This window comes from Streptomyces alanosinicus (assembly GCF_014650595.1).
Classification (GTDB): domain Bacteria; phylum Actinomycetota; class Actinomycetes; order Streptomycetales; family Streptomycetaceae; genus Streptomyces; species Streptomyces alanosinicus.
This window is the reverse complement of the sequence record NZ_BMVG01000024.1, coordinates 1-57047: the sequence shown is the minus strand read 5'-3', so window position 1 is coordinate 57047 and position 57047 is coordinate 1. Positions and strand designations below refer to the sequence as shown.

The following is a 57047-nucleotide window of genomic DNA, read 5'->3' as shown; positions in this document are numbered from 1 at the left end:
GTTGTTTCCCCATGGTGCCCTGGTGCGGCCGCATCCGGGACGGCCGCTTCCTCGACGGCGGCACCGTCCGCCAGATGCCGCTCAACTCCCCGCCGCACGCCATCCACGGCACCGCCCGCGACGGCGCCTGGCGCGTCGCGCGCACCGCGGTGAACGAGGCGGTGATCACGTACGACCTCGTCGAGCCCTGGCCGCACCCCGGCCGCGTCACCCAGGTCGTCACGCTCACCGAGGACAGCCTGACGCTGACGATGTCGGTGGAGGCGCGGGACGACTCCTTCCCGGCGCAGATCGGCTGGCACCCGTGGTTCAACCGCAACCTCGGCCGCGAGGACGTGACGCTCGACTTCAAGCCCGCCTGGCAGGAGGAGCGCGGCGCCGACCATCTGCCGACCGGCAACCGCATCGACCCCGTGCCCGGCCCCTGGGACGACTGCTTCGGCATGCCCGACGGCGTCGACGTCACCCTCACCTGGCCGGGGCAGCTGGAGCTGAAGGTGACCAGCCGCGAGGAGTGGGTGGTCGTCTACGACGAGCAGGCCGAGGCCGTGTGCGTCGAGCCGCAGACCGGCCCGCCCAACGGCCTGAACACCGCCGCGCGCCTGGTCACGCCGCTGGAGCCGCTGGAGGCGACCACGACCTGGAGCTGGCGGCGCCTTTAAGCTGGTCGGCATGACGGACGTACGCGGCGCGCTGCTGCAGCAGATCAAGGACAAGGCCGTGGTGCACGGCAAGGTGACCCTCTCCTCGGGTCTGGAGGCCGACTACTACGTCGACCTGCGCCGCATCACCCTCGACGGCGAGGCCGCCCCGCTCGTCGGCCAGGTGCTGCTGGACCTCACCGCGGACCTGGAGTTCGACGCGGTCGGCGGCCTGACGATGGGCGCCGACCCGGTCGCGGCCGCCATGCTGCACGCCGCCGCCGCGCGCGGCAGGAAGCTGGACGCGTTCGTCGTCCGCAAGGCCGCGAAGGCGCACGGCCTGCAGCGGCGGGTCGAGGGCCCGGAGATCAGGGGCCGCCGGGTCCTGGTCGTCGAGGACACCTCCACCACCGGCGGTTCCCCGCTCACCGCGGTGGAGGCGGTGCGCGAGGCCGGTGCCGAGGTCGTCGCCGTGGCGACCATCGTGGACCGGGCCACCGGTGCCGCCGAGAAGATCGAGGCCGGCGCGGGTGTTCCGTACCGGTTCGCCTTCTCGAAGGATGAACTGGGTCTGGACTGACGCGCGCGCTTGACCTGGACTTGGCCGAGGCGCCGACCATGGGGTCGGGTCTGGAAAGATGGGGCCGACGATGACGTCGCATCCCAGGTCTAGGTCAGGGCCGTAACGCAGAACCTCTCACCCGCAACACAAGGAGCGGACAGATGCCCATCGCAACCCCCGAGGTCTACAACGAGATGCTGGACCGGGCGAAGGCAGGCAAGTTCGCCTACCCGGCCATCAACGTCACGTCGAGCCAGACCCTGAACGCGGCGCTGCGCGGCTTCGCGGAGGCGGAGAGCGACGGCATCGTCCAGATCTCGACCGGTGGTGCCGAGTTCCTCGGCGGCCAGTACAGCAAGGACATGGTGACCGGCGCGGTCGCCCTCGCCGAGTACGCGCACATCGTCGCCGAGAAGTACCCGGTCAACATCGCGCTGCACACCGACCACTGCCCGAAGGACAAGCTCGACGGGTACGTACGTCCGCTGCTCGCGCTCTCCGAGGAGCGCGTGAAGGCCGGCCGCAACCCGCTGTTCCAGTCGCACATGTGGGACGGCTCCGCCGAGACCCTCGCCGACAACCTGGCCATCGCCCAGGAACTGCTGGAGCAGGCCCGCCGCGCCAACATCATCCTTGAGGTGGAGATCACCCCCACCGGCGGCGAGGAGGACGGTGTCACGCACGAGATCAACGACGAGCTGTACACCACGGTCGACGACGCGATCCGTACGGCGGAGGCGCTGGGCCTGGGCGAGAAGGGCCGCTACCTGCTGGCCGCGTCCTTCGGCAATGTGCACGGCGTGTACAAGCCGGGCAACGTCGTGCTCCGCCCCGACCTGCTCAAGGACCTGAACGACGGCGTCGCCGCCAAGTTCGGCAAGCAGTCCCCGTTCGACTTCGTCTTCCACGGCGGCTCCGGCTCCACCGAGCAGGAGATCGCCACCGCGCTGGAGAACGGCGTCGTGAAGATGAACCTCGACACGGACACCCAGTACGCCTTCACCCGTCCGGTCGCGGGCCACATGTTCGCGAACTACGACGGCGTCCTGAAGGTCGACGGCGAGGTCGGCAACAAGAAGGCCTACGACCCGCGCACCTGGGGCAAGCTGGCCGAGACGTCGATGGCCGCGCGGGTCGTCGAGGCCACGAAGAACCTGCGCTCGGCGGGCAACAAGATCAAGTAAGCGGTACGTCCGCTTCCCTGCGCGTTTCCTCGCGCGTTTCTTTGCGGTGGGCCCGGTGGCTGTCTACAGCGCCGGGCCCGCTGTATACCTGGGAGCATGCCCGATGTCCGGCTCGCCTCGCCCCAGGGCAAGTGGATCCTGCTCACCACGGTCCTCGGCTCCAGCATGGCCCTGCTGGACTCGACCGTCGTCAATGTCGCGCTGCCGCGCATCGGTCACGACCTGGGCGCGAGCCTCTCCGCGCTGCAGTGGACCGTCAACGCCTACATGCTCACGCTGGCCGGTCTGATCCTGCTGGGCGGTTCGCTGGGGGACCGCTACGGCCGCCGGAAGATCTTCGTGCTGGGCGTGGTGTGGTTCGCGGCGGCCTCCCTGCTGTGCGGGGTGGCGCCGACCGCGGGGATCCTCATCGCCGCGCGGGCGTTGCAGGGCATCGGCGGCGCCCTGCTGACCCCGGGGTCGCTGGCCCTGATCCAGGCCTCCTTCCATCCCGACGACCGGGGCCGGGCGGTCGGCCTGTGGTCCGGTTTCGGCGGGATCGGCGCGGCGGTCGGCCCGTTCCTGGGCGGCTGGCTGGTGGCCGGCCCCGGCTGGCGCTGGGTGTTCCTGCTGAACGTCCCGCTGGCCCTGCTGTGTGTGCCGGTGGCGCTGCGGCACGTCCCGGAGTCGAAGGACGACGGCACCCACGCCCGCTTCGACGTGCTGGGCGCGGTGCTGGGCGCCCTGGCCCTGGCCCTGCTGACGTACGCGCTGATCGAGGCCAGGTCGGGCTCCCTGGTGGTGGCCCTGACCGCGGTCGCGGGGCTGGCGGCGGCCGTGGCCTTCGTCCAGGTCGAACGGCACCGCCCGGACCCGATGCTGCCGCCGGACATCTTCGCCTCGCGCCAGTTCACGGCGGTCAACCTGGTCACCCTGTGCGTGTACGCGGCGTTCGGCGGCTTCTTCTTCCTCACCGCGCTGCAACTGCAGGTGGTGGCGGGTTACTCGCCCCTGCAGGCCGGTACGGCGTTGCTTCCGACGACGGCCCTGATGCTGCTGTTCTCCGCCCGCTCCGGCGCGCTGGCGGAGCGTACGGGCCCGCGACTGCCGCTCACCGTCGGGCCGCTGCTCTGCGCGGCGGCGATGCTGCTGATGCTGCGGGTGGGCCCGCACGCCGACTACCTGACGGACGTTCTGCCGGCCGTCCTGGTCATGGGCGCCGGCATGGTCACGCTCGTCGCCCCCCTGACGGCCACGGTCCTGGCCTCGGTGGACACCGCCCGCGCGGGTCTCGCCAGCGGCATCAACAACGCGGCGGCACGCGCGGCGGGCCTGATCGCGGTCGCGGCGCTGCCGCTGCTCGCGGGGATGGGCCCCGAGGCGTATCGCTCCGCGTCGGCCTTCGACGCGGCGTTCGACCGGGCGATGCCCCTGTGCGCGGGTGTGCTGGTGCTGGCCTCGGCCCTGGCCTTCGCGCTGGTGCGGCGCCCGGCACCGGGGTGTGTGCGCCCGCAGTGCAAGCGGCACGGAAGCGTGACGGCTCCGCCGCTGGAGGGGGAGCGCCGAGAGTAGCGTGCGGCTGCCTTCGTCCGCGGGCCGGCGCCGGTGAGCGACCGCGTAGCGGGACCGGACAGGAAACCGGCGGACCGGCGCGGCAGACTGGACCCCATGACGATTCACGAGAACCTCCTCGGCGGCCCGCCCCCGACCCACCTCCCCGACGACCCCGAGCCCCGCGAACTCCTCGCGGCCGGTACCGCCCCCGCGGACGTCGCCGCCAAGTACCCCACCTCCTCGCTCGCCTGGGCCCAGCTGGCCGACGACGCGTTCGAGCGCGGCGCGGTCGTGGAGTCGTACGCCTACGCCCGTACGGGCTACCACCGGGGTCTCGACGCCCTGCGCCGCAGCGGCTGGAAGGGCCACGGCCCGGTCCCCTGGGAGCACGAGCCGAACCGCGGCTTCCTGCGCGCCCTGCACGCCCTCGCCCGCGCCGCGCAGGCGATCGGCGAGCAGGAGGAGTACACGCGCTGCTCGCAGTTCCTGCAGGAGTCCTCGCCGACGGCCGCCCAGACCCTCGGCTGACCTCCCCTCAGGGGTGGATGTGGCCCGTCCCGCAGCGGACGGGCCTTGCCGTACCGGGAGTGATTGCGGAGGATGCGGGTGGGGACCGGGGCCCCCGTGCCGGAATCGGCAGGGGCGGACCGCTACCCGGAGTAACAACAGGAGACAGCGATGTCCCAACAGGCTCAACCCCTTCCCGAAGCCGCTGAGCCCGAGGCCCCGCATCTCGATTTCGCCGGCACCACGCCGTACGAGGACTACGTCCAGGCGGACGTCCTCACCCATCTCCAGCACACCCTCTCCGACGATCCCGGAGAGATGGTCTTCCTGGTCACGACCCAGGTCATGGAGCTGTGGTTCACGGTGATCGTGCACGAGTGGGAGACCGCCGCGAACGCCCTGCGCTCCGATGACGTCCCCACCGCGGTCGCCGCGCTCAAGCGCTCGGTACGGGAGCTGGAGGCGCTCAACGCCTCCTGGCGGCCGCTCGGCCAGCTGACCCCGGCCCAGTTCAACTCCTACCGCTCCGCCCTCGGTGACGGCTCCGGCTTCCAGTCGGCGATGTACCGCCGTATGGAGTTCCTGCTCGGCGAGAAGTCCGCGTCCATGCTCGTCCCGCACCGCGGCGCCCCGCGCGTCCACGCGGAACTGGAGAAGGCGCTGCACCAGCCGTGCCTGTACGACGAGGTCGTCCACCTCCTCGCGCGCCGCGGCCACGCGATCCCCGCGTCCGTCCTGGACCGGGACGTCGCCCTGCGCTACGAGGCCTGCGCGGCCGTCGAGGCCGCCTGGGCGGAGATCTACTCGGGCGACCAGAACGCCGAACTGGCCCGGCTGGGCGAGGCGTTGTCGGACGTGGCCGAACTGGTCTGGCGCTGGCGCAACGACCACCTGGTCGCCACCCGCCGCGCGATGGGCGCCAAGACCGGCACCGGCGGCTCGGCCGGCGTGGCCTGGCTGGAGAAGCGCGCCCGCAAGAACGTGTTCCCGGAGCTGTGGACGGCGAGGTCCCATGTCTGAGCTGGCGCTGCAGGCCGAGAAGCTGGACGCGGCGGACGAGCTGGCATCGCTCAGGGACCGCTTCGTACTCGACACCGCGTCCGGTCACGCGGCTGACGCCGCGGTGGTCTATCTGGACGGCAACTCGCTCGGCGCGCTCCCCGCGCAGGTCCCCGACCGGGTGGCCGACGTGGTCCGCCGCCAGTGGGGCGAACTGCGCATCCGCTCCTGGGAGGAGAGCGGCTGGTGGACCGCGCCCGAGCGGATCGGCGACCGGATCGCCCCGCTGGTGGGCGCGGCGGCCGGGCAGATCGTCGTGGGCGACTCCACAAGTGTCAATGTTTTCAAGGCACTTGTGGCGGCGGTGCGGATGGCGGGCGAGGACCGGACCGAGATCCTGGTCGACGCCACGACCTTCCCCACGGACGGCTACATCGCCGAGTCGGCGGCCCGTATGACCGGCCGCACCCTGCGCAGGGTGACCCCGTCCGAGGTGCCCGCCGCCCTGGGCGACCGTACGGCGGCGGTCCTGCTCAACCACGTCGACTACCGCACCGGCCGGCTGCACGACCTGCCGTCCCTGACGGCCGCCGTCCACGCCGCGGGCGCCCTCGCGGTGTGGGACCTGTGCCACAGCGCGGGCGCGCTGGAGGTGGGCCTGGACGAGCACGGGGTCGACCTGGCGGTCGGCTGCACCTACAAATACCTGAACGGCGGCCCGGGTGCACCGGCGTACCTCTACGTCCGAGAGGAGCTGCAACCCCGCTTCGACTCCCCGCTGCCCGGCTGGAACTCCCATACCGACCCCTTCGGCATGAGCCCGTCGTACGCCCCGGCGCCGGGCGCGCCGCGGGGCCGCGTGGGCACCCCGGACATCCTGTCCATGCTGGCCCTGGAGGCGGCCCTGAACGTCTGGGACGGCGTCCGGGTCTCCGCCGTACGCGCCAAGTCCCTCGCGCTGACGGACTTCTTCCTGCGCTGTGTGCGGGCGTACACCGAGCCGGGGCGCGTGGAGTGCGTGACTCCGGAACGGCATGAGGAGCGCGGCAGCCAGATCGCCCTGCGCTGCCCGGACGCCGGCGAGGTGATGGGCCGGCTGATCGCCCGGGGCGTCGTCGGCGACTTCCGCCATCCCGACGTCCTCCGCTTCGGCTTCACCCCGCTGTACGTCGGCTTCGCCGAGACCGAGCGGGCGGCCCGGATCCTGGGCGAGGAGCTGGCGTAGCCAGGGGGCGGGTCCTGCACGGGTGACGGGTCCTGCACGGGTGACGGGGCCGGGCGGTGTCGCCCGGCCCCGTACAGAACCGTTTGTCCCTGACCCTGTGTCACATCCCCATGCCCTTGCCTGCCACCGGCCTGATACCGTCCCGCCAACGGCGAACGGAAATCCCTCACCTGGTCCGCCACCCGCCAAACACGTTCCGTCGCTGAGAGGTTGGAGCATGCCGGACGCCGCCGCAGCAGCCCGCGCCGCCGCCGAAGAGGAGTCGGCCTTCTCGCACCCCCCGGTCGACCCCGATGCCACCGCCGCGTACGGCACCCACCCCGACCAGGTGATCGACTTCTACGCCCCCCGCACCGCCTCGGACGCCTCCGTCCCCCTGGTGGTGGTCCTGCACGGCGGCGCCTGGCGCGCCCGCTACGACCGCCGTCACATCACCCCCTTCGCGGACTATCTGGCCCGCAGGGGCTTCGCGGTGGCCAACGTCGAGTACCGGCGCGGCGGCGAGCCCCTGATCCCCGGGCAGACCGAGGGAGACGCGCGGGACGCGGGCGGCAGCACCTCCGTGGCCCCCGTGGCCTCCGTGACCCCTGCGGCCGGTCGCTGGCCCGACACCTTCGACGACATCACGGCCGCCCTGGACGCGCTGCCCGCCCTCGTCCGCGAGGCGCTCCCGCAGGCCGACCCGCGCCGTACCGTCCTCACCGGCCACTCCGCCGGCGGCCATCTCGCCCTGTGGGCCGCGGCCCGCCATGTCCTGCCCGCGGACTGCGCCTGGCGCACCCAGCAGCCGGCCCGGCTGCGCGGCGTCGTCGCCCTCGCCCCGATCGCGGACTTCGAGGTGGCGGAGAAGCTGGACGTGTGCGGCAACGCGAGCCTGCAACTCCTCGGCGGCCACGGCACGTTCGCGGAGCGCCGCCCCTACACCGACCCCGTTCTGCTCCTGCCGACCGGCATCGCGACGACGCTCGTCCAGGGGCGTTCGGACCTGGTGGTGCCGCAGGCGGTGGCCGAGTCGTACGCGGAGGAGGCGGCGAAGGCGGGCGAGGTGGCCGGGCTGACGCTGCTGGAGGACGTGGGACACTTCCCCCTGATCGACCCGGCGGCCGACGCGTGCGCGGTGGTGGCGGAGGAGATCGCACAGCTGGCGTGGTGACGGGCCTGTCCCTGGAGGAGGCCTGTCCCTGGGGGAAGCCGGCCCCGGTCATACCCGTAGTACCTGAGAGCTACCCCGCAGGACAGCTCCATGGCGGGACGCCGACGACAGGCTCCGGTCCCTAATTTCCTTGTCAGAGAAGCCCGATGGCCGGGCGATCTGAAAGGAACCCGACCATGGGCCACGCTTCCACGCTCTCCTCCGGCGCAGCCGTTTCCCTCTCCAAGGACCCGCAGCCGCGGGCGGCGATCGCGCCCCACAGCACCCGCACCCCGCCCCACAGCACCCGCCCCGCGCCCCACGGCACCCGCACGCCGCCCCACGGCACCCGCACCCAGAGATGGCGCCGCACCTTCCTCGCCGCCCTCCTCACCGCGGCCGTCGCCGTCCCTCTCTCCGGCGCCGCCCGCCCCCAGATCCCGGCCCCCGCTCCGGCGACGCTCCCCCCGCTCACCGCCACCACCCTGCACACCACCTACGAGGCCAACCGCGCCGACGCCACCCGCGCCGCCCGCATGGCCGCCGCGCACGGCGACCCCCGGCGCGCCGCCGCCGACCAGGCCCTGGCCGCCCCGTCCCGCAACCTCCTCACCTTCGACGGCCGAGGCTCCGGCCAGGCCACGGAGGTCCTCGGTGACCTCGCCCGCGCCGACCACATCGCGGTCCTGGTCCCCGGCTCGGACACCTCCCTGGACACCTACGCCCGCTTCCACAAGGCCGCCGCGGCGCTGTACGGAGACCTCACCCACCGCGCACCCCACGGCACCACCGTCGCCGTCATCTCCTGGCTGGGCTACGAAACGCCGGCCACGGTCAGCACCACGGTGACCACGACGTCCCGCGCCGACGAGGCCGCTCCCCGGCTGCGCGCCTTCGTCAGCGAGCTGCGCGCCGCGACCAAGCCGCGGGCCCATCTCTCGGTGCTGTGCCACTCCTACGGCACGGTCGTCTGCGGGCGAGCCGCCGCCGGCCTGGCCGCCGACGACATCGCCCTGGTCGGCAGCCCCGGCACCGGCGCGGACTCCGCCGCGGCCCTGCACAGCAACGCCCGCATCTGGGCGGCCCGCGGCAGCGACGACTGGATCCGGCACATCCCGCACACCAGCGCCACCCTCTTCGGCACGACCGTCGGCTTCGGCGCAGACCCGGTCTCGCACGCCTTCGGCGCCCGGGTCTTCGACGCGGCCGGCGCCGGCCACAGCGACTACTTCACCCCGGGCTCGGCCTCCCTCGCCAACCTGGCCCGGATCACCCTCGGCGAGACCTCTGAGGTGACCCGTGTCTGAGCAGATCGCAAGCATCCGCCGCACCCCTCGTCACACCACCCGCACCCCTCGTCACACCACCCGTACCTTTCGTCACGCCGCCCGGACCGCCGCCTTCGCTCCCACCCCGCCCACGACCCCGACCGCCCCGCTCCGCACGCGCGCAGCCCTCACCCCCGCCACCGCCCTGCACGCCCTGCGCCGGGGCGCCCGGCAGGTCGACGCCGCCACTCCCGCGTCCCGGGACCGGGCGATCGACGCGCTGCGCGCGTTCGCGATCCTCGGTGTCGTCCTCGGCCACTGGCTGGTGACGGCGCTGGTCGCGCGGGACGGCGGTCTCAGCACGGTGAGCCCGCTGCAGCACATGCCCTGGCTGGCCCCGATCTCCTGGCTCTTCCAGACACTGGCCGTGTTCTTCCTGGTGGGCGGCCAGGTGGCGACGTGCAGTCTGGCCTCGGCCCGCGCCCGGGGCGACGGCTATGCCCGCTGGCTGCGGGCTCGGCTGACCCGGCTGCTGCGTCCGGTGGCCGCGTTGCTCGCTCTGTGGTCCGTGGCCGCCGTGGCCCTCCTCCTCGTCGGCGCGCCCATGGCCACGGTCCAGACGCTGGTGAAGCTGGCGCTGTCCCCGCTGTGGTTCCTGCTGGTCTTCGCGGGGCTCACGGCCCTCACCCCGCTCGTCGCGCGCCTCAACCCGCTGTGGCCGTTCGTCGTCGTCCTGCATGTGGACGTCCTGCGCTTCGGCCTGCATCTCGGCCCGTCCTGGCTCGGCTGGGTGAATCTGGTGGCGGGCTGGCTGGTCCCGTACACCCTGGGCGCCGCCTGGGCCCGGGGCGAGCTGCGCAGCCGCCGCTCGGCCTGGGTCCTGCTGCTCGGGGGCACAGCGGCCACGGCCCTGCTCATCACCTGCGCGGGCTACCCGGCGTCCATGGTGGGTGTCCCCGGAGCGGCGATATCCAACCTCAACCCGCCGACCCTGGCGGCCGTCACCTTCGGCCTGGCGCAGTGCGGCCTCGCCCTCCTGCTCCGCGACCGGCTGCGCCGCGCCCTGGCCCGGCCCCTGGCCTGGGCGGTGATCGCCTTCGTCAATCTCTCCGCGATGACGATCTTCCTGTGGCACCAGACGGCCATGATGGCCACGACGGCCATGGGCCTGCTGGCCGGCCGGCTGCCCGGCCTGCACACCGCACCGGACTCCCTGGGTTGGGCGGCGTCCCGGCTGCTGTGGCTGCCCGTCTTCGCGCTGGCCCTGGCCCTGTGCTGGACGGCCTTCCGGCACCACGAGCAGGGCCCCGCCCGCCGCCGGAACCGCGCCTCGCAGGTGATCCGCCGTCATATCCCCTCAGCGAGGTCCTCGCGCCATGCCTAGAGTTACGTCCGTGATGTCCGCGGACCCCGAGAACCCGACCGGCCGTTCCGGTGACGCCGGGCGCGTGACCTCACCTGCCTCCCGGACCTCGTCCGAGGCCGAGCACGACACCGGCAACGAGGTTGATCCCGGGGTCGATACCGATGCCGAGACCGGTCCGGTCGCCCGGTCCCGGGCCGCCCGCCTGGGCGCCTGGCTGGGCGAGGTCCCGTCCTCCCAGTCACCCCCGTTCTCGAAGTACCGCTGGCTGCGTCTGCTCACCTATCTCGTCGTCTTCTACCTGGCCCTCGGTATCGCCGGGGCCGGCACCGAGGAGCTGTCCGACGACTATGGCTTCACCCTCGCCGTAGCGCTGCCGAGCGCACTGCTGCAGGGCCTCGCCATCCTCCTGGCGCTGTGGCGGCCGGTCCCCGCGTGGGCGCTGTCCCTGGCCGCGGCCGTCGCCACCGCGCTGCTGGCCCGGCAGAACATCGCCACGATGCGGCTCTCCAGCCCCAACTGGCCCTGGTCGCCGCCCGTACTGATCGCCCACATGGCCGTGATCCTGCTCCTCGCCCTGCGCGTACGCCCCCGCGGCACCGTCGCCGCGTTCGCCGCGACCGCCCTCGCGACCTTCGTCGTCGAAGGCGGCATCGGAGCGCTCTACTACTCCCCGACGGGGCCCGCCGCCCTGGCCCTGTTCGCCGTCGCCGCCGTCATCGGTGTCGCCCTGCGCAGCCGCAGCGTGGCCCGAACAGAACTGGTCCAGCAGACGACGATCACCGCGGAGGAGCGGGCCCGCCGCACCCTGCTGGAGGAGCGCAGCCGTATCGCCCGGGAACTGCATGACGTGGTCGCCCACCACATGTCGGTGATCTCCATCCAGGCCCAGGTGGCCCCCCACCTGGTCGAGAACCCCTCGGACGAGCTGAAGGAGAACCTCACGGGCATCCGCAACAACGCGCTGGAGGCCCTGACCGAGCTGCGTCGGGTGCTCGGAGTGCTGCGTTCGGAGAGCCCGGACGAACCGGAGGCCGTCGAGGACTCCCCGGGCGTGTCCGCGCCCGGCACCGGAGCGGCTCCCCACGCCCCGCAGCCCAACCTCGCCCGGCTGGACTCCCTGCTGGAGAACACCAGGGCGGCCGGCCTGGACGTGGTGAAGGCCGAGGAGGGCGACCCGCACGGCTACTCACCGGGCGTGGAGCTGTCCGCGTACCGGATCGTCCAGGAGGCCCTGAGCAACGTCCTGCGGCACGCGCCGGGAGCGAAGGTCCGCGTGGACATCGCCCACCTCCCCGGCGGCATATACCTGAGCGTCTCCAACTCGCGTCCCAGCCGTCCGGTCCCGCCGTCCCCGGGCAGCGGCCACGGCCTGCTGGGCATGCGGGAGCGCGCGGCGATGCTGGGCGGACAGGTCGAGGCGAAGCCGTCCCGGACCGGCGGGTTCGTGGTGACGGCGTTCCTGCCGAGGGGAGCCGCCCCCGAGCCGCCCGAGCCCTCACCCCCCTCACCGTCCTGACCTGGGCCTTCGCCCTTTCTTCGGATCCGGTCCTCGTATCCGATTCCCTGTATCCGATTCCGTGTATCCGATCCGCACAGCTGACAAGCCCCGACAGGAGAACAGGTCCCATGACGAGCGGTGCCGGCACCATCCGCGTACTGATCGCCGACGACCAGCAGATGGTCCGGCAGGGTTTCACCGTGCTGCTCAACACCCAGCCCGACATCGAGGTGATCGGGCAGGCGGTGGACGGCGTGGACGCGATCGCCCAGACCGCGGAGCTGGTCCCGCACGTGGTGCTGATGGACATCCGGATGCCGGAACTCGGCGGCATCGAGGCGACCCGCCGGATCACCGCCGAGTATCCGGCCGTGAAGGTGCTGGTGCTGACCACGTTCGACCTGGACGAGTACGTGTACGAGGCGCTGCGGGCCGGGGCCTCCGGCTTTCTGCTCAAGGACGCCTCCGCGGACAAGCTGGCCGAGGCGGTACGGATCGTGGCCGCGGGTGACGCCCTGCTCGCTCCCGGTGTCACCCGCCGCCTCATCGCCGAGTTCTCCCGACTGGACGGCAGCCGCCGGGCCCCGCTCAAGCAGCGCGTCGGCGACCTCACCGAACGGGAGACGGAGGTGCTGGCGCTGATCGCGCAGGGCCTGTCGAACGCGGAGATCGCCGACCGGCTGGTCGTGGCCGAGCAGACCGTGAAGACGCACGTGGGCCGGATCCTGGTGAAGCTGGGGCTCAGGGACCGCACCCAGGCGGCGGTCTTCGCCTACGAGTCCGGGCTGGTCCGCCCCGGCGGCCGCTGACCGCGCCCGACCTGCGGGGCTACCCGTAGTACCTGAGAAGGACCCGGGAGGACCCCTCTGCAAGGGGACGACCGCGACGCGCCTGCGCGCATACCGTTTTGTATGTGACCCAGACGACGCACACGCAGACGACACCGCCGGGCCCGGCCGACCGGCCGCGCAGCCCGGAGTTCCGGCTCGCCGCGGGCGCCCTGCGCGGCCTGCGCCAGGACCTGTTCCAGGACGCCTTCGCCTACCGCCCGCTGCCCCTGGCGGCCGTGGACGGCCCGCTCGCCCGCCGACTGCCCGGCCGCCTCAGGGGGTACGCGGCCTGGGCCCCGCACGCGACGGTGGCGGCCGCGGGCGGATTCGCGGCCCTGGTCGCCATGGCGGACAACGAGGCGGGGCTCAGGGCCGTCGTCCGTGCACTGCTGGCGCTGACCCCGGTGCTGCTGACCCTGGTGCGTCCGACGGCGGCGTTCTGGGCGTCGTTCGCGGCGACGACGGCCACGGCGATCACCGGCAGCGACTGGGACACCTGGCCGTGGCTGCCGAGCAGCTTCATCTCCCACATGGTGGTGCTCACCGTCGTGGCGATCCGCACCCGCCCGCGCACGGCGGCCTGGATGTGGCTGTTGACCGCGTTCTACGCCCTCTTCGTCGAGGCGCTCTTCGGCCGGGATTACGCCACCGACACCGGCCCGATGCTGTTCCTGTCGGCGCTGGTCCTGCTGGTCGTCACGGTCTGGCACATACGCCGGGAGGCCCGGCAGGAGGTGACCGCCCAGCAGACGGTGACCGAGCACGAACGCTCCCGTCGCACCCTGTTGGAGGAGCGCACCACCATCGCCCGCGAGCTGCATGACGTGGTCGCCCATCACATGTCGGTGGTCGCCATCCAGGCGGAGGCCGCGCCCTACCGGGTCCAGGACCCGCCGGAGGAGCTGGAGAAGGCGTTCGTCACCATCCGGGAGAACGCGGTGGCGGCCCTGACCGAGCTGCGCCGGGTCCTCGGGGTGGTGCGCGCGGAGGACTACGAGGCGCCGGACGCCCCGCAGCCGACCCTCGCCGATCTGGACGGGCTGCTCGCCAATGTGCGCCAGGCCGGCCTGGAGGTGGACAAGGCGGTGACCGGCGCGGTCCGCGAGCTGCCGCAGGGGGTGGAGCTGTCGGCGTACCGGATCGTCCAGGAGGCCCTGAGCAACGTCCTGCGGCACGCGCCGGGAGCCGGTGCCCGCGTGGAGATCGGCTATGTCCTCGGCGGTCTGGGCCTGCGCATAGTCAACGGCCCACCGCCCGCCCCGCACCTGATAAAGCCCTCACCGGGCGCCGGGCACGGCCTCACCGGCATGCGGGAGCGCGTCTCCATGCTGAACGGCGAGATGACGACGGCCCCGACGCGGGACGGGGGCTATGAGGTGACGGTGTTCCTGCCGGTACCGCCGGTCACCGCGATCGAAGGGGACGCATGACCATCCGCGTGCTGATCGCGGACGATCAGATGATGGTCCGCGAAGGCTTCTCGGTCCTGTTGAACGCGATGCCGGACATCGAAGTCGTCGGCGAGGCCGTCAACGGCAGGGAGGCGGTGGAACGGGTCCGTACCCTCGCCCCGGACGTCGTCCTGATGGACATCCGGATGCCGGAGCTGAACGGCATCGAGGCGACCCGGGAGATCGTCGCCGCGGACGGTGCGGCGAAGGTGCTGGTCCTGACGACCTTCGACCTGGACGAGTATGTGTACCAGGCGCTGCGCGCGGGGGCCTCGGGCTTCCTGCTCAAGGACGCCTCGGCGCGTCAGCTGGCCGACGGCGTCCGGGTGGTGGCCTCCGGTGAGGCCCTGCTGGCCCCCTCGGTCACCAAACGGCTGATCACGGAGTTCTCCCGCCTGTCGGAGACGCCGCGTCTGATGCCGGCGGCCCAGGCGTCCTACGGTGAGCTGACGGAACGCGAGACGGAGGTGCTGATCCTGATCGCCCAGGGCCTGTCGAACGCGGAGATAGCGGAGCGGCTGGTGGTGGCGGAGTCGACGATCAAGACCCATGTGAGCCGGATCCTGGTGAAGCTGGGCCTCAGAGACCGCACCCAGGCAGCGGTGTTCGCCTACGAGGCCCGGCTGGTGACGCCGAGCTGATGCTGTGTCCTCCGGCCTGCACGACGAGGAGCGAACGTGGAATGACCAGCGAACTGGAGCTGCTGCCGCACATCGGGGCCGGGCCGTTCCGGCTCGGTATGTCGGTCGAGGCGGCGCGCGGCGTGCTGCGGGAGTGGGAGCTGTTCCGGACCGTCGCGAGCGATGTGGCCCCGGGGCAGATCGTCCTCACGCACGACGGGCCCAGGCTGGACCTCGTGCTCGGGTTCACCTGCGGTGCGCTGAGCGGTGTGGAGCTGTTCCGCTTCGAGGACGAGGAGGCCGACGTAAGGGTGCTGCTGGAGGGGCTCGACGTCTTCCGCACCCCGAGCGAGGACCTCTGCCGGCAGCTCGCGAAACGGGGCCACACCGTCGAGGAGAACGACCTCGGCTTCGACGCCCTGCCCGAGCTGAACATGATCCTCGCGAGCCGGAACGGCCCTGACGGCTCCACGGCCGACGAGGGCGACGGGGGTGGCGAGGACGTCTCCCGGTACTACGACTACGTCCTGCTCGCGGACTGGATCTGACGCACGCGTGTCGGGCGTCGGAGACCCCTGGTCAGCGGCCGGTCCGGCGGGTTAGCGTCCCCGCATGGCTGGCTCCAAGGACGTGACGTTCGACCCGTGGGACCCGGCGTTCCTCGCCGATCCCTACCCGGCCTACGCCGAGCTGCGCGCTCGGGGCAGGGTGATCCGGTACGAGGCGACCGACCAGTGGCTCCTCCCGCACCACGCGGACGTCTCGGCGCTGTTGCGGGACCGCCGGCTGGGCCGGACGTATCAGCACCGGTACGGGCACGAGGAGTTCGGGCGGACCGCGCCCCCGCCGGAGCACGAACCGTTCCACACGCTCAACGACCACGGCATGCTCGACCTGGAGCCGCCGGACCACACCCGGATCCGGCGCCTGGTGTCGAAGGCGTTCACGCCGCGCACGGTGGAGCGGCTCAAGCCGTATGTGCACGACCTGGCGGACGAGCTGGTGGGGAAGCTGGTCGAGGCGGGCGGCGGCGATCTGCTGACGGATGTAGCGGAGCCGCTGCCGGTCGCGGTGATCGCCGAGATGCTCGGCATCCCGGAGGCGGACCGCGACCGGCTGCGCCCCTGGTCCGCGGACATCTGCGGAATGTATGAACTGAACCCGTCCGAGGAGAGTGCCGCGAAGGCGGTGCGCGCCTCGGTGGAGTTCTCGGAGTATCTGCGCGAGCTGATCGCCGCGCGCCGCAAGGAACCCGGCGAGGATTTGATCTCCGGGCTGATCGCGGCGCACGACGAGGACGACGACCGGCTCACCGAGCAGGAGATGATCTCCACGGCCGTGCTGCTGCTCAACGCGGGGCACGAGGCCACGGTCAACGCCACGGTGAACGGCTGGTGGGCACTGCTGCGCAACCCGGACCAGCTGGCCGCCCTGCGCGCCGACCACTCCCTGGTCCCCTCCGCGATCGAGGAGCTGATGCGCTACGACACCCCGCTGCAGCTCTTCGAACGCTGGGTGCTGGACGACATCGAGATCGACGGCACGACGATCCCGAAGGGCTCGGAGATCGCCATGCTCTTCGGTTCCGCGAACCACGACCCGGCCGTCTTCACCGACCCCGGCCGTCTGGACCTGACCCGCGAGGACAACCCGCACATCTCCTTCAGCGCCGGCATCCACTACTGCATCGGCGCCCCCCTGGCCCGTATCGAACTGTCCGCCTCGATGACGGCCCTTCTCCGCCGGGCCCCGACACTGACCCTGGCGGCGGAGCCGAAGCGGAAACCGAACTTTGTGATCCGGGGACTGGAGGGACTGCGCGTCGAGATGGGGTGATCACCGTTCGGATGATCGACAGATGCCTGCCCTCAGACACTCAGGTCCCGCCGCGCCACCCCCGCCAGCCCGCAGGCCACCAGCGTCAGCGTCAGTCCGATGAGCACTCCCACCGGCCCCCACTGCATTCCGCTGCCCGGGAGCTTGGGGAGGTGGGCGAAGGGGGAGAGGTCCAGCAGTGCTCGGGGGGCGTTCAGGGCGGGGCCGATCCAGCCGATCAGCAGGACCGCGCCGGCCACGCCCCAGGCGGCCATGGCGCCCCGCGGCAGGATGCCGAAGACAAGGACGGCGACGGCGCCGATCACCCACACGCCGGCGACCTGGAGCAGACACGCGGCCAGCACCGGTCCGATCTGCCTGCCGTAGCCGACGGCGAAGCCCAGTCCGGCCAGCAGCATGATCAGGGCCGAGCCGCCGAAGGAGATCAGCAGATGGCCGGCCGCCCAGCGCAGGCGGCCCACCGCACCCGCCAGCACCGGTTCGGCACGGCCGGAGGTCTCCTCGCCGTTCAGCCGGAGCACGGACGAGACGACGTAGAGCGCGGCGACCAGGCCCAGCATGCCGACCATCGCGGCGAGGAACGCGTCCGTCAGGCCCGACTGGCCGCCCATCCGCTGGAAGATCTCGCGTGCCTTGGCGTTGTCGCCGACGAGCTTGGCCGCGCCGTCCGTCATCCCGCCGTAGACGACCCCGGCGAGGAAGAAGCCGAGCGACCAGCCGAGCACACTGCCGCGCTGCAGCCGCCAGGCCAGCGCGCCCGCCGTGCCCAGCCGGCCGCGCGCCGGTCCCGGCCGGGTCGGCAGAAAGCTCATGCCGATGTCGCGACGGCCCGCCAACTCGTAGGCCAGGACGGCTTGGAAAGTCACGGCCGCGGCGAACAGCAGCAGGACCCACCAGCGTTCGGCGGCGAAGGGGCGCAGGTTCTCCAGCCAGCCCAGCGGGGACAGCCAGGTCAGGAGTGATGAGCCGTCGTCGGTCGCCGAGTCGCCCGCCGCGCGCAGGACGAAGGCCGCGCCGAGCACCGCCGCCGTGAGGCCCCGGGTCAGCCGGGCGTTCTCCGTCAGTTGGGCGACGATCGCCGCCGTCGTGGCGAACACCATGCCCGCGCCCGCGACCCCGAGCCCGAAGGCCAGCGCGCCGGCCACGCCCTGCCCGGCGAGCCCCACGACGATCAGGACACCCAGGGCCGCGTTCGCGACCACCGCCGCGAGCAGTGCCGCCGTGAGCGGGGCCCGGTGCCCCACCACCCCGGAGGACAGCAGTTCCTGCCGGCCGCTCTCCTCCTCGTCCCGGGTGTGCCGGATGACGACGAGCAGGCTCGTCACGGCGGCGAGCGCGGCCGCGTAGACCCCGACCCGCCAGGCCGTGAGCGCGCCGAGGGAGTCGTCGAAGACCGGTCCGACCATGGCGCGCAGGGAGGTGTCGGTGGCCATCTGGTGCAGCAGGCCGGCGCGCCCGGCAGGAGTGCCGTACAGCGTCTTCAGGGTGTTCGGCATGGAGAGGACCATCAGCGCGTTCACCGCGACCCACACCGGGATCAGCGCCCGGTCGCGGCGCAGCGCGAACCGCAGCAGGGTTCCTGTGCCGGCCAGTCGGGAAGTCCGGGAGGTCATGCCGGCACTCCCTCGGTCCCGTCCTGGTAGTGCCGCAGGAACAGTTCCTCCAGTGTTGGCGGTGTCGAGGTCAGCGAACGCACCCCGGAGGCGGTCAACGAGCGCAGCACGGCGTCGAGTTGGTCCGTGTCCACCTGGAGCCGGACCCGGTGGCCCTGCACGTCGAGGCCGTGCACGCCCGGCAGCCGGGCCAAGCCGTTGGGCGGGCCGGCGAGTTCGGCGCTCACGCTGGTCCGGGTGAGATGCCGCAGCTCGGCCAGCGAACCGCTCTCCACCGTCCGTCCCTTGCGGATGATGCTGACCCGGTCGCACAGTTCCTCGACCTCGCTCAGGATGTGGGAGGACAGGAGGACCGTACGGCCCCGGTCCCGCTCCTCCTCCACGCAAGCCTGGAACACCTCCTCCATCAGCGGGTCCAGGCCAGAGGTCGGCTCGTCCAGGATCAGCAGGTCCACATCCGAGGCGAAGGCGGCGACCAGGGCGACCTTCTGCCGGTTGCCCTTGGAGTAGGTGCGGCCCTTCTTCGTCGGGTCCAGCTCGAACCGCTCGGTCAGCTCGTCCCGGCGTCCGGTGTCGAGCCCTCCGCGCAGTCGGCCGTAGAGGTCGATGACCTCGCCGCCGGAGAGATTGCGCCACAGGGTCACGTCACCGGGCACATAGGCGATCCGGCGGTGCACCTGGACCGCGTCCCGCCACGGGTCGTGGCCCAGCACCTGCGCGGCGCCCGCGTCGGCGCGCAGCAGCCCGAGCAGCACCCGGATCGCCGTCGACTTCCCGGCGCCGTTGGGGCCGAGGAAGCCGTGCACCTCACCCGCCTCGACATCCAGGTCGAGGCCGTCCAGCGCGTGCGTACGGCCGAAGGACTTGTGCAGCCCGGCGACCGTGATTGCCTTCGTCATGGCTCTGAACGTACGCTTCTTTCAGAAATTTGTGAAGTTAAGGAAGTGCATAAACCCTCGGATAAGGTGAACGGCATGACGGAGTCGAGGACAGACAGGGACCCGGAGTCGGTCTCACGGTTCGTGGAGCACTTCGCGGCACAGCTCGTCGAGGCGGGGATGGCGCGCATGCCCTCCCGGGTCTTCGCAGCCCTCCTCGCCTCCGACACCGGCACCCTGACCTCGGCCGAGCTGGGCGAGCAACTGCGGATCAGCCCCGCCGCCGTCTCCGGCGCCGTGCGCTATCTCGCGCAGGTCCACATGGTGTCCCGGGAGCGGGAGCCCGGCTCGCGCCGAGAGCGGTACCGGGTGCACAGCGACCAGTGGTACGAGGCGCTCACCAACCGCGAGGCCATCATCAAGCGCTGGGAGGAGGCCCTGCGGGAGGGGGTGGCCGGCCTGGGGGCCGACACCCCCGCGGGGCGCCGGCTCGCCGAGACGCTGGACTTCTTCGAGTTCATCGAGAAGGACGTGGCCGAGATGATGGAACGCTGGCGCACTTACCGGGAGCAGAAGTACCAGCGCCCCTGAGCGTCAGCGCCCCTGAGCGTCAGCGCTCCTGACCGTCACCGCTCCTTCGTCTCCTCCAGCACCGTCCGCCCCAGCAGCGCGTACCGCTCCGGCGCCCACCGCTTGAGGTACTGGGCGTAGCCCACACCCGTCGCCGCGACCAGCGCCACCAGCCAGGGCGTCGCCTTGAGCAGCAGTGACCCGGACTCCGGGCCCGCCGCCGCGCTCATGTTGGACACCAGCAGCACGACCACGGCGAGCATCGCGATGCCCCCGGCCAGCGGCGCGGCGAACGTACGGAACCAGTGCCGGCTCTCGGGGTGGTGCGAGCGGAAGTACACGAGCACCGCGAACGAGCACACCGCCTGGACCACCAGGATCGCCATCGTGCCGAGGATGGCCAGCAGGACGTAGAGCGCGTTGTACGGGTCCTTGCCCGCGATCCAGAACGCGGCGATCAGTACGGCGCTCACCCCCGTCTGCACCAGTCCGGCGATGTGCGGGGACCCGTGCCGGGCGTGGGTGCGGCCGATCGTGTTCTTCAGCGAGGGCAGCACGCCCTCCCGCCCGAGGGCGTACAGATAGCGGGCGGCGCAGTTGTGGAAGGCCATGCCGCAGGCCAGCGAGCCGGTGATCATCAGCCACTGCATGACGTCGACCGCCCAGTGCCCGACATAGCGCTCGGTGGGGTTGAAGAACATCGCGAGCGGGTTCGCGGAGGAGGCCGCCTTCACCGCCTCGGCCTCGCCGTTGCCGATGATGGCCATCCAGGAGACGAGGACGTAGAAGACGCCGACCCCGAGGACGCTGATCATCGTCGCCTTGGGGATGATCCGCTTCGGGTCGCGGGACTCCTCGCCGTACATCGCGGTCGACTCGAAGCCGACCCAGGACCAGAAGGCGAAGAACAGCCCGAGCCCGGCGGACGTGCCCTTGAAGGCGTTGACCGGGTCGACCGGGGCGAAGGTGAAGCCGTGCGGGCCGCCGCCGTGGAGGGCGACGGACACCGCCATGGCCGCGAGCACGGTCACTTCGGTCCCGAGCAGCACCACCAGCAGTTTCTCGGCGACGCTCACACCGAACCAGGTGCCGGTCGCGTTGATCGCGAGCATCAGGATCGCAAAGGCCCACCAGGGCACGTGCACACCCGTCTGGTCCTTCAGGGTGGTCGTGGCGAAGGTGGAGAAGATGCCGATCAGCGCCGGTTCGAAGACGACGTAGGCGAAGGTCGCGAGCAGCCCCGAGGCGAGACCGGCGGTGCGGCCGAGGCCGTAGGAGATGAAGCCGTAGAACGCGCCCGTGGAGGTGATGTGCTTGGCCATCGAGGTGAAACCCACGGAAAAGATTGCCAGGACGACCATTGCGACCAGATAGCTGGCGGGTGCCCCGATCCCGTTGCCGGACGACACCATGAAGGGCACGTTGCCCGTCATGGCGGTGATCGGCGCGGCGGTCGCCACCGCCATGAACACCACGCCGAGCAGGCCTACGGCGTTGGGCTTCAGCCGATGTACCGATTCGCCGTCCGATGTGTCCGCCGCCCGGGCGACGCCCTCCTCCACTGCCATCGGGTGGCCCCTTCCGTCTGCGGTGGGTGTGTCCTGATGGAGCAGGATGCTGGACGACCCGGGCGCGCGGGAAGGGGTCGGCGTTGTTAAATATTTGTCACCAGACCTTTAGGTGACCCGCGAGGCGCACCCGCCGGCTCACAAACCGCCTCAGAAACCCGCTCAGAAACCCGCTCACAAACCGGTCGGCAGGGTGAGCCCCCAGGCCCCCTCCGACACCCGCCACGTCCGCCGCCGTACCGGCCCCGACACCGCCGCGTCCGCCCGGTACCGGAAGTCCGCGCCGGTCACCGTCACCGTCTGCCCGGACGCCCGCACCGCGGTCGCCTCCGCCCCCACCGACAGCGGGCGTACCTCCACCCGCGCCAGCCCGCCCCTGCCCGCCGTCACCGACACCGCCGCCACGGGCTGGCCCAGGTCCACCACCGTCTCCCCGTCGACCTCGACCCGCAGCCGGGAGGGCCCGGGCGCCGGTACGGCGGCCAGCCGGGGCCGGCCCGGGGCGAGGGTGCGCACCAGCGAGCGGTACCAGGGCCGGCCCGCGGCCACGGCCACCGGTTCGGCGGCGGCCCGCCGTACCGGCTCCGGCGGAATGCCCAGCCCGCCCAGGACGACCCCGTCGCTGTCGTCGACCAGCAGGTCCAGCCGCCGCTCGGCGCCGTCCAGCACGGCCCGCGCCGCCGCCACCGCGCCGCCCGGCACCCCCAGGGACTCCGCGAGGCCGGTGTCCCCCACGGGCACCACCGACAGCACACATCCGGCCAGCTCCCGGGTCCGGTGCAGCAGGGTCACGGCCCGGACGAGGGCGCGGTCGTCGCCGACCACCACCGGCCTCCTGGAACCCCGTCGGCCGAGTGCGCGGGCGAATTCCTCCGGCCCGTCCGGCAGACACACCTTCGCCGCCGCACCCGCGCTGAGCACGTCTTTCGCGATCCGTACGGACTCCCCGTCCGTCTGTCGTGCCGCCGGATCGACGATCACCAGCAGCTGTTCGGACGTCGCGAAAGTCGCCACCTCGGTCCTGCCTCGCTTCCTCGGGTAGCATCTTTGTGCAAGAGCCCCTTGCGCTATTGCGCCAGGGGCTTCGTCTATTCCGGGGCATCCGGTCCGACGGTTGGCGACCAACGGCGGTCGCTGTGGCACGCGGCGGTGAACCTTACGCCCACGCCCCCGACCTTGGACATGCCCCGCCCGGAAGGGGTGTACGCGCGTGCCCGCACTTGTGCTGCTCGGTGCTCAGTGGGGTGACGAAGGCAAGGGAAAGGCGACCGACCTGCTCGGTGGCTCGGTGGACTATGTAGTGCGATACCAGGGCGGCAACAACGCCGGCCACACGGTCGTCGTCGGCGACCAGAAGTACGCACTGCATCTCCTCCCTTCCGGAATCCTCTCGCCTACTTGTGTCCCGGTCATCGGCAACGGCGTCGTCGTCGACCCGTCGGTCCTGCTCTCCGAGCTGAGCGGTCTGAACGAGCGTGGCGTCGACACGTCCAAGCTCCTGATCAGCGGTAACGCGCACATCATCACGCCGTACAACGTGACCGTCGACAAGGTGACGGAACGCTTCCTCGGGAAGCGGAAGATCGGTACGACGGGGCGCGGCATCGGTCCGACCTACGCCGACAAGATCAACCGCGTCGGCATCCGGGTCCAGGACCTCTACGACGAGTCGATCCTGACGCAGAAGGTCGAGGCGGCCCTCGACGTCAAGAACCAGGTCCTCACCAAGCTGTACAACCGGCGCGCGATCGCCGTCGACCAGGTGGTCGAGGAGCTGCTGGGCTACGCCGAGCAGATCAAGCCGTACGTCGCCGACACCGTCCTGGTCCTGAACCAGGCGCTGGAGGAGAACAAGGTCGTCCTGTTCGAGGGCGGCCAGGGCACCCTCCTCGACATCGACCACGGGACCTATCCCTTCGTCACGTCCAGCAACCCCACCGCGGGCGGTGCCTGCACGGGCGCGGGCGTGGGCCCGACGAAGATCAGCCGGGTCATCGGCATCCTCAAGGCGTACACGACCCGCGTCGGCGCCGGCCCGTTCCCGACCGAGCTGTTCGACGAGGACGGCGAGGCGCTGCGCCGCATCGGCGGCGAGCGGGGTGTGACGACCGGCCGTGACCGGCGCTGCGGCTGGTTCGACGCCGTCATCGCCCGGTACGCGACCCGCGTCAACGGCCTGACCGACTTCTTCCTCACCAAGCTGGACGTGCTGACCGGCTGGGAGCAGATCCCGGTCTGTGTGGCGTACGAGATCGACGGCAAGCGGGTCGAGGAACTGCCTTACTCCCAGACCGACTTCCACCACGCGAAGCCGGTCTACGAGACCCTGCCGGGCTGGTCCGAGGACATCACCAAGGCGAAGTCGTTCGCCGACCTGCCGAAGAACGCCCAGAACTACGTCAAGGCGCTGGAGGAGATGTCCGGCGCCCCGATCTCCGCGATCGGCGTGGGCCCGGGCCGGGACGAGACGATCGAGATCAACTCGTTCCTGTAGAGAGCGGCACGGCAAAAAGAGCGGCACGGCAACCGTGCGTCCCGGTGGACACTGGAGGTATGAGTGTCCACCGGGAAGCACGATGCCGGGGACCGTACGGTGGCGAGGGCGGGCAGGCCGACGGCGCGCACTGCTCCGACCCGGCCGTCTTCGAGATCGTCCGCTACCGCATGCCGCCCCTCCCGGTGTGCCCGGTGCATCTCGGCCCCGCCCTGCTCATGGCGAGCGGGGTGCTGTGGCCGCCGGAGATCAGACTCATCGGCCGTATCTGAAATCGGCTGTCCGGCATCCGCTGTCCGACATCCGCTGTCCGGCATCCGGCGTCTGGCATCCGCTGTCCGACATCCGCTGTTCTCCCGTTGTTCGGATGAGCGGCCGGGTTGACCCATACTTGACCCGAGCATGACCATTTCCCGGTTTTCGGGTTTGACGGGCGCTAGCACGATCTACGCGGGTAGCCTCCGCGTGAACGTCCCTTCGCTCGCGCCCGTCCAGCCTCCTCAGGAGCCTTGAATGCCCCTCAGCCCCATGAACCGCCGGGAGTTCGTGAAGAAGTCGGCCGTCACCGGCGCGGCCGTCGTCGCCGCGGGTTCCGTCGCGGCGGCCCCCGCGCAGGCGGCCGAGCAGCAGCGTGACTGCCACCCCCGCACCTGGTCGTTCTCCATCCTCGGCACGACCGACCTGCACAGCCACGTCTTCGACTGGGACTATTACAAAGACGCCGCCTACACCGACAAGAACGGCAACTCGGTCGGCGTCGCGCGCGTGGCCACCCTCGTCAAGCAGCAGCGCGAGGCGAAGGGCGAGGACCACGTCCTGCTCGTCGACGCCGGCGACATCATCCAGGGCACCTCCCTCGCCTACTACTTCGCGCGCGTCGACCCCATCACGGGCGCCGGCGGCAAGAAGGGCCCCAAGCACCCGATGGCCGTCGCCATGAACCACATGCGCTACGACGCCGCCGCCCTCGGCAACCACGAGTTCAACTACGGCATCGAGACGCTGCGCAAGTTCGAGAGCCAGTGCCACTTCCCGCTGCTCGGCGCGAACGCCCTGGACGCCAAGACGCTGCGCCCCGCCTTCCACCCGTACACCGTCAAGCGGATCCGGGTCCCCGGCGCGCCCGACATCAAGGTCGGCATCCTCGGCCTCACCAACCCCGGTATCGCCCTGTGGGACAAGGACAACGTCAGCGGGAAGATGGTCTTCCCGGGCCTGGTGGAGCAGGCGAAGAAGTACGTGCCGAGGCTGCGCGCGCTCGGTTGTGACGTGGTCTTCCTGACGGACCACTCCGGTCTCGACGGATCGACCTCCTGGGGCGACACGCTCCCGTACGTCGAGAACGCCTCCAACCTCGTCGCCGCGCAGGTCCCCGGCATCGACGCCATCCTGGTCGGCCACACGCACAAGGAGGTCTCCTCGTACACCGTCAAGAACGAGGAGACCGGTGAGGACGTCCTCCTCTCCGAGCCGTACTGCTGGGGCTACCGCCTCACCGTCTTCGACTTCGAGCTCGAACTGCACCACGGGCAGTGGAAGGTGACGAAGAAGGCGGCCCAGACCCTCGACCCGAAGGGGGTCGAGGAGGACCCGGAGATCACCCGCCTGCTGAAGGCCGACCACGACCTCGTCGTGAAGTACGTCAACACGGCCGTGGGCACCTGCACCCAGGACCTCTCGGCGGCGGAGTCCTGCTGGAAGGACGTTCCCGTCATGGACTTCATCCACGAGGTCCAGATGCAGTCGGTGAAGGCGGGCCTGTCGGCGTCCGACGCCGCGCTCCCGCTGATCTCGATGGCCGCGCCCTTCAGCCGGACCGCCGACATCCCGGCGGGCAGCGTGACCATCAAGGACATCGCCGGCCTGTACATCTACGACAACACGCTCTATGGCAAGAAGCTCACGGGTGCCCAGCTCAAGGACTACCTGGAGTTCGCGGCGAAGTACTACCACCAGGTCCCGGCCGGCACGAAGGTCGACACCTCGACGCTGACCAACGCCAACAACTTCTTGGACTACATGTACGACACGGCCGCCGGCGTCTCGTACGACATCGACATCGCGCAGGCGGAGGGTTCGCGGATCAAGAACCTCACGTACAACGGCAAGGCGGTCACCGACGACCAGGTCTTCGTCGTGGCGGTCAACAACTACCGTGCGAACGGCGGTTCCGGTTACCCGCACATAGCCACCGCCGACATCGCCTACAGCTCGACCAACGAGATCCGCCAGCTGATGATCGACTACGTGACGGCGAAGAAGGCGCTGGACCCGAAGGACTTCGCGGTCGCCAACTGGAAGCTGACGCAGGCGGGTACGCCGGTCTTCTAGGCGGTCCGGCCGGCCTTCTCAGCGGTCAGCCGGTCGAGCGGGTGGCGCCGAAGTTGCTCTCGTGCGTCCAGACATGGGTGCACGAGGGGCACTGCAGATGCAGCAGGCTGCCGGTGTTGGAGAGCAGATAGCGCCAGTGCGCGGTGCAGGAGCGGCCCTGCCGGCAGGTGTCGCAGCCGCTGCGGTCGTCGCAGTTCGGGCACGCCACCCAGGCGCGCCGGGCCTTGTCGGCCTGCGGATCAAGCGGCAGCATCGCCGGATCCCGCAGGGAGCACACCGGCCGCCACCAGCTCGTCGTAGATGCGCTGCTGCTCGGCGTCCAGGCCGGAGTACAGCAGCGCACGCGCCTCCTCCTCACCGCGCAGGGCCGCCGCGGGGTCCCAGTCGGGGCCCAGGGCGGCCATGACATGGGTGCGCCGGAGCATCTCGTGCGCACTGAGGTCGACGCTGAAGTCGAAGGTGGGGCCGTGGGGGGACATGTATTCGAACGTAGGTGGGCATTTCCCCCCACGGCAAGACCAGGTGGGTGAAATCACACATTCCTGGAGCGGCTCAGCTGAACACGATCATCGAGCCCTGGGCCAGTGAGCGGGTGGCCGCCGCGTGCAGGCCGAGCCACACATGCCGTTCGCGGGAGAAGGGGCTGGGATCGTACGGCGCGGGCACGGCCGGCTCCTCCAGCTCCGTGGGGGCCATGGGCGGGGCCGGGGCCGCCGGAGGGGTCGCCGGGTCGATACCGATCGTCGGGGCCACGTACTCCAGCTCCCGCAGCAGCGACTGCGAGGAGCCGAGCGGTCCGCCGCCCGCCAGCAGGTCCTCGTTGGACAGCGGCTGCGGGAAGTCGACCGGGACGTACGCGCCCGCGTGGTCGTAGTGCCAGACCAGGTGGGACTGCTGGGCCGTGGACTCGAACATCTCCAGCAACTGCTCGTAGTCGCCGCCCAGTTCGTCCACCGGGGTCACCGCCAGCCCGCACACCTGCAGGAGATACGCGCGGCGCAGGAAGTGGAGGGCGTCGTAGTCGAAGCCGGCCACGGGTGCGACCTCGCCGGACAGGCCGGGCATGTACTGGTACACCGGCACCGGGGGCAGCCCCGCGGCGGTCAACGCGTTGTTGTACTGAGCGAGTTCTTCGGCGAACGGGTTGTCCGGCGTGTGGCACAACACGTCCACGAGCGGGACCAGCCACAGGTCACAGGCCAAAGAGGGCTCCTCACACAGAGAAGGTGGTCTGGGCAGGGTAATCGGTGATGTGCGGGTCCCATACCCCTGCGGCCGCTCAGGTACCGGCCAGGTGTTCCAGCAGCGCCAGCGAGTGGGCGTTGGAGGCGGCGACGATCGAGCGGGCGGTGTCGGCCTCGCGCCGGGCCAGCGCGTCGACCAGGTCCGTGTGCCCGGCCCACAGCCGGCCGCGCAGATCGGGCAGGCGCAGCAGATGCTGCACTGCGCAGACCCAGGACTGCACCCGCAGCCGGTCGAGGAAGTCGCCGAGGTAGGGGTTGCCGAACAGGGCGCTCAGCTCGCGCCAGAAGCGCAGGTCGTAGCCGATGAGGATGGTGAGGTCACCGGCCGTCGCCGCCCGCTGGGCCTCCTCGCCGCGGCGGCGCACGGTGACCAGGGCCGCGGTCGTGCGCGGGTCCTCCGGGGGGGTGCGGAAGGCGGGATGGCCGGTGCTGAGGGCCTGGAACATGCCGTCGGTGACCAGGCTGCGGGCCTCGATCATGTTCCGGTAGTCGGTGAGGGTGTACTCCGGCACCCGGAAGCCGCGGTGCTGGTCGGCCTCCAGGATGCCCTGCGCGGACAGGTCCACCAGCGCCTCTCGCACGGGCGTGGCCGAGACGCCGTACTGGTCGGCGATCTCCTTGACCGTGAACGCCCGGCCCGGCCGCAGCCGCCCCGCCAGCACCTCGTCACGGAGCGCGTCCGCGATCTGCTGGCGCAGGGTGCTGCGGGTCACGGCGCCGGTGCCGGGCATCGTCGGAGTCTCCTCGGGCGTAGATGACGTGCTCGCGTACTTCTTGCGTACGAGCACGTCACCTTACGCGTTCGAGTCGGCCTGACGTCAGCCGCTGTTCGGTTACGCCATGTACTCGGCGGTTACGCCGTGTACTCGTCGGCCACGCTCAGCGCGGCGTCCAGGGCGGCGAAGCCCTTCAGCTCGGCCTCCGTGACATTGCACGGCGGCACCACATGGGTCCGGTTCATGTTCACGAAGGGCCAGACGCCGTGCTGCTTGGCGGCGGCCGCGAACGCGGCCATCGGGGCGTTCGCCTCGCCCGTAGCGTTGTACGGCACCAGCGGCTCGCGGGTCTCCCGGTTCCGCACCAGGTCCAGCGCCCAGAACATGCCGACACCGCGCACCTCGCCGACGCTCGGGTGCCTCTCGGCCAATTCGGCCAGGGCCGGGCCGACGACGCTCTCGCCGAGCCGCTTCGCGTTCTCGACCACGCCCTCCTCGGCCATGACATTGATCGTGGCGACGGCGGCGGCGCAGGCCAGCGGGTGCCCGGAGTACGTCAGACCGCCGGGGTAGGGCCGCTTGCCGAAGGTCTCGGCGATCTTCTGGGAGATCGCGACACCGCCGAGCGGGACATACCCCGAGTTCACGCCCTTGGCGAAGGTCAGCAGGTCGGGTACGACACCGAAGAGATCGGCGGCGAACCACTCACCCGTGCGCCCGAAACCGGCCATGACCTCGTCCAGGACGAAGACGATGCCGTACTTGTCGCAGATCTCCCGGACGCCGGCCAGATAGCCGGGCGGCGGGACCATGATCCCGGCCGTGCCGGGGACGGTCTCCAGGATGATCGCCGCGACGGTGCCCGGCCCCTCGAAGGCGATCGTCGTCTCCAGGTGCTCCAGGGCCCGCGCGGTCTCCTGCTCCTCGGTCTCCGCGTAGAAGCGGGAGCGGTACAGGAACGGCGCCCAGAAGCGGACGACACCGGCCGCGGCGCCGTCGCTCGCCCAGCGGCGCGGGTCACCGGTGATGTTGACGGCCTGCTGGGTGCCGCCGTGGTACGAGCGGTAGGCCGAGAGCACCTTCGGGCGGCCCGTGTGCAGCCGGGCCATGCGCACCGCGTGCTCGACGGCGTCCGCGCCGCCGTTGGTGAAGAAGATCTTGTCCAGGTCGCCGGGGGTCCGCTCGGCGATCAGCCGGGCCGCCTCCGAGCGCGCCTCGATCGCGAAGGCGGGCGCGAAGGTCGTCATCGTGGCCGCCTGCTCCTGGATCGCCGCGACGACCTTCGGGTGCTGGTAGCCGATGTTCGTGTAGACGAGCCCGCTGGTGAAGTCCAGGTACCGCTTGCCGTCGTAGTCCCAGAAGTACGACCCCTCCGCGCCGGCGACGGCGAGCGGGTCGATCAGATCCTGCGCGGACCAGGAGTGGAAGACGTGCGCGCGGTCCGCGGCTTTCACTGCGGCGCCGGCGTCGGGGTTGGGCTGAGGGGTCATGCGGCGAGGGTAAATGTCCGCGATGCGGAAGGCCTATCGGCGTCTTGTTCTGTGGACGGGGCGATTCCGCGACAGGTTGTCCACAAGGGGGAGCGACTCCCCGAGGGGGCCGGATTATTCTCGGTCCGTCGTACACGTATGCGTGGCGTGTGCGGGGTCGGTGGGGTGTACGGGGCGAAGGCGGGGCGGGCCATGGAGAGACTGGGGACAGGGGATCCCGGCCGGATCGGCGGCTACCGGCTGCTGGCACGGCTGGGCGGGGGCGGCATGGGGCAGGTGTACCTGGCCCGGTCGGACCGGGGCCGCACGGTCGCCGTGAAACTGGTCCGCGAGGAACTCGCCGCACAGGAGGAGTTCCGGGCCCGCTTCCGGCAGGAGGTGCAGGCCGCGCGGCGGGTCGGCGGGTACTGGACCGCGCCCGTGCTCGACGCCGACACCGAGGCGGTGGTGCCCTGGGTGGCCACCGGGTACGTCGCCGGGCCGAGCCTGCAGCAGGTCGTGGGCCACGACCACGGTGCGCTGCCCGAGCGGTCGGTACGGATCCTCGCGGCCGGACTCGCGCACGCGCTGAAGGACATCCATGCGGCGGGGATCGTGCACCGGGACCTGAAGCCGTCGAACGTGCTCGTGACCATCGACGGGCCCCGTCTGATCGACTTCGGGATCGCGCGGGCCCTGGAGACGACCTCGCCCGGCTCGGAGGGCCTGACCCGGACCGGGTCGCTGGTCGGATCGCCGGGGTTCATGGCGCCCGAGCAGGTCCGGGGGGACCGCCTCACACCGGCGTGCGATGTCTTCTGTCTGGGATCGGTGCTGGCCTACGCCGCTTCGGGGGCGCAGCCGTTCGGCACCAGCGGCAGCGGGGTGCACGCGCTGATGTTCCGGATCGCCCAGGAGGAGCCGGACCTGCGGGGCGTACCGGAGGGGATCGCCGACCTTGTGCGGGCCTGTCTGCGCAAGGATCCGGCGGCCCGGCCCTCGCTGGACGCCCTGCTGGAGCGGACCGGGGCGGAGGACACCGTGGCCGGGGGGAGATCCCGGGATCCCTGGCTGCCGGGGGCACTGGTCGCCCAACTGGGCCGGCACGCCGTGCAGTTGCTGGAGGTCGAGGACCCGGAGACCCAGCCTTCGGCCGGAACGGCTCTCCCGTCCGGAACCGGTCTCCCGTCCACATCACCCACATCACCCGCGTCACCCATGCCATCCGCGTCATCGGCTGCCACGGACGGTTCCGCCGCGAAGCCCGATCCCGAGGAGGCGCCCGAGCACGCCGCCGCCCCGGACGCGCCGGCCGGGGGCGTCGACCATCTGCCGACCGCCGTGTCCGGGCAGGCCCCGCCACCGGCGTCGCCGGCCGCCCCCGGCTTCGGGACGTACGGGTACGGGGCACCGCGGCACCCCCAGTCGGGTGGCGCCCACGGCCATCCACAGCCGTACCAGCCCTATGGGCGCGGGCCCTACGCAGTCGGTGGGTCCTATGGCGACGGGTCCTATGGCGGTGGGCCCTATGACGGGGGCCTCGGGGCCACGCCGTCGTACGGGGCGACGTCCCCCGGCGGGGCGCAGGAGCCGGAGCGGCGCAACGGGCGGTCCACCGCGCTGCTCGTCGTGGTCGCCCTGGTGGTGGCGCTGGGCGCGGGCGGCTCGGTGTACGCGTTGATGAACAACGGCGGCACCGGCCACGGCACGGCGGGCGGGAGCGCCGCCCCCGCGCCGGCCGACGGGGGTTCGGGGGCGTCCGACCCGACCGCGTCCACGCCGTCCGGCTCCGCGTCCCCGTCCGCCTCCGGCTCCGCGCCCACGGGCGGGGCGGTTCCGGGCGGCTATCTGGGCACATGGAGCACGGCGATCGACGCCGCCGACGGCACCAACACCCGCCGGCTGACCATCCGGCAGGGCGCGGTGGGCGACAGCGTGCTGACGCTGGTCGCGGACGGGCCGACGCCGAGCGGCGGCATGTACCACTGTGTCTTCGAGGCCAAGCTCGCCAGGCAGCCCGGTGCCGACGGCTCGTTGGACATCGGCCCGTCCACCGTCACCAGCGGCGAACCCGCCTCCTCCTGCACCCCGGGCGGGGCCACCGAGGTCACCCTGCTGCCGAACGGCACGCTGAAGCGGGTGCAGGAGGGCGGCGAGGCGAGCCTGCTGTACACCAAGCAGTGAGGCGTCTGAACGTCTGGCGCGCCAACCGGCGGCTGGGCCTGTTCGACGAGACGCCGGGCATGTCGGACGCCACGCTCGTCCTGCCGCGCATCGAGAACGACGGCTCGCAGAGCATCGACGGGGACGACTGCACCGGTCCCGAACAGCACGGTCTGACCTCGGTGTTCACGGACCGGACCATCCGCGGTGTCTCGGTGACCCAGCCGACCGACACCGACCATCTGATGGACCACTTCACCGCCGGACGCGGCTTCGGCTACGAGGGCAACACCCTGCGCATCCCGCGCGTCCCGCTCGACCGGGGCGACCACTTCAAGCTGCTGGTGCCGCTGTCGGGCGGTGACGTCGGCCGGGACATACGGCTCATCGGCGGTATCCGCGAGGGCGAGGTCCATCCCAACCGCAGCGCCACCCCGGACGACAGGACCTAGAGCCCCCCGGCTCTCTACCGAGGCTCCGGTGGTCGCTGGCGCGGCATGTTCGGGCGGGTTCCGTTCGCCGGGGGCAGGGGGAGGCGTCCTCCGGAGCCCCCCGCGTCCTGCCGTGGCACGGACGTGACCGCCGCCTGGATGCCCAGCGGCGCCGTCCCGGTGCGGAACTCCACCATCCAGTCGGTCGTCTCCGTGCGCACCAGCTCCGTGATGTCCTCCGAGAAGCGCCGCAGGACGCCGAGGCACCGCTCCGAGGCCTCGCTCGCCGTGCCCTCCGCCGGGCCCAGCACCTCCCGGATGCTCTCGGAGGCCCAGTCGAACTGCAACGCCTGCAGGCGGCGCTGCACCGCCTGGGCCGTGGCCACGTCCCGCATCCAGCCCGACGTCACGCCGAAGAACCGGTCGACGCCGGCGCAGGAGACCGCGATCAGCAGCGCCAGACAGCCCCATGGCGCCACCCCGCGCGCCGCGCCCGCCAGATCCAGCAGCGGCAGCGCGGCACCGGCCACCGCGCCCGCCGCCGCGGCCGACCGCAGCGCCCGCGCGCCACGCCGCTTCCACATCCGGTCCCGCAGATACCAGGACGCCGTCTCCAGCGCCCCGCGCTCCACCCACCGGTACAGCTCGTCGAGCCGCTCGGCGGGCTCCCCCCAGTCCCCGAGCGGGAAGGCCCGCCCGGTCAGATCGCCCGGCCGCAGCCCGGCCGCGCCCTCGCCCCGCCCGTCCTGTGGCGGACCCTCGGGCTGCATCTCCGGCTGACCCACCCGGCACTCCCTACTGATCACTGATCACGACCGGTCACGCAGCGTGACACATCATGCCGACGTGCGGCACCCTTCCTACCTCCCAATGGGTGGCGAAGAGGGAGCTTTCCCAGCTTTTCCGCCCGGAAGAGGGTCTTGATCAGGTATAGGCCTCGGTGACTTCTCACTCGAAAGAGTGGCGGAGCGACGGGGGCGTGGACCACGTAGGCTCATGCTCAAGGAGAAGAACGCAGAGGAGCTGATCGTGATCCCCGGTGGTGGCCAGCCCAACATGCAGCAGTTGCTCCAGCAGGCCCAGAAGATGCAGCAGGATCTTCAGCGGGCGCAGGAGGAGCTGGCGAACACGGAGGTCGAGGGGCAGGCCGGCGGCGGTCTGGTGAAGGCCACCGTGACCGGTGCCGGTGAGCTGCGGGGGCTGAGGATCGACCCCAAGGCCGTGGACCCGGACGACACCGAGACCCTCGCCGACCTCATCGTGGCGGCCGTACAGGCGGCCAACGAGAACGCGCAGTCGCTCCAGCAGCAGAAGCTCGGCCCGCTGGCCCAGGGCCTCGGCGGCGGCACGGGCATCCCCGGTCTGCCGTTCTGAGGCCGGGCCAACTACGGTACGAACCGAAAGGTCTCCAGGAAGGGCAATCCGGTGTACGAAGGCGTGGTCCAGGACCTCATCGACGAGTTGGGGCGGCTGCCCGGCGTCGGTCCCAAGAGCGCGCAGCGGATCGCCTTTCACATCCTGCAGGCCGAGCCGACGGATGTGAAGCGGCTCGCGCAGGCGCTCATGGAGGTCAAGGCGAAGGTCCGCTTCTGCGCGACCTGCGGCAATGTGGCGCAGGAGGAGCTGTGCAACATCTGCCGTGACCCGCGCCGTGACCCCTCGCTCATCTGTGTGGTGGAGGAGCCGAAGGACGTCGTCGCGATCGAGCGCACCCGCGAGTTCCGCGGCCTCTATCACGTGCTCGGCGGCGCCATCAGCCCGATCGAGGGTGTCGGTCCCGACGACCTGCGTATACGAGAACTTCTCGCGCGGTTGGCCGACGGGACGGTCACGGAACTGATCCTTGCGACGGACCCGAATCTCGAGGGCGAGGCGACGGCGACGTACCTCGCCCGCATGATCAAGCCCATGGGCCTGAAGGTCACCCGCCTGGCCAGCGGCCTCCCGGTGGGCGGCGACCTGGAATACGCGGACGAGGTCACTCTCGGCCGCGCCTTCGAGGGGAGACGACTCCTAGATGTCTGACGCCACACTGCACGACTCGACGCAGAACCCGGACGACTTCGTGGTCCAGATCGCGGACCAGGTCGAGAGCTTCCTGGTGGCCGTCACAGAGGTGGCGAGAGGCGACGAGCCGGGCTCGACCGTGCCCTTCCTCCTCCTGGAGGTCTCCCAGCTCCTGCTGGCCGGCGGCCGGCTCGGCGCGCACGAGGACATCGTCCCCGACGAGCGCTACGAACCCGATCTGGGCCCCGAGCCGGACGTGGACGAACTCCGCGAGAACCTGGCCCGCCTGCTGGAGCCGGTCGACGTCTACTCCGAGGTCTTCGACCCGTACGAGCCCCGCAAGGCACCGGTCCCGGCCCGGATCTCCGACGACCTCGCCGACGTCATCACCGACCTGCGCCACGGCATGGCCCACTACCGCGCCGGCCGCACCACGGAAGCCCTGTGGTGGTGGCAGTTCTCCTACTTCTCCAACTGGGGCCCCACGGCCTCCGCCGTCCTGCGCGCCCTGCAGTCCGTCCTCATCCACGTCCGCCTCAATCAGCCCCTGGAAGAACTCGACGGCCTCGACACCGACCAGGCCGCCATGGGTGACGAGACCCTGGAGTTCGAGGCGGGCCGCGTGATGGCGGAGGAGATCGGCGGCCCCCTGGGGATCAAGTCGGGGAAGTAGACCTTTCCGTTCCGGCCACATGACCGCACTCGGGGCGTAGTCCGGAGTTTGAGCCCCGGCTTCAGTTCAGCGACCGGGCCACATCCCCCACAGACCCTTCGTCATCGCCGTCGCGCCGCCCGCGAGGGCCAGCGTGAGGACCAGCTGCCGGGCCCGGTGCTCCGGGATGCGGCCGGCGATGGCGTGGCCGATCACCGCGCCGGTCGTCATCGCGGCGCAGACGGCCGCCCACTGCGCGCCGGTCAGGCGGGGCGTGCCGTTCGCCGCGACGGAGAACGCGTTGACGACGACGCCGTAGAACTGGGCGTTGGGGACGAACTCCCGTACCGTCCAGCCCGCGTTGAGGGCGTAGAGGGAGACGGGCGGGCCGCCCACGCCCGCCGCCGCGTTCATGAAGCCGCCCAGCGCGCCCGCCGTCACCGCTCCCTTGCCGCCCCGCAGGGCCGGGACGCGGGCGCCGCGCAGCACCAGCAGGACGGCCACCGTCACCAGGGCGCCCATCACCAACAGCAGGACGGGGCGCGGGAGTTGATGGGTCATCCAGGCGCCCGCCGGGACCGTGCAGGCCGCCGCCAGGCACAGCGGCACCATCGCCGCCGGGCGGACCCGGCGCCAGCCGCCCGCCAGGCCCACGACGCTGACGGCGCCGGCGGCGCAGTTGGCGAGCACCACCCCGTCGGCGGGACCGAGCAGCAGCACCAGCGCCGGTACGGCGACCAGGGCGAAGCCCATGCCGGTCAGCCACTGCACACATCCGCCGAGCAGGACGATCCCCGTGAGCCAGATCTCCGCCATGCCGTACCCCCGCACCCGTCGTACCGCATCCGTCGTACCGCATCTGTCGTACCGCATCCGTGATGGTTGAAATTTAATGCGGCCATGACTGTGACCCGGGGCACTTTTCCGCGTGGTCCGGCCGAGGCTGGGCAGATGCCGGACGCGGACGTCTGATGTCTCACCATGCGGGAGCAGGGTGGTGGATTTCGGACGCTCGTTAGACTGAGCCGACACAAACGAACCGAGCGAGGAGCGCACGTGGGCCTTGTCGTGCAGAAGTACGGAGGTTCCTCCGTAGCCGATGCCGAAGGCATCAAGCGCGTCGCCAAGCGGATCGTGGAAGCGAAGAAGAACGGCAACCAGGTTGTCGTCGTCGTTTCCGCGATGGGCGACACGACGGACGAGCTGATCGATCTCGCCGAGCAGGTTTCCCCGATGCCTGCCGGGCGCGAATTCGACATGCTGCTGACCGCCGGAGAGCGGATCTCCATGGCCCTGCTGGCGATGGCGATCAAAAACCTGGGCCACGAGGCCCAGTCGTTCACCGGCAGCCAGGCAGGCGTCATCACCGACTCGGTCCACAACAAAGCCCGGATCATCGATGTCACGCCCGGCCGGATCCGGGACTCGCTGGACAAGGGCAACATCGCGATCGTCGCCGGGTTCCAGGGTGTGAGCGCCGACAAGAAGGACATCACCACGCTGGGGCGCGGCGGTTCCGACACGACGGCCGTGGCGCTCGCCGCCGCGCTCGACGCCGAGGTCTGTGAGATCTACACCGACGTGGACGGCGTGTTCACCGCCGACCCGCGCGTGGTGAAGAAGGCGAAGAAGATCGACTGGATCTCCTTCGAGGACATGCTGGAGCTGGCGGCCTCCGGATCCAAGATCCTGCTCCACCGGTGTGTGGAGTACGCCCGCCGCTACAACATCCCGATCCACGTCCGCTCCAGCTTCAGTGGGCTGCAGGGCACGTGGGTCAGCAGTGAACCGATCGAGCAAGGGGACAAGAAGGTGGAGCAGGCCATCATCTCCGGTGTCGCGCACGACACCTCCGAGGCCAAGATCACGGTCGTCGGCGTGCCGGACAAGCCGGGTGAGGCCGCCGCGATCTTCCGGACCATCGCCGATGCCGAGATCAACATCGACATGGTCGTGCAGAACGTGTCCGCCGCCTCCACCGGGCTGACGGACATCTCCTTCACGCTGCCGAAGACCGAGGGCCGCAAGGCCATCGACGCGCTGGAGAAGAACCGTCCGGGAATCGGCTTCGACTCCCTGCGCTACGACGACCAGATCGGCAAGATCTCGCTGGTCGGCGCGGGTATGAAGACCAACCCCGGGGTCACCGCCTCCTTCTTCGAGGCGCTGTCCGACGCGGGCGTGAACATCGAGCTGATCTCGACCTCCGAGATCCGTATCTCGGTCGTCACCCGCAAGGACGACGTGCCGGAGGCTGTGCGCGCCGTGCACACCGCCTTCGGGCTCGACTCCGACACCGACGAGGCCGTCGTCTACGGCGGCACCGGCCGATGACCGTCGCCACGACGCACGGAGGCGTATGACCATGACCGGTAAGCCGACGCTCGCGGTCGTGGGAGCGACCGGAGCCGTCGGCGCGGTCATGCTCCAGATCCTGTCCCAGCACGCGGACATCTGGGGCGAGATCCGCCTGATCGCCTCCCCGCGCTCGGTCGGCCGCAAGCTTGCCGTGCGCGGCGAGGAGGTCGAGGTGGTGGCCCTGAGCGAGGAGGCCTTCGACGGCGTCGACATCGCGATGTTCGACGTTCCGGACGAGGTCGCCGCGCAGTGGGCGCCGATCGCCGTCGCGCGCGGTGTGGTCGTCGTCGACAACTCCGCCGCCTTCCGGCTGGACCCCGAGGTGCCGCTCGTGGTGCCCGAGGTCAACCCGCACGCCGTACGGACCCGCCCGCGCGGGATCATCGCCAACCCCAACTGCACGACCCTGACGATGATCGTCGCCCTGGGCGCGCTGCACGCCGAGTTCGGGCTGCGCGAGCTGGTGGTGTCGTCGTACCAGGCGGTGAGCGGGGCCGGGCGGGCCGGCGTGGACGCGCTGCGGGCCCAGCTGTCCCTGGTGGCCGGGACCGAGCTGGGCACCAAGCCCGGCGATGTACGGCGGGCCGTCGGCGAGGACACCGGGCCGTTCCCGGAACCGGTCGCGCTGAACGTCGTGCCGTGGGCCGGCTCGCTCCGCGAGGACGGCTGGTCGTCGGAGGAGATGAAGGTCCGCGACGAGGCCCGCAAGATTCTCGGGCTGCCGCAGCTGCCGGTCGCCGTCACCTGCGTACGCGTCCCCGTGATCACCACGCACTCGCTGACCGTGCACGCCCGTTTCCAGGGCGAGGTCACGGTCGACCGCGCCCGGGAGATCCTCGCGACCGCACCCGGCGTGGTGCTGTGCGACGACCCGGCCGCCGGTGAGTTCCCCACCCCCGCCGATGTCGTGGGCACCGACCCGACCTGGGTGGGCCGGCTGCGGCGGGCCCTGGACGACCCCACCGCGCTGGAACTGTTCGTGTGCGGGGACAATCTGCGCAAGGGAGCCGCGCTGAACACCGCGCAGATCGCGGAGCTGGTGGCGTCGGAGTTCTGCTGAGCGCCGTTTGTAGGATCCGCGTAAGAAATGTGTTCAGAAGCATGGTCCGGACCACTTGAACCAGGCCGCCCCGGCGACGGAAGATCGCCGCAGGAATCTCCTCCCCGCCCCGCGCAACCGCTTGCAGGGCGGGGAGCGTCTTTGCGGTCACCCTTGCGGGGCTGTGGACATGGGGATCCTGGCGTGGGGACGCCGTGATCGGGGCGTGGGGACGCCCGTTCAAACAGGACATAGGGGAAGAGCGGGACGCATGACGGCACTTGAGGAACCGCCGGATGTCGCACATGTGACGCCCGGCACGTACAACCCTGGCGGGGGCAGACGCGTCCAACAGGCGTGGCAGAGGTACTCGAACTCAGTGCGGCCCGTGGCGCGGCGGCCCTGCGGCCGCCCCGTGCGACGCTCCGGCCCCGCACGCCCGGCGGCATGCCGGTGATCGCGCCCATGCCCGCAGCGCGGCCCGCCCGCATACCCAGTCAGCGTGACGGTTCCGACGAGGCCGCGGCGACCGATGCGGCCGGTACGACCGTCGACCACCTCACCGAGACCTACCGGGCGCACTACCGCTCGCTGCTCGGCCTCGCCGCGCTGCTCCTCGACGACACCGCCTCCTGCGAGGACGTCGTCCAGGAGGCCTTCATCCGGGTGCACTCCGCCCGCAAGCGCGTCCGCGAGCCCGAGAAGACCCTCGCCTATCTGCGGCAGACGGTCGTCAACCTCTCCCGGTCCACGCTGCGCCGCCGCATACTCGGCCTCAAGCTGCTCTCCAAGCCGATGCCGGACATGGCGAGCGCGGAGGAGGGCGCCTACGACCAGCTGGAGCGCCGCGACCTCATCAAGGCCATGAAGGGGCTGCAGCGCCGCCAGCGCGAGGTCCTGGTCCTGCGCTACTTCGCGGACATGACCGAGGCCCAGGTCGCCGAGACCCTCGGCATCTCCCTGGGCTCGGTGAAGGCGTACGGCTCACGGGGCATCGCCGCGCTGCGGGTGGCCATGGAGGCCACGGTATGAGCGCCCGAGCCGAAGGGGGCGATTCCGATGAACGCCACTCGCACGAACGTCATGAGCCCTTCGCCTGGCACGCGCCGACGAGCCGGGACGAGCACGAGCACACGCCATCGCACGCTGGGAACGGAACTGTGAACGACGGCCCCGACGAGAAGGGCCCCGAGGGCCTCGGCCAGGGCCCCGACGGGCCCGGCCCCACCGTCGACAAGGGCGGCCCCGACGCCGACGGGCTCGGTGCTGACACCGACCGCTTCGGTGCCGGCGGCTTCGGCGGCAGTGGCTTCGGCGGCGACGGCGACGAGCAGTTCCTGCGCCGGATACTGCACTCCGCGGTCGATGACATCGAGCCGCGCACCGGCACCCTGGACCAGCTGCGCCGGGCCGTCCCGGCGCGGCGGGCCCGCAGGCGGCAGGCGGCTGTCGGCATGGTCGCCGCGGCCCTGTTCTTCGGCACCGCGATCCCCGCCCTCGTCCATGTCTCCGACTCCGGCGGCACCGACCCCGACACCGCCATGGCCGGCCAGTCCACCCGGGCCCAGGACGGCGGCGGGCACGACAAGGACAAGGGCGCCGAACCGGGCACCACGAAGGACCCGGGCAGTACGACCCTCAAGCCGGGCAAGCAGCCCGGCAAGCCCGGTGGCAAGGACCGGCCCGGCACCGGCGGCACCGGTTCCACCGGCGGCGCGAACCCGTCCGCCACCCTCGCCTCGGGCACCGTCCCGCTGTGCAGACCGGCCCAGCTGGGCTCCGCCACCGGCACCGCCGAGGCCCCCGACACCGCGGGCGTGGTCTACGGCACGTTCCACGTCGCCAATGTCTCCACCGCCGCGTGCACCCTCGCCGGCGCCGGCACCCTCACCCCCACCGCACAGGGCGCGGCCGACCAGGCCAAGATCAGCGCCGTGCGGCATACGGCCGGGGACGCGGCGACCGGCCTGCCCGACCCCTCACAGGAGGTCTCCGGGCTGGTCCTGCAGCCGGGCTCGGCCTACGAGGAGAAGTTCGCCTTCGTGCCGGCCCAGACCTGCCCCACCACCGGCGGCGACACCACCACCGGCGGCTCGGACACGGGCGGGGCCTCACCGGATCCGACCCCGACCGCCAGCGGCGGTACAGCCGACACCGCGGGCACGGCGGGCACCACCACCCAGCTGACCACCGAGGACGGCACGGCCGAGGGCAGCGTGCAGATCACCCACACCGCGCAGGGCGGCTCCCCGTCGGCCACGGCGACCGTGCCGCAGGAGTGCGCGGGGACGGTCTACTACACCGGGGTGCTGGCCGCGTCGTAGGCGTCAGCCGCTGGTCACCGGCTGCGGTGTCTCCTGCGGGGTCAGGCCCAGCTCGGCGTCCCGTACGGCCTCCGCCTCGCGGCGCAGCAGCCGGAACCACATGAACACCACGAACCCGGCGAAGACGAACCACTCGCCGGTGTAGCCGAGGTTCTGGAACGCCTTCAGGTCCAGACCGGTGCCGTCCGGTGCCGTCGCGGGCACGGCCTTCATCCCGGAGTCGGCCTTGTCGAGGGTGATCCAGGCGTCGTACAGCCGGTCCGGCACCAGGTTCACCAGTGACGCCGAGCTGATCGCCGCCGTCTGCCCGGCCGGCAGCCCGCCCTGCGCGCTGACCCCGTTGTCCCCGGGCGTCTCGGACGCCTGCAGCGCACCGGTGGCGGTGACCTCACCGCTCGGCGGCGCGGGCGCCTTCGCCGCGTCCGCCGCGCCCGGCAGCCAGCCCCGCACCACGGGCAGCGACGTGCCGGAGCCGGTGCGCAGCAGGGTGAGGACGTAGAAGCCGTCCCTGCCGTCCAGCTGCCGGCCGGGCACCAGCAGCTGCTTGCCGTAGTGCCCGCTCGCGGTGACCCGGCGGCCCGAGGTGGCCTTGTCGACGGGCAGCATCGACGTCAGCGGCCGCGCCGCCTCGTGCTGGTCGGACGCCGCCTGCTTCGTCGCGGTCCGATGCTCCTGGACCCGCCCCTCGAACCGGCTCAGTTGCCACGACCCCATGAAGATGCAGAACGGGATGGCGAGCAGCACGAAGACGTTGATGCCCCACCAGCGGGGTGTCAGCAGAAACCGGTACACGCCTTCCACGGTACGGCGCCCCCCGCGGGCGCCTGCCCGCGGGTCGGCTGATTGTCAGCTGTGGCCGGCCTCGTCGGCCCTGCTCGCCCGCAGTGAGTAGATCAGCGGGATGCGCGGGTGGTCCGCCGGGAAGCGGTGGTAGTCGCCCTGGACTTCGAAGTTCTCGAAGCGCGGGAAGAGCGACACGTCGTGTTCGTGCAGGAACTCGATGCGCAGCCCCGTCGCGGCGAGCGCGGAGACGACGTCGCCGAGGGTGTGCTGCCACTCCACGCTGCGGTTGTGGACGGTGGGGGCGTCCGGGTCGGCGTAGGTGCCGGGCTCCTCCCACACCGCGGCCTCGCGGCGGAAGTAGTCGCGCACGATCCGCGAGCCGGTCGCGTCGTCCAGGGCCTCGGTGAGCGGGTGGAACTCGGCGAGGTAGAGAAAGCCGCCGGGCGCGACGAGCGAGGCGGCCGTCTCGGCCCAGCGGCGGATGTCGGGCAGCCAGCACAGCGCGCCGAGCCCGGTGTAGACGATGTCGTACGACGTCTCGGGCACCGCCCGGGCCGCGTCGTAGACATCGCTGGTCACGAAGGCGGCGCGCTCGGGGCCGTGGCCGAGGTCGGCCGCGAGGGAGCGGGCCGCCTCGACGGCCGGGGCGGAGAAGTCCAGGCCCACGACGCGGGCGGCGCCCCGGTGGACCCAGGACAGGGTGTCGGTCCCGATGTGGCACTGCAGATGCAGCAGGGTCTTGCCGGTGACATCGCCGACCTCGGCCGTCTCGAAGTCCCGCAGGACATCCCGGCGGGCCCGGAAGCCGTCGAGGTCGTAGAACTCACCGGCGACATGCACGGGTACGCGTTCGTCCCACATGGCCCGATTGTCCTCCCGCCAGTTCGAGGGGACGGACGGGGGCGACGTCTCTGTGTTCACGTGGGGGAAGTTATCCACAGGCTGCGCACATGCGCCACCCAATTGTCGGCGCGGCCAGGCAGTATGGGCGCATGACTGGGGCGATGAGTGAGAGCAAGGAGCCGGGCGCGCAGGACGCGGCCGGTATGCCGGACTGGGAGAGGCGCTTCCGCGCGCCGCGGGTGTCGCTGCCCGACTGGGCGGAGGACGCGCCGGACCGCTCCCTGTTCGTGTCGAACGCGACGGGGACGTACGAGCTGTATGCCTGGGACCGCGCGACGGGCGCGCAGCGCCAGGCGACGGACCGGCCGAACGGCACGACGGACGGCGTGCTCTCCCCGGACGGCGCCTGGATCTGGTGGTTCGACGACAAGGACGGCGACGAGTTCGGCATCTGGCGCCGCCAGCCCTTCGGCGGCGGGGCGGACGAGCCGGCCGTCCCGGGCCTCGACCCCTCCTACCCCGCCGGGCTCGCCCTGGCCCGCGACGGCCGCACGGCGGTCGTCGGCCGCTCCACGGACGAGGACGGCACGACGATCCATCTCGCCCGCGCGGGCGAGGCCCCCGTCGAGATCTACCGGCACCGCGAGTCCGCGGGCGTGGGCGACCTCTCGCACGACGGCTCCCTGATCGCCATCGAGCACACCGAGCACGGCGACGCCATGCACGCGGCGCTGCGGGTGCTGCGCCCGGACGGCACACCGGTCGCCGAGCTGGACGACACCAAGGACGGCACCGAGGAGCTGGGCCTGGAGGTGCTGGGTTTCGCGCCGGTCGACGGCGACGCCCGGCTGCTCATCGGCCACCAGCGCCGGGGCCGCTGGGAGCCGCTGGTGTGGGATGTGGCCACGGGCGAGGAGACCGACCTCGCCGTGGACCTGCCCGGTGACGTCAGCGCCGAGTGGTGTCCGGACGGCTCGGCCCTGCTCGTCGCCCATGGCTTCGAGGCCCGCAGCGAGCTGTTCCGGCTCGACCTCGCGACCCGCGAGCTGACTCGCATCCCCACCCCGCCGGGCACGGTCTCCGGCGCCACGGCCCGCCCCGACGGCAGCGTGGAGTATCTGTGGTCGTCGGCCGCCGAGCCGTCGGCGGTGCGTTCGACGCGCGGCGGCGTCGTCCTGGACCCTCCGGGCATGGCCTGCCCGCCGTCGGTGCCGGTGGAGGACGTGTGGGTGGAGGGCCCCGGCGGCCGTATCCACGCCCTGATCCAGAAGCCGGCGGGCGCGAGCGGTCCGCTGCCGACGGTCTTCGACCTGCACGGCGGCCCGACCTGGCACGACAGCGACTCCTTCGCCGCGGGCCCGGCCGCCTGGGTCGACCAGGGCTACGCGGTGATCCGCGTCAACTACCGCGGCTCCACCGGCTACGGCCGCGCCTGGACCGACGCCCTGAAGCACCGGGTCGGCCTGATCGAGCTGGAGGACGTGGCCGCGGTGCGCGACTGGGCCGTCGCCTCCGGCCTCGCCGACCCCACCCGAGTGATCCTGACCGGCGGCTCCTGGGGCGGCTATCTCACCCTGCTCGGCCTCGGCATCCAGCCCGAGGCGTGGACGGTGGGCATCGCGGTCGTTCCCGTCGCGGACTACGTCACCGCGTACCACGACGAGATGGAGGCCCTGAAGGCCATGGACCGCACCCTGCTGGGCGGCACCCCGGAGGAGGTCCCCGAGCGCTTCGAGGCCTCGTCCCCGCTGACCTACGTCGACGACGTCAAGGCCCCGGTCTACATCTCGGCGGGCGTCAACGACCCGCGCTGCCCGATCCGCCAGATCGACAACTACGTCAAGCGCCTGGAGGCGCGAGGCGCGACCCACGAGGTCTACCGCTACGACGCCGGGCACGGCTCCCTGGTGGTGGACGAGCGGATCAAGCAGGTGAGACTCGAAATGGACTTCGCGGAGCGGCACCTGGGCGGCTAGGGCGGCCAGGGCAGAGGGGGGCGGAGTCTCCTGGAGGGTCAGCGCAGTTCCGCGAGGCCTCGGCGGGTGGCGGCCACCACCACCCGGTCCCCCTTCTCCAGCACGTGTTCCGGTGCCGTGTCCGTGCGGCCCTCCAGCGCCAGCACCCGCCAGGACCCGGCCCGGAACGCGTCCCGTACCGTCCGGCCCTCCAGCTGGGGATGCCCGGCCACATCGACCGCGGCGAACAGCAGCACCCGCCGCTCCACCGCGATCGCGCCGAGCACCTGCCGCCCGAGCATCGCCCCGGCGAACGCGGGCGCGGCCAGATGAGTGACGCTCCTGCTCCGGGTCAGCGCATGCGGATACGCCGCCCGCAGCGTCCGGTAGACGGCGGTGGCGAAGTCGTCGTCGTACAGCCGCAGCACCACCCGCAGATCGGGCCGTACGGACCGCGCGTACAGCACGGCCTCCAGATTCGTGGTGTCCGCGCTGGTCACCGCGAGCAGGGCGTACGCCCGATGGATCTTGGCGGACTCCAGGACCCCTTCCTGGGTGACATCGCCGAGCACCACCGGCACCCGCAGCCGTCGCGCGGTCGCGAGGCCCCGCGCCTCCGGGTCGGACTCGACGCAGACGACGGGGATGTTCAGCTCGCGCAGCCGGGTCAGCACCCGGGTGCCGATCTTGCCGAGTCCGAGCAGCACCACATGCCCGCCGAGCCCGCGCGGCGGTTTGCGCAGGGCGGAGGCGGTGCGGAAGGTGCCGAGCGCCTCCAGCACGGCGGCGAGCAGCACCGGAAGCAGCAGCAACCCGACGAGCCCGGAGAGGAGTTGGAGGATCTGCCGGCCGAGCGGCGCCCCGATGGCGGGGTTGTCGATCGCGAACAGGTCGAGGAGGGTGTAGTAGAAGGCCCGCAACGGATGGATCCCCGGCGTGGCCACCCACAGCGCCACCGCGAGGGCGACCACGCACGCCACCATGCCCGCCAGCGACCAGCGCAGCCGGCGCGAGAACAGCGAGGCGAGCGGTGGTACGCCGCCCCGGCCGGGTACGGCCGACTCCCTGCCGCCCGCCGACGACACCTGCTCCAGCACGACGGCCGTCCGCCCGGCGGCCTGCCGTACCTCGTCGTCGTCCGGCAGCAGCCGTGGCTCCGGCTCTCCGCCGCCCTCGGGGTCCGGGCCGGTGGGGGAGAGCAGGGCGAGCGTGGCCAACCCGCTGCCGGCCGCAGGCCGTTCGACGGCCCGCAGCAGCAGCCCCTCGGTCTGGACGACCTTGCTGGTGCCCGCGACGGCGGTGGCGGCCAGCGCCGGCGCGGCGGTGTCGGCGTCGGACAGCACGGTGGTGGACGCGTCCGAACCGCCCTCGTCGTTGCCCGCGGCCAACGCGGCAGCCTGGTCGAGGAGTTCCTCGATGTGCTGGCCCAACCGGCGGTTGTAGAGCCGGAGGACGAGCCGCAGTCGCGGGTTGAGCCGCCGGGCGGTCAGCGCGGCGCGGATGTTGGTCTCGTCGTCGTCGAAGACAAGGGCGAGCGCGGTGGCCCGTTCCACCCCGGCCTCGGCGAGCGCGGCCTCGGTGATCTCGGTGGTCGCCAACACATGTGTGGTGTCACCGCCGTTGCCGTTGCCGCCGCTGCCCGTGCCCGTCGTAGCCGATGACCCCGACCCCGACCCCGATCCCGACCCCGATCCCGACATCGAGCCGGACCCGGACCCGGTGCCTGTGCGGCCGACCGCGGCGCTCACCACACGGTCGAACAGCGCGGCGGAGGCCAGCCGGGCCCGTCCGACCACCGGAGGCCTCGCGGTGCGCTCGTTCGGCGGTACCACGAGGGTGACCCGTTCGCCGTAGACTCCGCGCAACTCGGCCGCCAGCCGGTGCGCGAGCCCGTCGTCACCGCACACCACCATGTGCGGGGCACTTGGCCCCCCTTGATTCGGAACGCTCGCCACGAGGGAAAAGACTGCCCCAAGGACACAGGTGGTTCCAGTAGTTCCATGAACACACGTGCGCCGCCCCGCGTACCGAGGGGGAGGGAGCGCACCAGGACAGCCAGCCGGAGGTAACCGTACGTGGCCATCACCGAAGACGCCCCGCCCGGCACGGAGGCCGGCGCCGAGCCCGGCCCGGAGAGCCGCCGGCTCAGCTCCCCGCTGGTGCTGACGCTGATTCTGCTGCTGGCGGTGCTCGCCCAGTCCCCGATCCGTGGGCTCCTCGGCACCCCGCTGATGCAGAGCTGGATGACGGTGTTCGTCGCGGTGACCGTGCAGGCGCTGCCGTTCCTGGTGCTCGGCGTGCTGCTCTCGGCGGCGATCGCGGTGTTCGTGCCCCCGTCCTTCTTCGCCCGCGCCCTGCCCCGCCGCCCCGCCCTCGCGGTACCGGTCGCCGGGGTCGCGGGTGCGATCCTGCCGGGCTGCGAGTGCGCGTCGGTGCCCGTGGCCGGCGCCCTCGTCCGCAGAGGGGTCACCCCGGCCGCCGCCCTCGCCTTCCTGCTCTCCGCCCCCGCGATCAACCCGATCGTGCTGACCGCCACCGCCGTCGCCTTCCCGCACGACCCGGAGATGGTGCTGGGCCGGTTCCTGGCGAGCCTGCTGGTGGCGTGCGCGATGGGCTGGCTGTGGCAGCGCCTCGGCCGCACCGACTGGCTGCGCCCGCCGGCCCACGGCGCGCACGAGGGCGCGACGAAGGGGGAGGCGTTCTGGAACTCGGTACGGCACGACACGATGCACGCCGGCGGCTTCCTGGTGCTCGGCGCGATGGCCGCGGCCACGCTGAAGGCCGCGACCCCGGCGGACTGGCTGCGCGCGGCGGCCGGGAACCCCGTCTTCTCCGTGCTCGCCCTCGCCGTGCTGGCCGTGCTGCTGTCCATCTGCTCGGAGGCGGACGCGTTCGTCGCGGCCTCCCTCACCCAGTTCTCCCTGACGGCCAAGCTGGTGTTCCTGGTGGTGGGCCCGATGATCGACCTCAAGCTGTTCGCGATGCAGGCCGGCACCTTCGGCCGCGGCTTCGCCCTCCGCTTCGCGCCCGCCACCTTCGCGATGGCCGTCGCGGGCGCCGCACTGACCTCGGCGGTGCTGCTGTGAACCGCCAGGCGCAGGCCGCCGTCATGTTCCTGCTCGGTGCCGCCCTGCTGCACGCGGGCAGCACCGACCTGTATCTGCGGTACGTCAAGGCGGGCCTGCAACCGCTGCTGCTGGCCTCGGGCGGGGTCCTGATCGCGGCCGCGCTGGCGACGGTCTGGTACGAACGCCGGCGCAACCGGTCCGCGGGGCACCCGCATGACCACGCGCACCCCGAACCCCGCATCTCCTGGCTCCTGCTGCTCCCCCTCCTCGCCCTCATCCTCATCGCACCGCCCGCCCTCGGCTCCTACAGCGCGCTGCGTTCCGGTACGGCTCTGCAGAAGCCGTACGCCTACGGCACGTTGCCCACGGCGAACCCGGCCCCGCTCTCCGTGATCGACTACGCCTCCCGCGCGGCCTACGGCCACGGCCGCTCCCTGCACGGCCGCACGGTCCGCCTCACCGGGTTCCTCGCCCTGGACCACTCGGGGGCGCCGTACCTGGTCCGCATGGCCCTCAACTGCTGCGCCGCGGACGCCCAGCCGGTCAAGATCGCCCTGACCGGCAGCCTGCCGCCGGTGCTGCGCCCGGACGCCTGGCTGGACGTGACCGGCACCTACTCCCCACGCCTCACCCACGACCCGGTCAACAACGGCCCCATCCCGTATCTGAACGTGACCTCGGCACAGCCGGTCCCGGTGCCGCACGACCCGTATGACGAGACGTGGAACAACTGACAGGCGCGGGAAGACCTTGCCCGCGCCCCTTTCCGTGCCTACGCCTCCGTCTTGGTGCTTACGCCTCCGTCGTCCCGAACCGCTCCAAGTCCCGCAGCCATGCCTGAGCCGTTCCGTCGGACGGGGCGCGCCAGTCGCCGCGTGGGGAGAGGGAGCCGCCCGCCGAGACCTTGGGGCCGTTCGGCATGGCCGAGCGTTTGAACTGGGAGAACGCGAAGAAGCGGCGGATGAAGACCTCCATCCAGTGCCGGATCTGCGTGAGGTCGTAGGCGCCGCGGTCGGCCTCCGGGAAGCCGGGGGGCCAGGCGCCGGACTCCGCGTCGTGCCAGGCGTGCCAGGCGAGGAAGGAGATCTTCGAGGGGCGGAAGCCGTAGCGCAGGACGTGGAAGAGGGTGAAGTCGTGCAGCGCGTACGGGCCGATCTTCGACTCGGTGGACTGCATCTCCTCGCCGGGAACGAGTTCGGGGCTGATCTCCGTGTCCAGGATCGCGGCGAGGATCTTGCCGGTCTCCTCGTCGAACTGCTCGCTGCTGATGACCCAGCGGATGAGGTGCTGGATCAGCGTCTTCGGCACACCGGAGTTGACGTTGTAGTGGCTCATCTGGTCGCCGACGCCGTACGTCGACCAGCCGAGCGCCAGCTCGGAGAGATCGCCGGTGCCGAGCACGATGCCGCCGCGCTGGTTGGCCAGCCGGAACAGATAGTCGGTGCGCAGGCCCGCCTGGACGTTCTCGAAGGTGACGTCGTACACCGGCTCGCCGGCGGCGAAGGGGTGTCCGATCTCCTTGAGCATCAGGCGCGCGGTCGGCGTGATGTCCAGCTCGGCCGCGGTGACGCCGAGGGCCCGCATCAGCCGGTGGGCGTTGTCCTTGGTGTGGTCGCTGGTGGCGAAGCCGGGCAGGGTGAAGGCCAGGATGTCGCTGCGCGGGCGGCCGGCGCGGTCCATCGCGCGGGCCGCGACGATCAGCGCATGCGTGGAGTCCAGCCCGCCGGAGACACCGATGACGACCTTGGGGCCGCCGATCGCCGCGAGGCGCTGCTGCAGGCCCGCCACCTGGATGTTGTAGGCCTCGTAGCAGTCGAGGGCGAGGCGTTCGGCGTCGGCGGGCACGAACGGGAAGCGTTCGACGCGGCGGCGCAGGCCGAGGTCGGCGGCGGCAGGCGGGGCGAGTTCGAAGGACACCGTGCGGAAGTCGCCGGTGCGGGCGGCGTGGGTGCGACGGTTCTCGCCGAACGTGCCCATCCGCTGCCGCTCCTGCCGCAGCATGTCCAGGTCGATGTCGGCCACCGCGTACTGCTCGCCGAGCGGGAACCGCTCGCTCTCGTCCAGCAGCACCCCGTTCTCGTAGATCAGGGTCTGGCCGTCCCAGGACAGATCGGTCGTCGACTCGCCGAGGCCGGCCGCCGCGTAGACGTACGCGGCGAGACAGCGTGCGGACGCCGAGCGGCACAGCAGCCTGCGGTCCTCGGCCCGGCCGACCGTGATCGGGCTGCCGGAGAGGTTGACGAGGACGGTCGCGCCGGCCAGCGCCGCCTCGGCGCTCGGCGGCACCGGGACCCACATGTCCTCGCAGATCTCGGTGTGCAGCACGAGCCCGGGCACATCCGCCGCGGCGAAGAGCAGATCCACGCCGAACGGTACGTCCGTGCCGCAGAGCCGGATCGTTCCGCCGCGCTCGTCGTCGCCGGCGGCGATCTGCCGGCGTTCGTAGAACTCCCGGTAGTTCGGCGGGTACGACTTCGGTACGACGCCGAGGATCCGGCCGCGGTGCACGAGCACGGCGCAGTTGAAGATCCGGTCGCGGTGGCGCAGCGGGGCGCCGACGGCCAGCACCGGCAGCAGGTCCGCCGACCCGGCCACGATCGTGGTGAGCGCCGTCTCCACGTCGTCGAGCAGGGCGTCCTGCAGCAGCAGGTCGTCGATCGCGTACCCGGTCAGACACAGCTCCGGGAACACGGCGACGGCGACGCCCTCCTCGGCGCAGCGGCGCGCATGGCGCAGTACCGCCTCGGCGTTGGCGGCCGGGTCGGCGATGACGGTGTGGCCCGTACACGCGGCGACGCGCGCGAAGCCGTGCTGGTAGATCGACCAGAAGCTCAACGGGACCTCTTTCCGAAGCGACTTTCCTACAAGGGGAAGCCTAAAGGGCGGGCCGCCGACCGCCGCCGACCTGCGGGTTTCAGTGTGCTGAAGCCCGCTGTGCCCGGCTGAAACCCGGGTGAAGCCGAACTGAACCGCCGCGGCCGCACGCTCTGGGGCATGACGACGACACCACGCACACTCGCCATCGCGGCCACCGGGCTCCGCAAGGCCTACGGGGACAAGACGGTCCTCGACGGCATCGACATCCATGTCCCCGTCGGCACGGTCTTCTCCCTGCTCGGGCCGAACGGCGCCGGCAAGACCACGGCGGTCAACATCCTGTCCACGCTGATCTCGGCCGACGCCGGCGAGGCGCGGGTCGCCGGGCACCACCTCACCCGCGAGGCCCAGGCGGTCCGGGGCGCCATCGGGGTCACCGGACAGTTCTCCGCCGTCGACGGGCTGATCACCGGTGAGGAGAACATGCTGCTGATGGCCGATCTGCAGCACCTCTCCCGCCGGGAGGGCCGGCGGATCACCGCCGAGCTGCTGGAGCGCTTCGACCTGGTCGAGGCCGCGAAGAAGCCCGCCTCCACCTACTCCGGCGGTATGAAGCGCCGCCTCGACATCGCCATGACCCTGGTCGGCAACCCGCGGATCATCTTCCTGGACGAGCCGACCACCGGCCTCGACCCGCGCTCCCGCCACACGATGTGGCAGATCATCCGCGAGCTGGTCGCGGGCGGCACGACCGTCTTCCTCACCACCCAGTACCTGGACGAGGCCGATCAGCTCGCCGACCGCATCGCGGTGCTCAACGGCGGCAAGCTCGTCGCCGAGGGCAGCGCCGAGGAGCTGAAGCGGCTGATCCCGGGCGGCCATGTGCGGCTGCGGTTCGCCGACCCGGTGCTGTACGAGCGGGCGGCGACCGCGCTGCGCGAGGCCACGCGTGACGACGAGGCGCTCACGCTGCAGATCCCGAGTGACGGCAGCCAGCGCGAGCTGCGCGCCGTCCTCGACTGGCTCGACGCCGCCGGCATCGAGGCCGACGAGCTGTCCGTGCACACCCCGGACCTGGACGACGTGTTCTTCGCCCTGACCGCAAGCCCCGTACCCGCCCAGCCCGCCAACTGACCCCGCGAACCCGCGCGACCGCCCACGACCCCCGCGAACCCCCGCGAAGGAGACCCCCCGATGAGCCCCGCCACCTACGCCGTCCGCGACAACCTCACCATGCTGCGGCGCAACCTCCTGCACGCCCGCCGCTACCCCTCCCTCACCCTGAACCTCCTGCTCACCCCGGTCATCCTGCTGCTGGTCTTCGTCTACATCTTCGGCAACGTGATGAGCGCCGGCATCAACGGCGGCCACGCCGACCGCTCCCAGTACGTCGCCTATCTGCTCCCCGGCATCCTGCTCATGACCATCGGCGGCACCGCGATCGGCACCGCGGTGACCGTGGCCACCGACATGACCGAGGGCATCATGGCCCGCTTCCGCACCATGGCCATCTCCCGGGCCTCCGTGCTGATCGGGCATGTGGTCGGCAGCGTGATCCAGATCATGGCGTCCCTGCTGCTCGTGCTGGGCGTCGGCGTCGCCATCGGCTTCCGGCCGAACGCGACACCGCTGGAGTGGCTCCTGGCCATCGGCCTGCTGACGCTGGTCAGCATCGCGATGACCTGGATCGCGGTCGGCATGGGCATGGCCAGCCCCAACGCCGAGGGCGCCAGCAACATGGCGATGCCGCTGATGATCCTGCCCTTCCTGGGCAGCGCCTTCGTGCCGGTGCACCTCATGCCGGTCTGGTTCCGCTGGTTCGCCGAGTACCAGCCCTTTTCGCCCGCCATCGAGACCCTGCGCGGGCTGCTGCTGGGCAGCGGGATCGGCACCAGGAACGCGGTGCTGGCCGTCGGCTGGTGCCTGGCCCTGAGCCTGCTGGGCTACCTGTGGTCCAAGGCGCAGTTCAACCGCGAGCCGCGGCGGTGAGGCCGGGCGGGCCATCCGCCGGCAGGCTCGGCGGGCCACCCGCCGGCCGGCCCGGGCGGATCAACCGCCGGTCAGCTCGCGCAGCGCCGCGGCCCGCAACTCCTCCCACCCCAGGGCGGCGTATCCCGACCTCGCGTCGGTGTACGCCGCCCTGTCGGCGTGCTCGGCCGCCTGCCGGGCCCGCGCCGAGGACAGGGTGGGGACGTCCCGCATCACCGGCATCCGCTCCGACAGCGCCACCAGCCGTACGGCCGCGCTCTCGCCACGGGTCAGCCCGATGAAGCCGAGCGCCAGCAGGGCGGTGCCGTACACCGGCTGTTCCATCGGCTCCCCGGCACCGGGGGAGCCGGACAGCATCCCGAGCAGCCGTTCCCGCAGGTCCTCGGCCAGCCGGGCGACCGGCTCCAGCCGGCCGTGCTGCGCGTGTGCCGCGAGCGTGGCCGCCGTGACCTGAAGCGACCACGAATCCAGGAACGGATCACCCGTGGTCAGCAGGCTGGCCTCCCGGATCCCGCCCGCCGCCTGCCGCCACAGGCCGAGGCCGACCTCGGTCAGCCCCCGGGCCAGTGCGATCTCCGCCCGGGCCTGAAGCAGTTCGGGTGTGAAGCCCTGAGCGGGGTCCGGCTGCCTGTCCAGGGTGGCGAGGCCCAGCCAGTGCTCCGCCTCGTCGACGTCTCCCCGCTGCAGACAGGCGAACACCAGCCCGTAGCGGACGCCGATCGCGTCCGACCAGGTACTGACCTCACTGAGCGCGTCCGCGGCCCGGAGATGGTCGTACGCCTCCGCGCCGCGCTCCGTCTTGAGGCACAGCTCGCTGATCCGCCCGTGACCGAGCAGCATCATGACCGGGCTGCCCTGCGGCCCCACCGCGGTGAGCATCCGGCGCGCGTACTCGAGCGCGCGCTCCGTCTCGTACGCGGATTCCCACAGGTAGCTGGCGACGCCCGCCGCGATGCCCGCCAGCAGCGGTTCGCCGGCGTCGCACAACTCCTCCAGCCGGGCCCACCGCGGCGGGAGCATGTCCGGGACGGCGCACAGCACGACGGACAGGGCCCGCACCACGCTGTCCGGCGGAGCGGCCGGCAGCCGGCGCAGCGTGACGAGCTGGCGTACGGCGTGCGGGCCGAAGCCCATGAAGAGGCCAGCCGTGCAGATCGCCGCCGCGCTGCGGGCCGTCTCCACGTCCTCGGGGTGCTCCGGTCCCGGGCGGAAATGGGACAGCGGCCCGCCGGTCTCGGCGGCGAGGGTGATGAACCGGGTGTAGCTGTTGCCGACGGACCACAAGGAGGCCAGTACGGCGGTGACGGCGGCGATGGCCGGCCCGTCGGCCCGGGCCAGGGCGTGCCGCAGCGCCAGCACCAGGTTGTCCTGCTCGGCACGGAGACGGTCGACGGAGGCCAGCGCGTCACCGCGGAACATCACGTCGTGGTGCGCCCGGCCGAACTCCCGGGCCCAGGAGAGGAACCGGCCGGTCACCACTTCCTCCTCGCCCGCCTCCACACACCGGGCGGCGCTGAACTCCCGCAGCGTCTCCAGCATGTGGAAGCGCACCCCGGACGGGCTGTCCCCCACCTTGACCAGGGACTGACCGGCCAGCTGCTCCAGCAGGTCCAGCGCGCCCCCGCCACCGTCCCCGGCCTCGGCCCCGCCCCCGCCCTCGGCCTCGCCGAGCACGTACTCCGCGGCGTCCACGGTGAATCCCCCGGGGAAGACCGACAGCGCGCGCAGTGCCGCCTGGCCGTCGTCCTCCAGCAGATTCCAGCTCCACTCGACCACGGCCCGCAGGGTGCGATGCCGCTCGGGTGCGTCCCGGGCGCCGCCGCGCAGCAGCGCGAAACGGTCCTTCAGGCGGCGCGAGATGTCGGCCACGGAGAGTACCCGGACCCGGGCCGCGGCCAGCTCCACGGCGAGCGGCAGCCCGTCCAGGTGCCGGCAGATCTCGGCGACCGGACCGGCGGGCAGCTCCACACCGGGCCGGGCGGCCCGCGCCCGCTGGACGAAGAGTTCCACCGAGGTCGTCTGGGACAGCTCCGGCAGCGCGTACACGGACTCCGAGGTCAGCCCGAGCGGAGCCCGGCTGGTCGCCAGCACCCGCAGCTCCTTCGACCGAGACACCAGCGCCTGTACGAGACCGGCCGCACCCGCGAGTACGTGCTCGCAGTTGTCCAGCACCAGCAGGGCGGGACCGGGACCCAGCGCGGCGGCGATGCCGCTCGCCTCGTCCCCGCCGCCGGTGAACTGCCGGCCCTCCCCGGCCCCGACCGCCGAGGCCACTTCACCGGCCACGTCGTCGTCGGCGGTGACACCGGCCAGGGTCACGAAGTGCACCACGGGCTGCTCGGCCGCCCGGCTCACCGCGTGCGAGAGACGGGTCTTGCCCAGCCCGCCGGGCCCGACCACGGTCACCACGCGGGCCGCGCGCAGCAGCCCGGACACGGCGGCCAGGTCGGCGTCCCGGCCCAGCAGCGGGTTCGGCTCGTGCGGCACACCGTGCCGGACCGGGGGTGCGTCCGCGTTCAGCAACTCCTGGTAGACAGACCTGAGTTGAGGGCCGGGATCGGTGCCCAGCTCGTCCCGCAGCCCGCGCCGGTACGTGTCGTACCGGGTCAGTGCCGCGGCCCGGCCCGCGCCGGCGGCCTCGCAGCGCAGCAGCTCCGCCAGCACCTCCTCGTCGCGCGGCAGCTCCCGGGCCAGTTCGGCCAACGGCCGCGTGGCCTCCGCACGCCGTCCCGTCCGGGCGAGGGCGAGTGCCCGCAGCCGGTCCAGGGAACGCAGCGCCCGGACGCGATCGGCCCGCAGCGCGACCACCGGGTCGCGCAGATCCTCTCCCGCCACGGCGCCCGTGCTCCCGTCCCACAGCGCCAGCCCCGCCTCGGCCTCGGCCAGGGCGCCCGTGTGGTCCCCGGCCCGCGCCCGCCGGGCCGCCTCCGCCTCGTGCCTCAGCAGCGCGGAGCTGTCCACCTGGGTCTCGTCCAGCGCCAGCCGGTAGCCGGTCGGTGTGCTCACGATCAGTTCGGCGCCCAGTTGCGACCGGAGCCGCGACACCAGGATCTGCACCGCCTTGCCCGGCCGCTCCGGCAGCTCGTCGGGCCACAGCCCCTCCACCAGGCGGCCCGTGCTGCAGCCGGCGCGCAGATCCCCGGCGAGCAACGCCAGCAATCCGCGCAGCCGCGGCGCGGTGATCTCCCGCCCACGAAAGGCGACACGGTCCAGGAGGGTCAAGTCGGTGGTCACGTCGGAAGACTAGGGCCTGCCCGGCGGATCAGGCCGAGGGAAGGCGGCGGCGGTCGCCAGGCGCTGAGCCGCCCATGGGACACCGGGCGTGCGGTGAGGAAGGTGGGTCGAGGGGCGCCGGAGCTGATCACGGCGCCCCTCGGGTCACGGGAAGCGGCGGCGGCGGGACGCGGCGCCAGCGCGGCATGGCGTCGGCGGGACGCGATACCGGGTGGCGCGGGCGCTTCCGGTCAGCGCGGCTCACGACGCGACGGCCGAGCGGGACTCGGCGGCCGGTCGAGCAGGAGTCAGGCGCTGACCCAGGTGAAGACGGCCGGATGCAGCAGCGCGGACAGGGTGGTGAGGACCGCGCCGACGGAGACGACGAACAGCACCGGGTTCTTCATCAGGACCCGCGGATGCAGTTTGCGTACGGCCTCGGGGAACTCGCGGACGGGCTGGACCGGTTCGAACAGCCCGCCGGCGGCGCGGCGTCTCGTTCTGCCGCCGCCCGCGGGCCGGGGCGGGGGTGCGGGGAGGGACGGTGGGGCCTGCTCGGGGGCGGCGGGAAGCATGGACACCTTCGTGCCGTGAGGCGAGACGGGGACGGTGGTCGACGGCCGCCCGCGCGTCACCGTGGCCTGGTGTCACCACGGCCTCGCGCCACTGCGGCTTCGCGCCACTGCGGCTTCGCGCCACTGCGGCTTCGCGCCACTGCGGCGTGGGCTCCGCCGGTCGTGCGGTGCCCTGGACCGGGTGGCCGGCATCGACCGCGCCCACTTCACGTCGTCCGTCGAGTCCGGCTGACCGGCCGACACCTCCGGCGCTTGGGATCACTTCCGGCGCTCTTAGGATCACTGACATGGACACTGTTGGTTTCTTCGCGCTCGCCCTGGCCGTGCTCGGCTGCATCCTCTCGGCCGAGAGCCGGTTCACGCGGGCCGACCGGCGGATGGCGCGCGTCGAGCGCAAGGTCGACCTCATCATGAAGCACCTGGATCTGCGGGAGGACCTGCGGATGGACGAGGTGGCCGCGCTCGTGCGCGAGGGCAAGAAGATCCACGCGATCAAGCTGTACCGGGATGTCACGGGCGCCGATCTGAGGGAGGCCAAGGAGGCCGTCGACCGCCTCGGCTAGAACCCGCGGACCGCGCCCCCCTCACAGGTCCGTCAGCCGGGCCTCTTCCAGGTCCAGCGAGCGCTGTAGCCGCCGCCGCGTCGTGTCGCTGATCGCGTGGGCGTCGTAGAGCCGCTGCAGTTCGCCGGTCTCCACGTCGATCAGGTCCCGCCGCAGCTGGCGGTAGACGCGGTCGGCGGACTCCGTGGCCTGGCCGCCGGCGGCGCCGTCGCTCTCGGTGAGGCGGTCGCGGGCGTCGTCGAGGCGTGCGGTCAGGCCGCGGCGCAGGCGGTCCAGGACGACGTCGGGCACGACCTCCAGTTCCGCGAGTTCTTCCAGGCGGGCCAGGCCGGCGTGGGCGAGGTGGGAGCGGGCCTGGGCTTCCTCGCGGGCGGTGTGCGCGGGTTCCAGGGCGATGCCGGAGGCGCGGACGACGGGGGCGAGGGTGAAGCCCTGGACGACGAGGGTGACGACCACGACCGAGGTGGTCAGGACCAGGACCAGGGGGCGGTCGGTGAGCGGGGTGCCGTTCTTCGCGGTCTCGGGGATGGACAGCGCGGCGGCCAGCGGCATCACGCCGCGGGTGCCCGCCCAGGTCAGCACCATCGGAATCCGCCAGTTCAGGCGGCCGAGGCCGCCCTTGCGCTGGACGACCGCCGACAGCGGCGCCAGCCAGAACAGCCGTACGGCGATGAGGGTGGCGGCGACGGCGAGGGCGTACAGGGGCCAGGAGCGGTCGCCGTCCGCCAGGGC

52 protein-coding genes and 1 pseudogene (1 of these 53 running past the window's edge) are annotated in these 57047 nt (G+C 71.9%); 35 read left to right on the top strand and 18 right to left on the bottom strand.

Features of this window, described 5'->3' with window-relative positions:
* The 16 genes from IE277_RS32935 to IE277_RS32860 form a co-directional block, all read left to right on the top strand.
* Positions 1 to 662: the 3' portion of an aldose epimerase family protein gene (locus tag IE277_RS32935; RefSeq protein ID WP_189957385.1), read on the top strand. 127 nt of this gene lie to the left of the window's left edge; only the last 662 of its 789 coding nucleotides appear in the window; the start codon falls outside the window, past its left edge; the stop codon is at positions 660 to 662.
* 10 nt (positions 663 to 672) lie between these two features.
* Positions 673 to 1221 (top strand): orotate phosphoribosyltransferase, encoded by a 549-nt coding sequence (pyrE, locus tag IE277_RS32930; RefSeq protein ID WP_189957384.1) that lies wholly within the window; start codon positions 673 to 675, stop codon positions 1219 to 1221.
* Positions 1222 to 1364: 143 nt separating this feature from the next.
* Positions 1365 to 2387: a class II fructose-bisphosphate aldolase gene (gene fbaA, locus IE277_RS32925; protein ID WP_189957383.1), complete on the top strand. Its 1023-nt coding sequence runs from the start codon at positions 1365 to 1367 to the stop codon at positions 2385 to 2387.
* Positions 2388 to 2483: 96 nt separating this feature from the next.
* Positions 2484 to 3938, top strand: a complete 1455-nt coding sequence (locus tag IE277_RS32920) for an MFS transporter (RefSeq protein WP_189957382.1) — start codon at positions 2484 to 2486, stop codon at positions 3936 to 3938.
* Positions 3939 to 4034: 96 nt separating this feature from the next.
* A complete protein-coding gene (locus IE277_RS32915) occupies positions 4035 to 4448 on the top strand; it encodes a DUF3151 domain-containing protein (protein ID WP_189957381.1) in 414 nt (137 codons plus the stop codon).
* 150 nt (positions 4449 to 4598) lie between these two features.
* Positions 4599 to 5447 carry a tryptophan 2,3-dioxygenase family protein gene (locus IE277_RS32910; RefSeq protein ID WP_189957380.1) on the top strand — a complete coding sequence of 283 codons (849 nt, stop codon included), beginning with the start codon at positions 4599 to 4601 and terminating at the stop codon, positions 5445 to 5447.
* The gene (gene kynU / locus IE277_RS32905; protein WP_189957379.1) at positions 5440 to 6651 is read left to right on the top strand and encodes a kynureninase; all 1212 of its coding nucleotides are present in this window, start codon (positions 5440 to 5442) and stop codon (positions 6649 to 6651) included. The genes IE277_RS32910 and kynU overlap by 8 nt, the downstream gene beginning before the upstream one ends.
* Before the next feature lie 217 nt (positions 6652 to 6868).
* A complete protein-coding gene (locus IE277_RS32900) occupies positions 6869 to 7804 on the top strand; it encodes an alpha/beta hydrolase family protein (RefSeq protein ID WP_189957378.1) in 936 nt (311 codons plus the stop codon).
* A 176-nt stretch (positions 7805 to 7980) separates the two neighbouring features.
* On the top strand, positions 7981 to 9090 hold the full coding sequence (locus tag IE277_RS32895) for an alpha/beta hydrolase (RefSeq protein ID WP_189957377.1): 1110 nt from the start codon (positions 7981 to 7983) through the stop codon (positions 9088 to 9090).
* Positions 9091 to 9256: 166 nt separating this feature from the next.
* Entirely contained in the window at positions 9257 to 10435 is a 1179-nt protein-coding gene (locus IE277_RS32890; RefSeq protein ID WP_229882143.1) for an acyltransferase family protein, read from the top strand.
* A 13-nt stretch (positions 10436 to 10448) separates the two neighbouring features.
* Positions 10449 to 11933 (top strand): sensor histidine kinase, encoded by a 1485-nt coding sequence (locus IE277_RS32885; RefSeq protein WP_189957433.1) that lies wholly within the window; start codon positions 10449 to 10451, stop codon positions 11931 to 11933.
* Positions 11934 to 12043: 110 nt separating this feature from the next.
* Positions 12044 to 12724 carry a response regulator gene (locus IE277_RS32880; RefSeq protein WP_189957376.1) on the top strand — a complete coding sequence of 227 codons (681 nt, stop codon included), beginning with the start codon at positions 12044 to 12046 and terminating at the stop codon, positions 12722 to 12724.
* A gap of 104 nt (positions 12725 to 12828) precedes the next feature.
* Complete coding sequence (locus tag IE277_RS32875; protein WP_189957375.1) at positions 12829 to 14175, top strand: sensor histidine kinase; 1347 nt, start codon at positions 12829 to 12831, stop codon at positions 14173 to 14175.
* On the top strand, positions 14172 to 14837 hold the full coding sequence (locus IE277_RS32870; RefSeq protein WP_189957374.1) for a response regulator: 666 nt from the start codon (positions 14172 to 14174) through the stop codon (positions 14835 to 14837). Before IE277_RS32875 ends, IE277_RS32870 begins: the two co-directional genes overlap by 4 nt.
* Before the next feature lie 41 nt (positions 14838 to 14878).
* Complete coding sequence (locus tag IE277_RS32865; RefSeq protein ID WP_189957373.1) at positions 14879 to 15364, top strand: hypothetical protein; 486 nt, start codon at positions 14879 to 14881, stop codon at positions 15362 to 15364.
* 64 nt (positions 15365 to 15428) lie between these two features.
* Entirely contained in the window at positions 15429 to 16652 is a 1224-nt protein-coding gene (locus IE277_RS32860) for a cytochrome P450 (RefSeq protein ID WP_189957372.1), read from the top strand.
* 32 nt (positions 16653 to 16684) lie between these two features.
* On the opposite strand, the gene IE277_RS32855 is transcribed toward IE277_RS32860, so the two are convergent.
* Positions 16685 to 18265, bottom strand: a complete 1581-nt coding sequence (locus tag IE277_RS32855) for an ABC transporter permease (RefSeq protein ID WP_189957371.1) — start codon at positions 18263 to 18265, stop codon at positions 16685 to 16687.
* Positions 18262 to 19164, bottom strand: coding sequence for an ABC transporter ATP-binding protein (locus tag IE277_RS32850; protein ID WP_189957370.1), 903 nt, complete (start codon positions 19162 to 19164; stop codon positions 18262 to 18264). Before IE277_RS32850 ends, IE277_RS32855 begins: the two co-directional genes overlap by 4 nt.
* A 75-nt stretch (positions 19165 to 19239) precedes the next feature.
* Here IE277_RS32850 and IE277_RS32845 point away from each other — a divergent pair, with 75 nt between their 5' ends.
* Positions 19240 to 19734, top strand: coding sequence for a GbsR/MarR family transcriptional regulator (locus IE277_RS32845; protein ID WP_189957369.1), 495 nt, complete (start codon positions 19240 to 19242; stop codon positions 19732 to 19734).
* 35 nt (positions 19735 to 19769) lie between these two features.
* On the opposite strand, the gene IE277_RS32840 is transcribed toward IE277_RS32845, so the two are convergent.
* Together IE277_RS32840 and IE277_RS32835 are read right to left on the bottom strand one after the other, a co-directional pair.
* Positions 19770 to 21281, bottom strand: a complete 1512-nt coding sequence (locus IE277_RS32840) for an APC family permease (RefSeq protein WP_189957368.1) — start codon at positions 21279 to 21281, stop codon at positions 19770 to 19772.
* A 174-nt stretch (positions 21282 to 21455) separates the two neighbouring features.
* Positions 21456 to 22295 (bottom strand): diacylglycerol kinase family protein, encoded by an 840-nt coding sequence (locus tag IE277_RS32835; protein ID WP_189957367.1) that lies wholly within the window; start codon positions 22293 to 22295, stop codon positions 21456 to 21458.
* A gap of 196 nt (positions 22296 to 22491) precedes the next feature.
* Between IE277_RS32835 and IE277_RS32830 the strand changes: the two genes are divergently transcribed.
* From IE277_RS32830 to IE277_RS32820, 3 genes are all read left to right on the top strand, one after another.
* The gene (locus IE277_RS32830) at positions 22492 to 23775 is read left to right on the top strand and encodes an adenylosuccinate synthase (protein ID WP_189957366.1); all 1284 of its coding nucleotides are present in this window, start codon (positions 22492 to 22494) and stop codon (positions 23773 to 23775) included.
* 59 nt (positions 23776 to 23834) lie between these two features.
* Positions 23835 to 24047 carry a hypothetical protein gene (locus tag IE277_RS32825; protein ID WP_189957365.1) on the top strand — a complete coding sequence of 71 codons (213 nt, stop codon included), beginning with the start codon at positions 23835 to 23837 and terminating at the stop codon, positions 24045 to 24047.
* A gap of 241 nt (positions 24048 to 24288) precedes the next feature.
* Positions 24289 to 26106: a bifunctional metallophosphatase/5'-nucleotidase gene (locus tag IE277_RS32820; protein ID WP_189957364.1), complete on the top strand. Its 1818-nt coding sequence runs from the start codon at positions 24289 to 24291 to the stop codon at positions 26104 to 26106.
* A 25-nt stretch (positions 26107 to 26131) separates the two neighbouring features.
* Here IE277_RS32820 and IE277_RS32815 read toward each other — a convergent pair whose 3' ends face one another.
* The 5 genes from IE277_RS32815 to IE277_RS32795 form a co-directional block, all read right to left on the bottom strand.
* Positions 26132 to 26359, bottom strand: coding sequence for a hypothetical protein (locus IE277_RS32815; RefSeq protein ID WP_189957363.1), 228 nt, complete (start codon positions 26357 to 26359; stop codon positions 26132 to 26134).
* Positions 26346 to 26585 carry a DUF6400 family protein gene (locus IE277_RS32810; protein ID WP_189957362.1) on the bottom strand — a complete coding sequence of 80 codons (240 nt, stop codon included), beginning with the start codon at positions 26583 to 26585 and terminating at the stop codon, positions 26346 to 26348. Before IE277_RS32810 ends, IE277_RS32815 begins: the two co-directional genes overlap by 14 nt.
* A gap of 73 nt (positions 26586 to 26658) precedes the next feature.
* Entirely contained in the window at positions 26659 to 27309 is a 651-nt protein-coding gene (locus tag IE277_RS32805) for a putative DNA-mimic protein (RefSeq protein ID WP_189957361.1), read from the bottom strand.
* Positions 27310 to 27385: 76 nt separating this feature from the next.
* Positions 27386 to 28081: a GntR family transcriptional regulator gene (locus IE277_RS32800; protein WP_189957432.1), complete on the bottom strand. Its 696-nt coding sequence runs from the start codon at positions 28079 to 28081 to the stop codon at positions 27386 to 27388.
* A 122-nt stretch (positions 28082 to 28203) separates the two neighbouring features.
* Positions 28204 to 29556 (bottom strand): aspartate aminotransferase family protein, encoded by a 1353-nt coding sequence (locus IE277_RS32795; protein WP_189957360.1) that lies wholly within the window; start codon positions 29554 to 29556, stop codon positions 28204 to 28206.
* Between the two features lie 192 nt (positions 29557 to 29748).
* Here IE277_RS32795 and IE277_RS32790 point away from each other — a divergent pair, with 192 nt between their 5' ends.
* Together IE277_RS32790 and IE277_RS32785 are read left to right on the top strand one after the other, a co-directional pair.
* Complete coding sequence (locus IE277_RS32790) at positions 29749 to 31719, top strand: serine/threonine-protein kinase (RefSeq protein ID WP_189957359.1); 1971 nt, start codon at positions 29749 to 29751, stop codon at positions 31717 to 31719.
* A 17-nt stretch (positions 31720 to 31736) separates the two neighbouring features.
* Positions 31737 to 32144 (top strand): annotated as a pseudogene (locus IE277_RS32785) (phosphate ABC transporter substrate-binding protein); the annotation flags it as partial.
* Between the two features lie 20 nt (positions 32145 to 32164).
* Here IE277_RS32785 and IE277_RS32780 read toward each other — a convergent pair.
* Positions 32165 to 32914, bottom strand: a complete 750-nt coding sequence (locus IE277_RS32780; RefSeq protein WP_189957358.1) for an SLATT domain-containing protein — start codon at positions 32912 to 32914, stop codon at positions 32165 to 32167.
* 244 nt (positions 32915 to 33158) lie between these two features.
* On the opposite strand from IE277_RS32780, the gene IE277_RS32775 reads away from it, so the two are divergent.
* Genes IE277_RS32775 through IE277_RS32765 form a run of 3 tightly spaced genes read left to right on the top strand, consistent with a single transcriptional unit; the run spans position 33159 to position 34809 of the window.
* Positions 33159 to 33503 (top strand): YbaB/EbfC family nucleoid-associated protein, encoded by a 345-nt coding sequence (locus IE277_RS32775; protein ID WP_189957431.1) that lies wholly within the window; start codon positions 33159 to 33161, stop codon positions 33501 to 33503.
* 51 nt (positions 33504 to 33554) lie between these two features.
* A complete protein-coding gene (gene recR, locus IE277_RS32770) occupies positions 33555 to 34154 on the top strand; it encodes a recombination mediator RecR (protein ID WP_189957357.1) in 600 nt (199 codons plus the stop codon).
* Complete coding sequence (locus tag IE277_RS32765; RefSeq protein WP_189957356.1) at positions 34147 to 34809, top strand: DUF5063 domain-containing protein; 663 nt, start codon at positions 34147 to 34149, stop codon at positions 34807 to 34809. Before recR ends, IE277_RS32765 begins: the two co-directional genes overlap by 8 nt.
* 66 nt (positions 34810 to 34875) lie before the next feature.
* Here the strand turns inward: IE277_RS32765 and IE277_RS32760 are convergent, their stop codons facing one another.
* Positions 34876 to 35604, bottom strand: a complete 729-nt coding sequence (locus tag IE277_RS32760) for a sulfite exporter TauE/SafE family protein (protein ID WP_189957430.1) — start codon at positions 35602 to 35604, stop codon at positions 34876 to 34878.
* A gap of 240 nt (positions 35605 to 35844) precedes the next feature.
* On the opposite strand from IE277_RS32760, the gene IE277_RS32755 reads away from it, so the two are divergent.
* The 4 genes from IE277_RS32755 (at position 35845) to IE277_RS32740 (ending at position 40509) form a co-directional block, all read left to right on the top strand.
* Entirely contained in the window at positions 35845 to 37122 is a 1278-nt protein-coding gene (locus IE277_RS32755; protein ID WP_189957355.1) for an aspartate kinase, read from the top strand.
* A 31-nt stretch (positions 37123 to 37153) separates the two neighbouring features.
* Positions 37154 to 38206, top strand: a complete 1053-nt coding sequence (locus tag IE277_RS32750; RefSeq protein WP_189957429.1) for an aspartate-semialdehyde dehydrogenase — start codon at positions 37154 to 37156, stop codon at positions 38204 to 38206.
* 336 nt (positions 38207 to 38542) lie between these two features.
* On the top strand, positions 38543 to 39217 hold the full coding sequence (locus IE277_RS32745) for a SigE family RNA polymerase sigma factor (RefSeq protein WP_189957354.1): 675 nt from the start codon (positions 38543 to 38545) through the stop codon (positions 39215 to 39217).
* A gap of 128 nt (positions 39218 to 39345) precedes the next feature.
* Entirely contained in the window at positions 39346 to 40509 is a 1164-nt protein-coding gene (locus IE277_RS32740; RefSeq protein ID WP_229882138.1) for a hypothetical protein, read from the top strand.
* A 3-nt stretch (positions 40510 to 40512) separates the two neighbouring features.
* Here IE277_RS32740 and IE277_RS32735 read toward each other — a convergent pair whose 3' ends face one another.
* Both IE277_RS32735 and IE277_RS32730 read right to left on the bottom strand, forming a co-directional pair.
* On the bottom strand, positions 40513 to 41301 hold the full coding sequence (locus IE277_RS32735) for an SURF1 family protein (RefSeq protein WP_189957352.1): 789 nt from the start codon (positions 41299 to 41301) through the stop codon (positions 40513 to 40515).
* A 54-nt stretch (positions 41302 to 41355) separates the two neighbouring features.
* Positions 41356 to 42153: a class I SAM-dependent methyltransferase gene (locus tag IE277_RS32730; protein ID WP_189957428.1), complete on the bottom strand. Its 798-nt coding sequence runs from the start codon at positions 42151 to 42153 to the stop codon at positions 41356 to 41358.
* A 143-nt stretch (positions 42154 to 42296) separates the two neighbouring features.
* Between IE277_RS32730 and IE277_RS32725 the strand changes: the two genes are divergently transcribed.
* On the top strand, positions 42297 to 44111 hold the full coding sequence (locus IE277_RS32725; protein ID WP_229882137.1) for a S9 family peptidase: 1815 nt from the start codon (positions 42297 to 42299) through the stop codon (positions 44109 to 44111).
* Positions 44112 to 44149: 38 nt separating this feature from the next.
* Here IE277_RS32725 and IE277_RS32720 read toward each other — a convergent pair whose 3' ends face one another.
* A complete protein-coding gene (locus tag IE277_RS32720; RefSeq protein WP_189957351.1) occupies positions 44150 to 46003 on the bottom strand; it encodes an NAD-binding protein in 1854 nt (617 codons plus the stop codon).
* Between the two features lie 162 nt (positions 46004 to 46165).
* Here IE277_RS32720 and IE277_RS32715 point away from each other — a divergent pair, with 162 nt between their 5' ends.
* Both IE277_RS32715 and IE277_RS32710 read left to right on the top strand, forming a co-directional pair.
* A complete protein-coding gene (locus IE277_RS32715; protein ID WP_189957350.1) occupies positions 46166 to 47176 on the top strand; it encodes a permease in 1011 nt (336 codons plus the stop codon).
* On the top strand, positions 47173 to 47892 hold the full coding sequence (locus tag IE277_RS32710) for a TIGR03943 family putative permease subunit (protein ID WP_189957349.1): 720 nt from the start codon (positions 47173 to 47175) through the stop codon (positions 47890 to 47892). The genes IE277_RS32715 and IE277_RS32710 overlap by 4 nt, the downstream gene beginning before the upstream one ends.
* Before the next feature lie 58 nt (positions 47893 to 47950).
* Here the strand turns inward: IE277_RS32710 and IE277_RS32705 are convergent, their stop codons facing one another.
* The gene (locus tag IE277_RS32705; RefSeq protein ID WP_189957348.1) at positions 47951 to 49993 is read right to left on the bottom strand and encodes an NAD(+) synthase; all 2043 of its coding nucleotides are present in this window, start codon (positions 49991 to 49993) and stop codon (positions 47951 to 47953) included.
* A 159-nt stretch (positions 49994 to 50152) separates the two neighbouring features.
* Between IE277_RS32705 and IE277_RS32700 the strand changes: the two genes are divergently transcribed.
* Entirely contained in the window at positions 50153 to 51109 is a 957-nt protein-coding gene (locus IE277_RS32700; RefSeq protein WP_189957347.1) for an ATP-binding cassette domain-containing protein, read from the top strand.
* Positions 51110 to 51169: 60 nt separating this feature from the next.
* A complete protein-coding gene (locus IE277_RS32695) occupies positions 51170 to 51964 on the top strand; it encodes an ABC transporter permease (protein WP_189957346.1) in 795 nt (264 codons plus the stop codon).
* Between the two features lie 60 nt (positions 51965 to 52024).
* Here the strand turns inward: IE277_RS32695 and IE277_RS32690 are convergent, their stop codons facing one another.
* Together IE277_RS32690 and IE277_RS32685 are read right to left on the bottom strand one after the other, a co-directional pair.
* Positions 52025 to 55198 (bottom strand): ATP-binding protein, encoded by a 3174-nt coding sequence (locus tag IE277_RS32690; protein ID WP_189957345.1) that lies wholly within the window; start codon positions 55196 to 55198, stop codon positions 52025 to 52027.
* A 287-nt stretch (positions 55199 to 55485) separates the two neighbouring features.
* Positions 55486 to 55752: a hypothetical protein gene (locus tag IE277_RS32685; protein WP_189957344.1), complete on the bottom strand. Its 267-nt coding sequence runs from the start codon at positions 55750 to 55752 to the stop codon at positions 55486 to 55488.
* Positions 55753 to 56039: 287 nt separating this feature from the next.
* Between IE277_RS32685 and IE277_RS32680 the strand changes: the two genes are divergently transcribed.
* On the top strand, positions 56040 to 56315 hold the full coding sequence (locus tag IE277_RS32680) for a hypothetical protein (RefSeq protein WP_189957343.1): 276 nt from the start codon (positions 56040 to 56042) through the stop codon (positions 56313 to 56315).
* Positions 56316 to 56336: 21 nt separating this feature from the next.
* Here the strand turns inward: IE277_RS32680 and IE277_RS32675 are convergent.
* The coding region (locus tag IE277_RS32675) for a cation:proton antiporter domain-containing protein (RefSeq protein WP_189957342.1) at positions 56337 to 57047 on the bottom strand (711 nt) is incomplete at its 5' end.

Coding starts and splice junctions, on each gene's coding strand:
- pyrE (WP_189957384.1), top strand. CDS start 673: ATGACGGACGTACGCGGCGCGCTGCTGCAGCAGATCAAGGACAAGGCC.
- IE277_RS32825 (WP_189957365.1), top strand. CDS start 23,835: ATGAGTGTCCACCGGGAAGCACGATGCCGGGGACCGTACGGTGGCGAG.
- IE277_RS32920 (WP_189957382.1), top strand. CDS start 2,484: ATGCCCGATGTCCGGCTCGCCTCGCCCCAGGGCAAGTGGATCCTGCTC.
- IE277_RS32760 (WP_189957430.1), bottom strand. CDS start 35,604: ATGGCGGAGATCTGGCTCACGGGGATCGTCCTGCTCGGCGGATGTGTG.
- IE277_RS32730 (WP_189957428.1), bottom strand. CDS start 42,153: ATGTGGGACGAACGCGTACCCGTGCATGTCGCCGGTGAGTTCTACGAC.
- IE277_RS32795 (WP_189957360.1), bottom strand. CDS start 29,556: ATGACCCCTCAGCCCAACCCCGACGCCGGCGCCGCAGTGAAAGCCGCG.
- IE277_RS32680 (WP_189957343.1), top strand. CDS start 56,040: ATGGACACTGTTGGTTTCTTCGCGCTCGCCCTGGCCGTGCTCGGCTGC.
- IE277_RS32885 (WP_189957433.1), top strand. CDS start 10,449: ATGTCCGCGGACCCCGAGAACCCGACCGGCCGTTCCGGTGACGCCGGG.
- IE277_RS32865 (WP_189957373.1), top strand. CDS start 14,879: ATGACCAGCGAACTGGAGCTGCTGCCGCACATCGGGGCCGGGCCGTTC.
- IE277_RS32725 (WP_229882137.1), top strand. CDS start 42,297: ATGAGTGAGAGCAAGGAGCCGGGCGCGCAGGACGCGGCCGGTATGCCG.
- IE277_RS32915 (WP_189957381.1), top strand. CDS start 4,035: ATGACGATTCACGAGAACCTCCTCGGCGGCCCGCCCCCGACCCACCTC.
- IE277_RS32815 (WP_189957363.1), bottom strand. CDS start 26,359: ATGCTGCCGCTTGATCCGCAGGCCGACAAGGCCCGGCGCGCCTGGGTG.
- IE277_RS32790 (WP_189957359.1), top strand. CDS start 29,749: ATGGAGAGACTGGGGACAGGGGATCCCGGCCGGATCGGCGGCTACCGG.
- fbaA (WP_189957383.1), top strand. CDS start 1,365: ATGCCCATCGCAACCCCCGAGGTCTACAACGAGATGCTGGACCGGGCG.
- IE277_RS32850 (WP_189957370.1), bottom strand. CDS start 19,164: ATGACGAAGGCAATCACGGTCGCCGGGCTGCACAAGTCCTTCGGCCGT.
- IE277_RS32845 (WP_189957369.1), top strand. CDS start 19,240: ATGACGGAGTCGAGGACAGACAGGGACCCGGAGTCGGTCTCACGGTTC.
- IE277_RS32695 (WP_189957346.1), top strand. CDS start 51,170: ATGAGCCCCGCCACCTACGCCGTCCGCGACAACCTCACCATGCTGCGG.
- IE277_RS32900 (WP_189957378.1), top strand. CDS start 6,869: ATGCCGGACGCCGCCGCAGCAGCCCGCGCCGCCGCCGAAGAGGAGTCG.
- IE277_RS32860 (WP_189957372.1), top strand. CDS start 15,429: ATGGCTGGCTCCAAGGACGTGACGTTCGACCCGTGGGACCCGGCGTTC.
- IE277_RS32910 (WP_189957380.1), top strand. CDS start 4,599: ATGTCCCAACAGGCTCAACCCCTTCCCGAAGCCGCTGAGCCCGAGGCC.
- IE277_RS32820 (WP_189957364.1), top strand. CDS start 24,289: ATGCCCCTCAGCCCCATGAACCGCCGGGAGTTCGTGAAGAAGTCGGCC.
- IE277_RS32700 (WP_189957347.1), top strand. CDS start 50,153: ATGACGACGACACCACGCACACTCGCCATCGCGGCCACCGGGCTCCGC.
- IE277_RS32870 (WP_189957374.1), top strand. CDS start 14,172: ATGACCATCCGCGTGCTGATCGCGGACGATCAGATGATGGTCCGCGAA.
- IE277_RS32750 (WP_189957429.1), top strand. CDS start 37,154: ATGACCGGTAAGCCGACGCTCGCGGTCGTGGGAGCGACCGGAGCCGTC.
- IE277_RS32765 (WP_189957356.1), top strand. CDS start 34,147: ATGTCTGACGCCACACTGCACGACTCGACGCAGAACCCGGACGACTTC.
- IE277_RS32810 (WP_189957362.1), bottom strand. CDS start 26,585: ATGTCCCCCCACGGCCCCACCTTCGACTTCAGCGTCGACCTCAGTGCG.
- IE277_RS32800 (WP_189957432.1), bottom strand. CDS start 28,081: ATGCCCGGCACCGGCGCCGTGACCCGCAGCACCCTGCGCCAGCAGATC.
- IE277_RS32685 (WP_189957344.1), bottom strand. CDS start 55,752: ATGCTTCCCGCCGCCCCCGAGCAGGCCCCACCGTCCCTCCCCGCACCC.
- IE277_RS32880 (WP_189957376.1), top strand. CDS start 12,044: ATGACGAGCGGTGCCGGCACCATCCGCGTACTGATCGCCGACGACCAG.
- IE277_RS32720 (WP_189957351.1), bottom strand. CDS start 46,003: ATGGTGGTGTGCGGTGACGACGGGCTCGCGCACCGGCTGGCGGCCGAG.
- IE277_RS32840 (WP_189957368.1), bottom strand. CDS start 21,281: ATGGCAGTGGAGGAGGGCGTCGCCCGGGCGGCGGACACATCGGACGGC.
- IE277_RS32855 (WP_189957371.1), bottom strand. CDS start 18,265: ATGACCTCCCGGACTTCCCGACTGGCCGGCACAGGAACCCTGCTGCGG.
- kynU (WP_189957379.1), top strand. CDS start 5,440: ATGTCTGAGCTGGCGCTGCAGGCCGAGAAGCTGGACGCGGCGGACGAG.
- IE277_RS32895 (WP_189957377.1), top strand. CDS start 7,981: ATGGGCCACGCTTCCACGCTCTCCTCCGGCGCAGCCGTTTCCCTCTCC.